This is a genomic window from Lebetimonas sp. JH292 (assembly GCF_000523275.1).
In the GTDB taxonomy this organism is placed as follows: Bacteria; Campylobacterota; Campylobacteria; order Campylobacterales; family Nautiliaceae; genus Lebetimonas.
The window spans coordinates 195,001-251,915 of sequence record NZ_ATHQ01000001.1 but is presented as its reverse complement, the minus strand read 5'-3'; the positions used below and the strand labels follow the sequence as shown (position 1 = coordinate 251,915).

The 56,915-nt window shown below is 31.0% G+C and carries 59 protein-coding genes, 2 other RNA genes, 1 pseudogene and 1 CRISPR repeat array (2 of these 63 only partly in view); of the genes and pseudogenes, 46 read left to right on the top strand and 16 right to left on the bottom strand.

Translation table 11 applies throughout. The features are described from left to right. A CRISPR array of direct repeats spans positions 1 to 1,886; the repeat unit is 30 nt; unit sequence ATTAAACCGATACAGCTGGAGTATTGAAAT (it extends 52 nt beyond the left edge of the window). A gap of 55 nt (positions 1,887 to 1,941) precedes the next feature. After that, positions 1,942 to 2,253: a hypothetical protein gene (locus DZ64_RS0101505; RefSeq protein WP_024789148.1), complete on the top strand. Its 312-nt coding sequence runs from the start codon at positions 1,942 to 1,944 to the stop codon at positions 2,251 to 2,253. A gap of 399 nt (positions 2,254 to 2,652) precedes the next feature. On the opposite strand, the gene DZ64_RS0101495 is transcribed toward DZ64_RS0101505, so the two are convergent. Next, positions 2,653 to 2,955 carry a hypothetical protein gene (locus DZ64_RS0101495; protein WP_024789147.1) on the bottom strand — a complete coding sequence of 101 codons (303 nt, stop codon included), beginning with the start codon at positions 2,953 to 2,955 and terminating at the stop codon, positions 2,653 to 2,655. A 304-nt stretch (positions 2,956 to 3,259) separates the two neighbouring features. Here DZ64_RS0101495 and DZ64_RS11320 point away from each other — a divergent pair, with 304 nt between their 5' ends. The 7 genes from DZ64_RS11320 to DZ64_RS0101455 all read left to right on the top strand — a co-directional run bounded on the left by DZ64_RS11320 (position 3,260) and on the right by DZ64_RS0101455 (position 8,343). Then, positions 3,260 to 3,883 (top strand): AraC family transcriptional regulator ligand-binding domain-containing protein, encoded by a 624-nt coding sequence (locus DZ64_RS11320; RefSeq protein WP_084029295.1) that lies wholly within the window; start codon positions 3,260 to 3,262, stop codon positions 3,881 to 3,883. 4 nt (positions 3,884 to 3,887) lie between these two features. Next, entirely contained in the window at positions 3,888 to 4,127 is a 240-nt protein-coding gene (locus tag DZ64_RS13960) for an AraC family transcriptional regulator (protein WP_084029294.1), read from the top strand. A gap of 108 nt (positions 4,128 to 4,235) precedes the next feature. Then, complete coding sequence (locus DZ64_RS0101475) at positions 4,236 to 5,351, top strand: sigma-54 dependent transcriptional regulator (RefSeq protein ID WP_024789143.1); 1,116 nt, start codon at positions 4,236 to 4,238, stop codon at positions 5,349 to 5,351. Between the two features lie 9 nt (positions 5,352 to 5,360). After that, positions 5,361 to 6,386: an aspartate-semialdehyde dehydrogenase gene (locus tag DZ64_RS0101470; protein WP_024789142.1), complete on the top strand. Its 1,026-nt coding sequence runs from the start codon at positions 5,361 to 5,363 to the stop codon at positions 6,384 to 6,386. Continuing rightward, complete coding sequence (locus DZ64_RS0101465; protein WP_024789141.1) at positions 6,386 to 6,910, top strand: YqhA family protein; 525 nt, start codon at positions 6,386 to 6,388, stop codon at positions 6,908 to 6,910. Before DZ64_RS0101470 ends, DZ64_RS0101465 begins: the two co-directional genes overlap by 1 nt. 45 nt (positions 6,911 to 6,955) lie before the next feature. Beyond that, a complete protein-coding gene (locus DZ64_RS0101460; RefSeq protein WP_024789140.1) occupies positions 6,956 to 7,858 on the top strand; it encodes a radical SAM protein in 903 nt (300 codons plus the stop codon). Beyond that, positions 7,855 to 8,343 carry a hypothetical protein gene (locus DZ64_RS0101455; protein ID WP_024789139.1) on the top strand — a complete coding sequence of 163 codons (489 nt, stop codon included), beginning with the start codon at positions 7,855 to 7,857 and terminating at the stop codon, positions 8,341 to 8,343. Before DZ64_RS0101460 ends, DZ64_RS0101455 begins: the two co-directional genes overlap by 4 nt. A 175-nt stretch (positions 8,344 to 8,518) precedes the next feature. On the opposite strand, the gene DZ64_RS0101450 is transcribed toward DZ64_RS0101455, so the two are convergent. Then, positions 8,519 to 9,313, bottom strand: a complete 795-nt coding sequence (locus DZ64_RS0101450; RefSeq protein WP_024789138.1) for a hypothetical protein — start codon at positions 9,311 to 9,313, stop codon at positions 8,519 to 8,521. A gap of 41 nt (positions 9,314 to 9,354) precedes the next feature. Between DZ64_RS0101450 and asnB the strand changes: the two genes are divergently transcribed. Then, on the top strand, positions 9,355 to 11,094 hold the full coding sequence (gene asnB, locus DZ64_RS0101445; protein WP_024789137.1) for an asparagine synthase (glutamine-hydrolyzing): 1,740 nt from the start codon (positions 9,355 to 9,357) through the stop codon (positions 11,092 to 11,094). Here the strand turns inward: asnB and DZ64_RS0101440 are convergent. Further along, positions 11,089 to 11,865 (bottom strand): pyridoxine 5'-phosphate synthase, encoded by a 777-nt coding sequence (locus tag DZ64_RS0101440; RefSeq protein ID WP_024789136.1) that lies wholly within the window; start codon positions 11,863 to 11,865, stop codon positions 11,089 to 11,091. The two genes, asnB and DZ64_RS0101440, sit on opposite strands and share 6 nt — an antisense overlap. A 41-nt stretch (positions 11,866 to 11,906) precedes the next feature. On the opposite strand from DZ64_RS0101440, the gene rpiB reads away from it, so the two are divergent. Then, a complete protein-coding gene (gene rpiB, locus DZ64_RS0101435) occupies positions 11,907 to 12,335 on the top strand; it encodes a ribose 5-phosphate isomerase B (protein ID WP_024789135.1) in 429 nt (142 codons plus the stop codon). 52 nt (positions 12,336 to 12,387) lie between these two features. Continuing rightward, entirely contained in the window at positions 12,388 to 12,657 is a 270-nt protein-coding gene (locus tag DZ64_RS0101430; protein WP_236618625.1) for a hypothetical protein, read from the top strand. Here the strand turns inward: DZ64_RS0101430 and mog are convergent. Then, positions 12,652 to 13,167 (bottom strand): molybdopterin adenylyltransferase, encoded by a 516-nt coding sequence (gene mog / locus DZ64_RS0101425; RefSeq protein WP_024789133.1) that lies wholly within the window; start codon positions 13,165 to 13,167, stop codon positions 12,652 to 12,654. The two genes, DZ64_RS0101430 and mog, sit on opposite strands and share 6 nt — an antisense overlap. Positions 13,168 to 13,424: 257 nt before the next feature. Beyond that, complete coding sequence (locus tag DZ64_RS0101420) at positions 13,425 to 14,741, bottom strand: malic enzyme-like NAD(P)-binding protein (RefSeq protein WP_024789132.1); 1,317 nt, start codon at positions 14,739 to 14,741, stop codon at positions 13,425 to 13,427. A 95-nt stretch (positions 14,742 to 14,836) separates the two neighbouring features. Here DZ64_RS0101420 and DZ64_RS0101415 point away from each other — a divergent pair, with 95 nt between their 5' ends. The 10 genes from DZ64_RS0101415 to mrdA all read left to right on the top strand — a co-directional run bounded on the left by DZ64_RS0101415 (position 14,837) and on the right by mrdA (position 22,873). Continuing rightward, positions 14,837 to 15,586 (top strand): TatD family hydrolase, encoded by a 750-nt coding sequence (locus DZ64_RS0101415; protein WP_024789131.1) that lies wholly within the window; start codon positions 14,837 to 14,839, stop codon positions 15,584 to 15,586. Next, positions 15,583 to 16,917 carry a lytic transglycosylase domain-containing protein gene (locus DZ64_RS11310; protein WP_024789130.1) on the top strand — a complete coding sequence of 445 codons (1,335 nt, stop codon included), beginning with the start codon at positions 15,583 to 15,585 and terminating at the stop codon, positions 16,915 to 16,917. The genes DZ64_RS0101415 and DZ64_RS11310 overlap by 4 nt, the downstream gene beginning before the upstream one ends. Further along, positions 16,914 to 17,600, top strand: a complete 687-nt coding sequence (locus tag DZ64_RS13880; RefSeq protein WP_024789129.1) for a septal ring lytic transglycosylase RlpA family protein — start codon at positions 16,914 to 16,916, stop codon at positions 17,598 to 17,600. The genes DZ64_RS11310 and DZ64_RS13880 overlap by 4 nt, the downstream gene beginning before the upstream one ends. After that, positions 17,601 to 18,170 (top strand): imidazoleglycerol-phosphate dehydratase HisB, encoded by a 570-nt coding sequence (gene hisB / locus DZ64_RS0101400; protein WP_024789128.1) that lies wholly within the window; start codon positions 17,601 to 17,603, stop codon positions 18,168 to 18,170. It begins immediately after the preceding gene. Between the two features lie 78 nt (positions 18,171 to 18,248). Continuing rightward, positions 18,249 to 18,746, top strand: a complete 498-nt coding sequence (locus DZ64_RS0101395; RefSeq protein WP_024789127.1) for an HAD family hydrolase — start codon at positions 18,249 to 18,251, stop codon at positions 18,744 to 18,746. Next, on the top strand, positions 18,734 to 19,231 hold the full coding sequence (locus DZ64_RS0101390) for a hypothetical protein (protein WP_024789126.1): 498 nt from the start codon (positions 18,734 to 18,736) through the stop codon (positions 19,229 to 19,231). The genes DZ64_RS0101395 and DZ64_RS0101390 overlap by 13 nt, the downstream gene beginning before the upstream one ends. Next, positions 19,228 to 19,677, top strand: coding sequence for an LptA/OstA family protein (locus DZ64_RS0101385; RefSeq protein WP_024789125.1), 450 nt, complete (start codon positions 19,228 to 19,230; stop codon positions 19,675 to 19,677). The genes DZ64_RS0101390 and DZ64_RS0101385 overlap by 4 nt, the downstream gene beginning before the upstream one ends. After that, positions 19,674 to 20,243 carry a ribosome biogenesis GTP-binding protein YihA/YsxC gene (gene yihA / locus DZ64_RS0101380; RefSeq protein ID WP_024789124.1) on the top strand — a complete coding sequence of 190 codons (570 nt, stop codon included), beginning with the start codon at positions 19,674 to 19,676 and terminating at the stop codon, positions 20,241 to 20,243. The genes DZ64_RS0101385 and yihA overlap by 4 nt, the downstream gene beginning before the upstream one ends. A 17-nt stretch (positions 20,244 to 20,260) precedes the next feature. Beyond that, entirely contained in the window at positions 20,261 to 20,728 is a 468-nt protein-coding gene (locus DZ64_RS0101375) for an N-acetyltransferase (protein WP_024789123.1), read from the top strand. 369 nt (positions 20,729 to 21,097) lie between these two features. Then, complete coding sequence (gene mrdA / locus DZ64_RS0101365) at positions 21,098 to 22,873, top strand: penicillin-binding protein 2 (protein WP_024789121.1); 1,776 nt, start codon at positions 21,098 to 21,100, stop codon at positions 22,871 to 22,873. A gap of 113 nt (positions 22,874 to 22,986) precedes the next feature. On the opposite strand, the gene DZ64_RS10405 is transcribed toward mrdA, so the two are convergent. Then, a complete protein-coding gene (locus DZ64_RS10405) occupies positions 22,987 to 23,895 on the bottom strand; it encodes an argininosuccinate synthase domain-containing protein (protein WP_236618624.1) in 909 nt (302 codons plus the stop codon). Beyond that, on the bottom strand, positions 23,873 to 25,492 hold the full coding sequence (gene dnaG / locus DZ64_RS0101355; RefSeq protein ID WP_024789120.1) for a DNA primase: 1,620 nt from the start codon (positions 25,490 to 25,492) through the stop codon (positions 23,873 to 23,875). The genes DZ64_RS10405 and dnaG overlap by 23 nt, the downstream gene beginning before the upstream one ends. Before the next feature lie 84 nt (positions 25,493 to 25,576). Here dnaG and DZ64_RS0101350 point away from each other — a divergent pair, with 84 nt between their 5' ends. Next, positions 25,577 to 26,518 (top strand): lipopolysaccharide assembly protein LapB, encoded by a 942-nt coding sequence (locus DZ64_RS0101350; protein WP_024789119.1) that lies wholly within the window; start codon positions 25,577 to 25,579, stop codon positions 26,516 to 26,518. Here DZ64_RS0101350 and rnpB read toward each other — a convergent pair. From rnpB to trpA, 3 genes are all read right to left on the bottom strand, one after another. Beyond that, positions 26,512 to 26,835, bottom strand: an RNA gene (rnpB, locus tag DZ64_RS11645) — RNase P RNA component class A. The two genes, DZ64_RS0101350 and rnpB, sit on opposite strands and share 7 nt — an antisense overlap. Positions 26,836 to 26,865: 30 nt before the next feature. After that, positions 26,866 to 27,240, bottom strand: a transfer-messenger RNA (tmRNA) gene (gene ssrA, locus DZ64_RS11720). Between the two features lie 210 nt (positions 27,241 to 27,450). Continuing rightward, positions 27,451 to 28,176 carry a tryptophan synthase subunit alpha gene (gene trpA / locus DZ64_RS0101340; protein ID WP_024789118.1) on the bottom strand — a complete coding sequence of 242 codons (726 nt, stop codon included), beginning with the start codon at positions 28,174 to 28,176 and terminating at the stop codon, positions 27,451 to 27,453. Between the two features lie 49 nt (positions 28,177 to 28,225). Here trpA and panB point away from each other — a divergent pair, with 49 nt between their 5' ends. The 6 genes from panB to dnaK all read left to right on the top strand — a co-directional run bounded on the left by panB (position 28,226) and on the right by dnaK (position 34,282). Next, a complete protein-coding gene (panB, locus tag DZ64_RS0101335; RefSeq protein WP_024789117.1) occupies positions 28,226 to 29,002 on the top strand; it encodes a 3-methyl-2-oxobutanoate hydroxymethyltransferase in 777 nt (258 codons plus the stop codon). Further along, complete coding sequence (gene ruvB / locus DZ64_RS0101330) at positions 29,002 to 29,994, top strand: Holliday junction branch migration DNA helicase RuvB (protein WP_024789116.1); 993 nt, start codon at positions 29,002 to 29,004, stop codon at positions 29,992 to 29,994. The genes panB and ruvB overlap by 1 nt, the downstream gene beginning before the upstream one ends. Positions 29,995 to 30,002: 8 nt before the next feature. After that, a complete protein-coding gene (locus DZ64_RS0101325; protein WP_024789115.1) occupies positions 30,003 to 31,004 on the top strand; it encodes an AI-2E family transporter in 1,002 nt (333 codons plus the stop codon). 99 nt (positions 31,005 to 31,103) lie between these two features. After that, positions 31,104 to 31,856, top strand: a complete 753-nt coding sequence (locus DZ64_RS0101320; protein WP_024789114.1) for a hypothetical protein — start codon at positions 31,104 to 31,106, stop codon at positions 31,854 to 31,856. Then, positions 31,843 to 32,388, top strand: a complete 546-nt coding sequence (locus DZ64_RS0101315) for a nucleotide exchange factor GrpE (protein WP_035003027.1) — start codon at positions 31,843 to 31,845, stop codon at positions 32,386 to 32,388. The genes DZ64_RS0101320 and DZ64_RS0101315 overlap by 14 nt, the downstream gene beginning before the upstream one ends. Before the next feature lie 10 nt (positions 32,389 to 32,398). Next, positions 32,399 to 34,282 carry a molecular chaperone DnaK gene (gene dnaK / locus DZ64_RS0101310; protein WP_024789112.1) on the top strand — a complete coding sequence of 628 codons (1,884 nt, stop codon included), beginning with the start codon at positions 32,399 to 32,401 and terminating at the stop codon, positions 34,280 to 34,282. 250 nt (positions 34,283 to 34,532) lie between these two features. Here the strand turns inward: dnaK and DZ64_RS0101305 are convergent, their stop codons facing one another. Genes DZ64_RS0101305 through DZ64_RS0101285 form a run of 5 tightly spaced genes read right to left on the bottom strand, consistent with a single transcriptional unit; the run spans position 34,533 to position 38,267 of the window. Beyond that, positions 34,533 to 34,943, bottom strand: a complete 411-nt coding sequence (locus DZ64_RS0101305; RefSeq protein WP_024789111.1) for a DUF2914 domain-containing protein — start codon at positions 34,941 to 34,943, stop codon at positions 34,533 to 34,535. Between the two features lies 1 nt (position 34,944). Then, positions 34,945 to 35,367, bottom strand: a complete 423-nt coding sequence (gene dtd, locus DZ64_RS0101300) for a D-aminoacyl-tRNA deacylase (RefSeq protein ID WP_024789110.1) — start codon at positions 35,365 to 35,367, stop codon at positions 34,945 to 34,947. Beyond that, on the bottom strand, positions 35,342 to 36,235 hold the full coding sequence (hemH, locus tag DZ64_RS0101295; protein WP_024789109.1) for a ferrochelatase: 894 nt from the start codon (positions 36,233 to 36,235) through the stop codon (positions 35,342 to 35,344). Before hemH ends, dtd begins: the two co-directional genes overlap by 26 nt. Then, on the bottom strand, positions 36,232 to 37,248 hold the full coding sequence (locus DZ64_RS0101290; RefSeq protein WP_024789108.1) for a bifunctional 3,4-dihydroxy-2-butanone 4-phosphate synthase/GTP cyclohydrolase II: 1,017 nt from the start codon (positions 37,246 to 37,248) through the stop codon (positions 36,232 to 36,234). The genes hemH and DZ64_RS0101290 overlap by 4 nt, the downstream gene beginning before the upstream one ends. An 11-nt stretch (positions 37,249 to 37,259) precedes the next feature. Continuing rightward, positions 37,260 to 38,267, bottom strand: a complete 1,008-nt coding sequence (locus DZ64_RS0101285) for a CinA family protein (protein WP_024789107.1) — start codon at positions 38,265 to 38,267, stop codon at positions 37,260 to 37,262. Between the two features lie 50 nt (positions 38,268 to 38,317). Here DZ64_RS0101285 and ppk2 point away from each other — a divergent pair, with 50 nt between their 5' ends. The 13 genes and pseudogenes from ppk2 (at position 38,318) to DZ64_RS0101215 (ending at position 50,924) form a co-directional block, all read left to right on the top strand. Continuing rightward, positions 38,318 to 39,115, top strand: a complete 798-nt coding sequence (gene ppk2, locus DZ64_RS0101280) for a polyphosphate kinase 2 (RefSeq protein WP_024789106.1) — start codon at positions 38,318 to 38,320, stop codon at positions 39,113 to 39,115. A 116-nt stretch (positions 39,116 to 39,231) separates the two neighbouring features. Then, positions 39,232 to 41,976 (top strand): isoleucine--tRNA ligase, encoded by a 2,745-nt coding sequence (ileS, locus tag DZ64_RS0101275; protein WP_024789105.1) that lies wholly within the window; start codon positions 39,232 to 39,234, stop codon positions 41,974 to 41,976. Continuing rightward, entirely contained in the window at positions 41,969 to 42,076 is a 108-nt protein-coding gene (locus DZ64_RS0101270) for a hypothetical protein (protein ID WP_024786874.1), read from the top strand. The genes ileS and DZ64_RS0101270 overlap by 8 nt, the downstream gene beginning before the upstream one ends. Further along, on the top strand, positions 42,073 to 43,428 hold the full coding sequence (gatA, locus tag DZ64_RS0101265; protein WP_024789104.1) for an Asp-tRNA(Asn)/Glu-tRNA(Gln) amidotransferase subunit GatA: 1,356 nt from the start codon (positions 42,073 to 42,075) through the stop codon (positions 43,426 to 43,428). Before DZ64_RS0101270 ends, gatA begins: the two co-directional genes overlap by 4 nt. Further along, entirely contained in the window at positions 43,425 to 44,873 is a 1,449-nt protein-coding gene (gene guaB, locus DZ64_RS0101260; protein ID WP_024789103.1) for an IMP dehydrogenase, read from the top strand. Before gatA ends, guaB begins: the two co-directional genes overlap by 4 nt. Before the next feature lie 70 nt (positions 44,874 to 44,943). Then, positions 44,944 to 45,192 carry a PqqD family protein gene (locus DZ64_RS0101255; protein ID WP_024786871.1) on the top strand — a complete coding sequence of 83 codons (249 nt, stop codon included), beginning with the start codon at positions 44,944 to 44,946 and terminating at the stop codon, positions 45,190 to 45,192. Then, on the top strand, positions 45,176 to 46,177 hold the full coding sequence (locus tag DZ64_RS0101250) for a carboxylate--amine ligase (RefSeq protein WP_024789102.1): 1,002 nt from the start codon (positions 45,176 to 45,178) through the stop codon (positions 46,175 to 46,177). Before DZ64_RS0101255 ends, DZ64_RS0101250 begins: the two co-directional genes overlap by 17 nt. 9 nt (positions 46,178 to 46,186) lie before the next feature. Beyond that, a pseudogene (locus tag DZ64_RS13955) lies at positions 46,187 to 47,524 on the top strand (alanine racemase). Positions 47,525 to 47,531: 7 nt separating this feature from the next. Further along, positions 47,532 to 47,954, top strand: coding sequence for an urea transporter (locus DZ64_RS13660; protein WP_156922591.1), 423 nt, complete (start codon positions 47,532 to 47,534; stop codon positions 47,952 to 47,954). Between the two features lie 43 nt (positions 47,955 to 47,997). Further along, positions 47,998 to 48,201, top strand: a complete 204-nt coding sequence (locus DZ64_RS13655; RefSeq protein WP_255327502.1) for an urea transporter — start codon at positions 47,998 to 48,000, stop codon at positions 48,199 to 48,201. 64 nt (positions 48,202 to 48,265) lie between these two features. Beyond that, positions 48,266 to 49,210, top strand: coding sequence for a M23 family metallopeptidase (locus DZ64_RS13875; RefSeq protein ID WP_304412268.1), 945 nt, complete (start codon positions 48,266 to 48,268; stop codon positions 49,208 to 49,210). A 1,017-nt stretch (positions 49,211 to 50,227) separates the two neighbouring features. After that, the gene (locus DZ64_RS0101220; RefSeq protein ID WP_024789101.1) at positions 50,228 to 50,470 is read left to right on the top strand and encodes a hypothetical protein; all 243 of its coding nucleotides are present in this window, start codon (positions 50,228 to 50,230) and stop codon (positions 50,468 to 50,470) included. Between the two features lie 118 nt (positions 50,471 to 50,588). Beyond that, positions 50,589 to 50,924 carry a hypothetical protein gene (locus DZ64_RS0101215; protein WP_024789100.1) on the top strand — a complete coding sequence of 112 codons (336 nt, stop codon included), beginning with the start codon at positions 50,589 to 50,591 and terminating at the stop codon, positions 50,922 to 50,924. On the opposite strand, the gene DZ64_RS0101210 is transcribed toward DZ64_RS0101215, so the two are convergent. Next, positions 50,921 to 51,799: a methylenetetrahydrofolate reductase gene (locus DZ64_RS0101210; protein ID WP_024789099.1), complete on the bottom strand. Its 879-nt coding sequence runs from the start codon at positions 51,797 to 51,799 to the stop codon at positions 50,921 to 50,923. The genes DZ64_RS0101215 and DZ64_RS0101210 overlap by 4 nt on opposite strands. A 59-nt stretch (positions 51,800 to 51,858) precedes the next feature. Here DZ64_RS0101210 and DZ64_RS0101205 point away from each other — a divergent pair, with 59 nt between their 5' ends. The 5 genes from DZ64_RS0101205 to DZ64_RS0101185 form a co-directional block, all read left to right on the top strand. Continuing rightward, the gene (locus DZ64_RS0101205; protein WP_024789098.1) at positions 51,859 to 52,194 is read left to right on the top strand and encodes a winged helix-turn-helix domain-containing protein; all 336 of its coding nucleotides are present in this window, start codon (positions 51,859 to 51,861) and stop codon (positions 52,192 to 52,194) included. A gap of 25 nt (positions 52,195 to 52,219) precedes the next feature. Continuing rightward, the gene (locus DZ64_RS0101200) at positions 52,220 to 52,783 is read left to right on the top strand and encodes an aminodeoxychorismate/anthranilate synthase component II (protein ID WP_024789097.1); all 564 of its coding nucleotides are present in this window, start codon (positions 52,220 to 52,222) and stop codon (positions 52,781 to 52,783) included. Further along, positions 52,780 to 53,925, top strand: a complete 1,146-nt coding sequence (locus tag DZ64_RS0101195; protein ID WP_024789096.1) for a glycosyltransferase family 39 protein — start codon at positions 52,780 to 52,782, stop codon at positions 53,923 to 53,925. The genes DZ64_RS0101200 and DZ64_RS0101195 overlap by 4 nt, the downstream gene beginning before the upstream one ends. An 84-nt stretch (positions 53,926 to 54,009) precedes the next feature. After that, entirely contained in the window at positions 54,010 to 55,344 is a 1,335-nt protein-coding gene (locus tag DZ64_RS0101190) for an ATP citrate lyase citrate-binding domain-containing protein (RefSeq protein ID WP_024789095.1), read from the top strand. Then, on the top strand, positions 55,344 to 56,915 hold the 5' portion of the coding sequence (locus DZ64_RS0101185) for a citrate/2-methylcitrate synthase (protein WP_024789094.1). Its footprint extends 279 nt past the window's final position; 1,572 of the gene's 1,851 nt are visible here — the first part of the coding sequence; it begins with the start codon at positions 55,344 to 55,346; its stop codon lies off the right edge, out of view. The genes DZ64_RS0101190 and DZ64_RS0101185 overlap by 1 nt, the downstream gene beginning before the upstream one ends.

Genomic DNA, 56,915 nt, shown 5'->3' with positions numbered 1-56,915 from the left:
CAGCTGGAGTATTGAAATAAGAAAATACGATTAAACCGATACAGCTGGAGTATTGAAATACGGATTAAGCGATGAGATTGAGTTTGAGCCAAGATATATTAAACCGATACAATTGGAGTATTGAAATCCAAAAAGAGATCAGGAACATTAGAATTTATTAAATCTATTAAACCGATACAATTGGAGTATTGAAATATGTAATCTAACAATATCACCCTCATAAATTTCTTATTAAACCGATACAGCTGGAGTATTGAAATTTTTTTTAGTTTTCATTTTTTGCCCCTTTTTTAAATATTAAACCGATACAGCTGGAGTATTGAAATACAAAAAGAGATTTTCTGTATTTCTTAGCAATATGCCTCATTAAACCGATACAGCTGGAGTATTGAAATATTTTCGGGTGAGGTTGGTTGGACTTTATAAAGTATTAAACCGATACAGCTGGAGTATTGAAATTTTTCTTAGTTTTCATTTTTTGCCCCTTTTTTATGTTATTAAACCGATACAATTGGAGTATTGAAATAAAACTGCTGGGTGATACAACACATGCTCCTTACAAATCCAATTAAACCGATACAATTGGAGTATTGAAATAGATTATTTTTTTGATTTTTTGCCCTTTATTAACTTTTTATTAAACCGATACAGCTGGAGTATTGAAATATATTTTGCGTTTTTAGTTTGTTATAATCTTTCTTAATTAAACCGATACAATTGGAGTATTGAAATTAAGAAGAAATTGCATCTTTACTTGATGCAAAAATCGAAGATTAAACCGATACAATTGGAGTATTGAAATAAGAATTCTCCATCTAAAATCAGAATTAAACCGATACAGCTGGAGTATTGAAATATTATTTTGCGTTTTTAGTTTGTTATAATCTTTCTTTATTAAACCGATACAGCTGGAGTATTGAAATTTGAAAAAACAAATAAAGATTTTATTGTAACAATATTAAACCGATACAGCTGGAGTATTGAAATAGATGTATAATATCGTAAAAAGTTTTATAAATTATAATTAAACCGATACAATTGGAGTATTGAAATTTTTTAATTTTTAAAACAATCAATGGAGCAGTTATAATTAAACCGATACAATTGGAGTATTGAAATCCGTCAATAACATCTATTTTGCTTTTCAATACCTATTAAACCGATACAATTGGAGTATTGAAATTTGCTTATAATTTGCATTGCTTTAAGCTTAACAAAATTAAACCGATACAGCTGGAGTATTGAAATATTTCTGCCATTTATCGCAAATCTTCCAAGCTCATATTTATTAAACCGATACAGCTGGAGTATTGAAATAATTTAACAAAAGCGAAGTTTATTGTGTATCGAAACGATTAAACCGATACAATTGGAGTATTGAAATTAAGAACTATCAGGAACATTTGAGTTTGAGCCAAATTATTAAACCGATACAGCTGGAGTATTGAAATATAGTTCAATAAATGAGAAATTAAACCGATACAGCTGGAGTATTGAAATATAATTCAAAACTAAGATATTCAATTACCGCAAAACATTAAACCGATACAGCTGGAGTATTGAAATATAATTCAAAACTAAGATATTCAATTACCGCAAAACATTAAACCGATACAGCTGGAGTATTGAAATGTTTTTTTAGTTTTTATTTTTTATAATTTTTCTTATTAAACCGATACAATTGGAGTATTGAAATCGCCATACCAGAATTAAAGTTAAAAAGTCTAATAGCATTAAACCGATACAGCTGGAGTATTGAAATATACACAAGAAGTTATAAAGAGGCATTATTAAACCGATACAGCTGGAGTATTGAAATTCTATTATAATTTGCATTGCTTTAAGCTTAAAATCAGATTAAACCGATACAGCTGGAGTATTGAAATAGTGAACATTTAGTATCCAAAAACGGATATATGTGATTTTTATGCAAATTTAAATATGGGATTTGGTCGTGGGATAGTTCCAAAAGCGGAAATGAGGACTACACCGTTGCATCCTCACTGCAGATGTATTTATGCCCCGTATTACGGCAAAGTTACAGGCAAAAGGAAAAGCTGGAAACAAACCGTGCAGGATACAATGAATGAGTTTGACGAAAGAGAGCAGAGAGAAATACTCGGCACTTACGAGATGCTGAACAGGTTTAAGCAGGGAGAGGACATTGAAAAGATTTTTAATTCAATTAGACCTAAATATCCGATAAGAAAGTATGCGGATTTATTTAGCAATAGGAAATATAATGAAATGTAAATTGAGAATGAAATTTTAAAATATGGATGAGTAAAGAGAAATTTAAAAATCATATAGTAAAAAGAAAAAATTTAGGACATATTACAAATGAAGAAGATTATATTTTGAAAACGTTAGATGACAGGTTATAAAATTAAGCCTGATGAGAAAAGTTTTGAAGAATTACATAAAGAAGAGGTTGAGAAATTAGAAAAAGAAAAATTTTGGAGAAAGACCTCTATTTTTAGCTGATAGAGAGGCATTAATTCCTTTTGAAAACAAAAAAGAAGTTATAGAACTTTATAAAAAAGCATTAAAGATTATAGAAAAAGATAAAAGTCAAGGGAGTGATAAACTATTTTTAAAGAAATTGAAAGAAATTATTTTAAATAATCTTAACAAAAGAATAGCAGAAACCGCTTAAGTTTCCTTAAAACTGTCTTCCACTTCACTTGCAATAATCGCAAAATCTGCCGGGTCAATAGTGTTTAAATCGTTGCTTATAATTTGCATTGCTTTAAGCTTAAAATAAATGCTGAAAGTTTTAGGGTATGTTATTGTTATATCGTTATTTATTTCTAAATACTTGCAAACTATATCAAAAGCTCTGTTTTCAAGGTCGTTAAGTCTTAAAGCAAAATTAGATAAACTTGCGTTAAGCCCTTGAAATTTCAAATCAAGAAAAAGTAAAATCCTGATCCCCTGGTGTTGTATTAACAACATTCTAATTCGCAAACACTTAATGCAGCAAGTGCAGCTTCATCTTCGGCATCTTCAAACGGTTTAAAATATGCTTCCGGAATTTGCGGAATATATTTTTCCCAGTATGCACATCATATTCGGCTGTTTTGTGATTCTTAACATGTGTCCGATAACATTGCCTTTTTTACACTTATTATCCAATAAATTCAGTATAATTATATATACAAAAAAAGAAATATTTTTGATAAATTGCGAAAAAAAAGGATAAAATTGGAACATGTTTCAGTAATTACTCTGCAATATGTTTTATTAATGTTAGAAAAACATTATAAAAATTGATCGGAAGATTTTTACAAAGGAACATTCATATATAAAAAGCTCTAAATTGCGTTTTCTTTTTCAAAAGGCTTCACAACTTTGTGATGACCCTTTTTTAGCGCTTCATCTTGGAGAAGCTTCTTCCCCACAATCTTTAGGACTGCTTGGATATATGCTCAGCAATACCGCAACCGTAAGTGAAATGCTTGAAAAACTTTGTTATTATTCACATTTAGTAGGTAAAAACCTTGAGTTTATTCTTACAGAAACTAAAAATCTTTATAATAGTCCTTTAGTTGCTTTAAACCGGTATCAAAGTGAAATTCATCTTGCTGCCGTAATTAGCCTTATAAGACAACTTTCGGCAGTGAATATTGAACCGGAATATGCCTATTTTCAACATAATGAGATAGAAGAACCGGAAGAGTATCATCGGCTTTTTGGAAAAAAGTTAATATTTAATGCCTATGAAAATGCCCTTGTGTTTTCAAAAGAGAAGCTTTGTGTTGAGCTGCAAACTCCCCTTTACGATAACTCTTGGCATACACGGACTGAAAAACAGATTCTGATACATATTGGAAATAATGGGATAAGTATAGAGTTTATAGCTAAAAAGTTATCAGTCTGTTAGAACTCTGCAAAATAATCTTAAAAAAGAAGGGTACTCTTATACAAAACTTCTTGAATCGGTGCGCAAAAAACTTGCTTTGCATTACCATTTTAGTCTTGATATTGCCACAATCGCTCTGTACCTGGGTTATACGGAGATTAGTGTTTTTTCAAGGGCATTCAAAAAATGGTTTAATATGTCACCAAATCACTATCGGGCACAAATTCCGTATAATCTTGGACATGCTGCCGTGGAGACAGATTAAGAAGAGGTTTGGTTAACAGTTAAACTTTTCTTATCCTGTTTATTTAATTTCATTTGACTACTTTTTAAATTTTCTTTATAATTTATAAAAATAAAAAAAGGCTGATAATTGAAAATAGCTGTTGTTGAAGATGATATAAATATGAGAAAATCTCTCTCACTTGCACTTAAATCCGAAGGATATGAAGTCGTTGAATTTAGAAATGCTATTGACGCACTTAAAAAATTAGACGATTCAATAGATTTGATTATTTCTGATATTACAATGCCTAAAATGGACGGAATTGATTTTGTAAAAGAATTAAATGGAAAATATGAAGTAATTTTAATTACGGGAAACGCCACGTTAAACAGGGCGATTGAGGCATTGAGGCTCGGGGTTAAGGATTTTTTGACAAAGCCTTTTGAAATCGAGGATTTAATTGCGGCAATTGAGAGAAATCAAAAAGTGGTAACCAAAACAAAAGGTAAAAAAGCTGCGGTTAAACCTTCTTTTATTGCCGAAGATGAAAAAACAAAAGAAGTTTTAAATATATCTAAAAAAGTGGCGCCTACAATGGCCAGTGTAATGCTTCTTGGCGAAAGCGGGGTCGGAAAAGAGGAATTTGCTAAATTTATTCACGAAAACAGCGGCAGGAGTGGTAAATTTATAGCTATAAATATGAGTGCAATTCCTGAAAATTTAATAGAAAGTGAGCTTTTCGGATACGAAAAAGGGGCTTTTACGGATGCAACTGTTTCAAAACCGGGACTTTTTGAACTGGCCCAGGGCGGGACACTTTTTTTAGATGAAATAGCTGAAATGCCTTTTAATCTTCAGGCAAAACTCCTTAGGGTGCTTCAGGAAAAAGAAATAAACAGGCTTGGAAGCACAAAACCGACTAAAATTGATGTAAGAATAATAAGTGCTACAAATCAAAATATTGATGAAATGATAAAAAACAATAAATTCAGGGAAGATTTATATTACAGACTTGCTACAATTCCTATTAAAATTCCGCCTCTTAGAGAGAGAAAAAAAGATATAATTCCAATTGCAGAAGATATTTTAGAAAAAACGATTAAAGAATATAATTTAGAAAAAAAAAATTTGAGCGATGAGGCAAAAGAGGCTCTTTTAAATTATGAATTCAGAGGAAACATAAGAGAACTGATAAATATAATAGAAAGAGCAGCAATTTTAAGCGAAAAAGTTATAAAAAAAGAAAATTTATTTTTACTATAAGGAGAATCAATGTTTAATGTGGCAGTAGTAGGAGCGACAGGAGCGGTAGGAGAAGAGCTTTTAAGGGTTATAGAAGAATATGAAATACCTGTAAAAAAGCTTGTTCCCCTTGCAAGTGCAAGAAGTGTTGGGAAAGAAGTTGAATTTAAAGGTGATGTATTAAAAGTAAAAGAATTAACCTGTGATGTATTCAAAGAAGAAGAAATTGACATTGCTTTTTTTTCTGCAGGAGGCAGTGTAAGTGCTAAATTTGCACCGTGTGCAGCCGAAGCGGGAGCTGTTGTAATAGACAATACCAGTTATTTCAGGATGAATCCGGATGTTCCTTTGGTTGTACCTGAGGTGAATCCCGGTGATATTGCATTATGGAAAAAAACAGGAATTATCGCCAATCCCAACTGTTCGACTATTCAAATGGTGATTTCTCTTGCACCGTTGCATAAAGAATTTAATATAAACAGGGTGGATGTGGCCACTTATCAGGCTGTAAGCGGTGCCGGTAAAAAAGGTATGGAAGAGCTGTTGGAGCAGATGAGGGCGGTTTTTAATTTCAAATTGGATAAAAAAGTGAAAGAAAGGGAAGTTTTTCAATATCAGATTGCACTTAATGTAATTCCCCATATAGATAAATTTATGGATAACGGTTTTACGAGAGAAGAGATGAAAATGGTAAATGAAACCAATAAAATATTACATTCTGATATTAAAGTGGCTGCAACCTGCGTGAGGGTTCCGGTTCTTAGAAGCCATAGTGAATCCATTAGTATTTATTGTGAAAAAGAAGTGTCTGTTGAAAAGGCAAGGGAAGTTTTGGAAAATTTTGAAGATGTAAAGGTAATAGACAATCCCGAAAAAAATGAGTATCCTATGCCTGTAATTGCCACCGATACCGATTATGTGTATGTGGGAAGAATTAGAAAAGATTTATATGATGATAATATTCTTCACTTTTTCAATGTTGCAGATCAGTTAAGGGTTGGTGCTGCTACAAATGCTGTGAGAATTGCAAAAAAATGGATAGAAATGGAGAAATAATGGAAAAAAGAAATTTAATTGAAGCAGTTTTTGAAAGTACCCTCTGGAACAGTCGGATAATAGTAATACTGGCGGTAATTTTCGGAATGTTCGGTGCAATAGCTTTATTTGCGGTTGCAAGTTACGATGTCTGGAATATGGTGGTTGTAACATATAAATTCTTTTTTGCACATTACCATCCCCAAAATTTCCATTCAATGCTTATAGGAGGGCTTATAGGCGCGGTTGATTTGTATTTGATTGCGGTGGTGATGCTTTTATTCTCATTTGGGCTATATGAACTTTTTATTTCCAAAATTGATGATGCGGAAGGAAGTGAGACGGGAAGTAAAATTCTTGCAATTCACAGTTTAGATGAGCTTAAAGACAAACTTGGAAAAGTTGTCGTAATGGTTTTAATTGTAAGTTTTTTTAAAAAAGTAATTCATATGAATTTTTCAACCCCCCTTGAAATGCTTTATCTTGCCGGCAGTATTTTGGCGCTAGCCCTTGCACTTTATTATATGCATAAAGGAGCGCATTAAAAAAATGTATAATGAAAAATGTAAAATGAAAAATGGAAGTGAAATATGAAATATATATTCGGCCCTGTGGCTTCACGCCGCTTTGGTATGAGTCTTGGAATTGATTTAAGCCCTGATAAAAAAAGATGTAATTTTGACTGCATATACTGTGAATTATCTCCGGCTAAACCGGTTAATAATTATGACAATCCTCCAAAAGTAGATGATATTTTTAATGAAGTAAAAGATGCAGTACAAAAATACCAGTTTGATGTATTGACTGTTACAAGTAACGGTGAACCCACTCTTTATCCTTATTTAGATGAACTTATCGGTAAATTAAAAACATTAAATAAAAAACTTTTAATTTTAAGTAATTCTTCCACCATTATGAAAAAAGAAATTCAAAATTCCTTAAAAAAACTTGATATTGTAAAACTTTCCCTTGATGCCGTAAGCCCAAATATTTTTAAAAAAATAGACAGACCCGCCAAAGGAATTGATATAGAAAAAATTATAAAAGGAATGATTGAATTTAGGAAAATTTACAAAGGTGAATTGATTATAGAAATTTTGGTGGTAAAAGGTATAAATGACAAAGATGAGGAATTTAAAAAATTAAACAAAGTTTTGGCGGATATTAAGCCGGATAGGGTAGATATATCCACAATAGACAGACCTCCTGCTTATAATGTTGAGGGTGTAAGTATAGAAAAACTTTTTGAACTTGCAGAAAATATTAAAAATCAAAATATTTTTATTCCAACAAGAGATAAAATTAATTATAAAATAGAAAATTTAACAAAAGAAGAACTTATTGAAACACTTAAAAAAAGACCTTTTAGTGAAAGTGATGTAAAAAATATTTTGGATGAGCATACTTTAAAAATTTTTAATGATTTGATTAAAGAAAATATGCTTGAAGAAATTTGGGTTGGCGGAGTAAAATTTTATAAGGCGTATGTATGAAAGAATTTTTTAATGTTTTTAAAATTTTAATTGCCGTTGATATAGGAATAATTGTTTTTTGTTTTTTGGAAAATAATCTATTGTGGCTGTATAATACACAAATAGCTTTTTTTTCGACTTCGCTTATAATTTTAGGAAGTTTTCTCGGTTATGCCGGAATGGTTAAGCATAATCTTCAAAACGGCAATGTAGGAGAGGATATTTTAAAAAAATATGAAGACCCGCATAATATGGACGATGAAGAAGAGATTGAAGTTAAAAAATATAAAAAAAACAGATTAAAATGGTATGAAGCGGTTTTATTGAATTTCAAAGGCGGAATGAATATTATCAGAATTTTAGGATATGTTTTTTTGGTGGCCGGTTTTTTATACTTAAGCAAATCAAACAGATTTGATGCGTTAAGTTTTCTTTTTGGCTTAAGTATCGTGCCTGCGGTAACATTTGTTTACCTGATTTTTTATAAAAAAAAATTTAATAATTAATCTAAAGATAAAAATATGACAGCTCAGTGCTTCATTTTGCTAAAGCACCACTTAAATTTTGCTAAAAATTGCAAACGCAAGCGCCCTTACGGGTTGAATGCAATTTTTTTAACGCAAAATTTTTGCTAAATTCCGCAACGCTGTCATTTTTTTCTTTTTCGTTATATTTTTTTAGTTAATGCCAATTAATCTTTGTAGTAACAAAACTGAAATGGGCACAGAAAAACGTAAAATAGCTAATAAATGTGGTGATTCCTACAAAAACAGGAATTACTAATAAACTTATATTTGGATTTAATGCAATTGTAGGAAAAATATAAAATAAATAAGCAAATGAAAGAATTGAATAAATTATTAAAATACTTACAGACCAGATAAGATAAATTATAAAATATCTGAAATTGAATGTTCTTATCCAAAATCTAAAATCTACTAAAGAACTTATTATGGAAATAAAAGAGCCTTTAAAATCACTTTTATTTAATGCTTCCCCTATTTTACCGAGAAAAATATAACTGAAAAAAAGTAAATAAATTAAATAAATTCCAAGCATAATCTGAGCAATGAAAGAAGCGTTTTCAAGATTTATTAAAAATGAATGCGGATCTGCCATTAGATACATGCTCCCGCTGAATTGTAAAATTATTACAAATAAAAAAGCCCAAAAAGAAATAATGATAAAATTACCTGTTAAAATTCCGATTGCGGTAGGGATAAAATGGAATAAAAAACTGCTTATCGGCTGAATTTTTAAATTATGAAAATATTCGTCTGTATTTTTTGTGTTGTTTACAAGATAAATTAAAAAACCGCCTATGCTTAAATATATCATTTTTTCTAAAATAAATCCGATAATACTGATTACGGGATATGCTTCAATGAGCGTAAAAATTGATATAATCAAAATAACCAATAATAATTTTTGCCACTGCGCAAATGTTATAAAGGTATATTTGAAAACTTCTTTCATTTCTTTCCTTTTTGTTAGAATTCTATCAAAAAAGGAATGTTTTGTGTGCAATATTTGGGATAATAAGCAGTTATGATTTAAAAAAAGTAAAAAAAGCCCTTGATTTGATGATTCACAGAGGCAGGGATTTTCAAAATATTGTTGAATTCAGAAGAGGTGTTTTCGGATTTAACCGTCTGGCAATTGAAAATGTAAATATCAATATGCAGCCTTTAAAAGTAGAAAACAGGATTTTTGTATTTAACGGCGAAATTTATAATTATAAAAATTTAATAAAAAAATATAATTTAAATGTAAAAACTGAAATAGAAGTAATTGCAAAGCTTTGGGAAAAATTTGGAGTGGATTTTGTGAAAAAAATTGAGGGTATGTTTGCAATTGCAGTTTATGACAAAAAGCTTTTTTTATTTAGAGACGAATTTGGTAAAAAGCCTCTTTATTTTACAAAAACAGGTATTTTTGCAAGTGAAATTAAAGCAATATTGCCTTTTACAGGGAAGAAATTAAATTTTAATGCATTGGCTGAGTATCTTGCATACAATTCTTCCATCGCTCCCAATACAATATATCAGGAAATTTATAAACTTCCGGCGGGTTGTAATTATGAAGGAAAAATAAAAATATGGCACGACTTTGAAAGAGTGGAAAATGAGCCTTGCTCATCTGGCTGCTTGAAAAGCGGCCACGATGGAAAATGGAAAAAGGAAAATGTTTGTACAGAAGTTGAAAAATTGCTTATTAAAAGCATAAAAAAAAGGCTTCAGGGGGATGTTGAAATTGGTTCGCTTCTCAGCGGAGGGGTGGACAGCAGTCTTATCGGGGCAATTACTTCTAAATTCCAAAAGCTTAAAACTTTTTCCGTCGGTTATGATGGATATGATAATTATGATGAAAGAAAATATGCAAAAATTGCGGCAAAGCATATTAATTCAGAGCATTTTGAAGTGAATTTTACTAAAAATAATTTTTTTGAAAATTTTGAAAAAACTCTTTTTTATATGGACGAGCCGATTGCTGACAGTAGTTTTTTTGCCGCAAGGTTTCTTGCAAAACATATCCCGCTAAAAGTTGTTTTAAGCGGTGAGGGGAGTGACGAGCTGTTTTTGGGATACAGAAGATATAAAGAATATGAAGGTTTTTTAAACGCATATCTGCCCAATAAAAAATGGCTTAAAAAATATCTTGAGAGGCATTATGAAGATATAAAAGAGTGGGAAGTATTTAGAAGGTTTTTTGCTGGTGTTGATGTTTTTAGAGGAATAAATGAAACATTTTTTCAAAGACAGATAAACAAGGTTTTAAAAATAAAAGCAAAAGAGGTGGATTATAAAAGATTTTTGAAAGGTTGGGGCAGTTTTGATTTTACCTATTTTGATTTGAAAGTATGGATTGGAGAAGTATTACTCAATAAACTTGATAAAATGTTTATGAGTAATACTATAGAGGCAAGAAGCCCTTTTTTAGACAGGGACTTGGTGAATTTTGTGTTTTCTTTAGAAGAAAATGTAAGAGGAAGTGAAAAATGGATTGTAAAAGAAATAGCCCAAAAATATCTGCCGGGAAAAATTGTTAACAGAAGAAAAAAGGGGTTTGCTTTTCCTTTTTTGGAGTGGTTAAAAGAAGAAAACGAATTAAAAAGAATAGTTGATATAAATAGAAAAAGTAAAATTTTTAACGAAGAATATTTAAAAGAAATTATAAAAACAGGTCATAAGAGATATAAACAGCATTTATGGAGTTTATATCTTTTCAGCAGATGGTATGAAAAAGAGTTTTTATGAAATAATTTCTTTCATTTTAATAATGGCTTCTTTTAGTCCCATAAAAATGGAATTGGCAATAATACTGTGACCTATGTTTAATTCTGTTATTTCGGGAATGTTTGCAATTTCTTTTACATTCTGATAATTAAGTCCGTGCCCTGCGGCAACTTCCAAATCCAGATCTTTTGCTAATTTTGAAGCGTCTTTTATTAAATCAAGCTCAAGGTCTAATTCTTTTTTTAGTGTAATTCTATCCATTTGTTCAAAAACTTTATTAGGTGTATGATTGAAGTTGCTAAAAAGCGCCAAATGTAAATTTGCATATCTTCCCGTGTGAAATTCTATCATTTGGGCATTTAAATTTTTTGCTTTTTTAATCTGTTCAAAATCCGGGTCTATAAAAAATGAAACTTCTATTTCATTTTCGTGTAATTTATCGACAGCATTTAATATTCTTTTTTCATTTTTAAACAGATCAAGTCCTCCTTCCGTTGTAACCTCTTCCCTTTTTTCAGGCACTATTGTGGCTCTGTGGGGTTTTAAAGAGCATATTATATCTATAATTTCTTCATTAATGCTGCATTCCATATTTACCGGTAAAAAACTGCTTTCAATTATTCTTTTAGCGTCAAAATCGTTGATATGGCGTCTGTCTTCCCTTAAATGGGTTGTAACCTGGTCGGCCCCCGCCTCTTTTAAAATTTCAAGAGCCATTAGTGGGTCCGGTTCGTTTATTTTTCTTGCTTCCCTCAATGTTGCAATATGATCTATATTTACTCCGAGTTTCATTTTATTCCTTTTTTGTTATAATTTTATCAAAAAGGAAGTATATGAAGTATTTTATCGGAACAGATCATGCGGGATTTGAGATAAAACCTTTTGTAATAGAGTATCTGCAAAAAAAAGGAATAGATGTAGAGGATTTGGGGTGTTTTAGCAGCGAAAGCGTGGATTATCCTGATTATGCGCATAAAGTAGCCGAAGCGGTTTTGGCTAATCCCGGAACAAAAGGGATACTTATCTGTGGCAGCGGAATTGGAATGAGTCTGGCTGCAAATAAACATAAAGGTATTAGAGCCGCTCTTTGTCATGATTATTATACGGCTGAAATGGCAAGACGCCATAATGATGCCAATATTCTATGTTTCGGTGCCAGGATTGTAGGTTTGGGTGTAGTGGAATCTATTCTCGAAGCTTGGCTGACCCATGAATTTGAAGGCGGAAGACACGAAAGAAGGGTAAAAAAAATTGATATTTAACTGGATTTTTTTATCAATTACAATTTTAGTTATTTTATTTTTAATATTTAAAATGTTTTATTATAAACATTTGTGGGAAAAAACTAATGAAAACGAAAAATTATTGGAAGAAAATCTTTCAGAAGCGGAATTACTGATAAAAAAATATCAGATTCAGCTTCAAAGGGCCCTTGGAAATCTGTCTTTGCTTGAAGATGAAATTAATAAGTTAAAAAGTGATTTAAAAGCTGTAAAAAACAGAAATTCTCAATACAGAATAGAAAACGAGCAGCTTAAGAAAAAGATTAAAGACCTTGAAAATAAAATTGAAGCACTTTTATGATTTTTTTTTGGGTCTGAAAGCACTTTTACTTTCAATATAATCACCTCCGATTAAATCAACGGCATACGGAATTGCCGCCCATACCGCTTCTAAATTTTCTTTTATCGCTTTTGGACTTCCCGGAAGATTTAAAATAAATGTGTTTTTGACAACCCCCGCAGTTCCCCTGGCCAAAATTGAAGTCGGTACATATTTTAATGAATGCATTCTCATAAGTTCTCCAAATCCCGGTAGTTCTTTTTCTATTACTTCTTTTGTTGCTTCTGGTGTTACGTCTCTTGGTGCGGGCCCCGTGCCTCCTGTTGTTAAAATTAAAGAGCATTTAAGTGAAATTAATTCTTTTAAAGTGTTAACAATTTCATTAAACTCGTCGGGAATCAGTCTGTAAATAATTTCAAATTTATTTTGTATATTTTCATTTAAAAATTTTTCTATTTCTTTTCCGCTTTTGTCTTCATATATTCCAGCACTTGCCCTGTCGCTCATTGTAACAATTCCAACTTTTAGCATAAAAAAACCTTTTTGCTAAATTATATCAAAAGAAGATTAAATTATTTAACGAAAAAGAAAAAAATGACAGCGTTGTGTAATTTAACGAAAATTTTGCGTTAAAAAAATTGCATTCAACCCGTCAGGGCTGCGTAGCTGTTTGCAATTTTTAGCAAAATTTGAGTGGTGCTGTAGCAAAATGAAGCATTGAGCTGTTATTTTTTTCTTTGAAGTTATTTTTAATTTATCTTTATAGGTTTTAAAAGAAGGAGGGAAAATTATTCAGCGTAGTAATCGATTCCTTCTTTTTCTTTTAGCATATTAATTAGGTGGTTTTTATATCCTTCTACCCATTTGTCTATATTCTCAACTTTTATTCTTGCAACGCCGGTTTCGAGTGCCGCTCTTGCAACTGCTACAGATTCGTCAACAAATACCCTTCTGTCAAACGGTTTAGGCAGGATATAACTTTTGCCAAATTTCAAATCAGCTCCGTTATATGCATCTTTTACATATTGAGGAACCGGTTTTTGAGCTAGATTGGCCAATGCATGACAAGCTGCAATTTTCATTTCCATATTTACCGCTTTTGCGTGTGTGTCAAGCGCACCCCTGAATATGTAAGGGAATCCCAAAACATTGTTTATCTGGTTTGGATAATCGCTTCTTCCTGTTCCTATGATTAAATCGTCTCTTACTTCCAGTGCAAGTTCAGGTTTGATTTCAGGGTCTGGATTCGCCATTACAAAAAGCATAGCGTTTGGATTTAGGGTTTTTACCATGTCCTGAGAAATACAGTTTGCAGCAGAGTTTCCAACCACTACATCCGCACCTTTAAGAGCGTCTGCAAGTGTAACTATATCTTCGTCAACCGCCCAAGGCTCTTTATATTTATTTAAATCGTTTCTTCTTGTGGTAATTGCCCCTCTTGAATCAACAAGAACTATATTTTTAATTCCGAGAGCTGTATACATTTCAGCAGCGGCAAGTCCGGCGGCACCTGCACCTATAATTACTACTCTGAGCTCTTCTAATTTTTTGCCTGTAAGTTTTGCTCCGTTAATTATAGCCGCACCTGAAATGATTGCTGTTCCGTGTTGGTCATCGTGAAAGATTGGAATATCGCATTTTTCCTGAAGTTTTTTTTCTATATCAAAACATTTCGGCGCTTTAATGTCTTCAAGATTTATTCCTCCGAATGTCGGCGCCATTGCCCAGCTAACATTTACAATTTCGTCAATGTCGTGAACCTGAAGTTCTATATCGAATGCGTCAACAAAAGCAAATTTTTTAAATAATACTGATTTCCCTTCCATTACAGGTTTGCCCGCAACCGGTTTTAATGTTCCAAGTCCTAAAACCGCAGTGGAATCAGAAATTACCGCTACAAGGTTTGCTTTATTGGTATATTCGTATGCCAGGTTTTCATCTTTATCTATTTCAAGACAAGGAATTGCAACTCCCGGGGTATATGCGATTGAAAGGTCTTTTGAATCTTTAACAGGTTTTGTAACTTCTATTGCAATTTTACCAGGGACCGGTTTTGCGTGGTATTCTAAGGCTTCCTCTCTTGTAAAAGTTGGTCTATTTGCCATTTAATCTCCTTTTTTTGTACAATTATAGTTAAAAGTTACTATTCTTTACAACTATATATACTTTTTTATAAGATAATGTTACAAAAGGAAGCAGTATGATAATAGATACACATACACATTTGGATAATGAAAAATTTATAAATGATATTGATGAAGTAATAAAAAGAGCAGAAAAAAACGGGGTTAAAAAATTTATAATTCCGGCGGCAGATCCTAAAGATTTACCAAAGGCAATAAAACTTTCTGAAAAATATGATGAAATATATTTTGCCGTCGGGGTACATCCTGTTGATATAGATAAATATGAAGAAAAACTGCTGTTTAAACATATAAATCATCCAAAATGTGTTGCGGTGGGGGAAATAGGACTTGATTATTATTGGGTAAAAGATGAACAGCAGCGTCTAAAACAAAGAGAAATGTTTCAGGCACAAATTGATATTGCAAAGGAATATGACAAACCTATAATTGTTCATGTAAGAGATGCAACAGGTGATACCCAAGAGATTATTGAAAACAACCCTGATATAAAAGGGGTTTTTCACTGTTTTAACGCGGCTGAGCAGCTTTTAAGATTTTCTGATAGATTTTATTACGGAATAGGCGGAGTTATCACATTTAAAAATGCTAAAAAACTTGTAAATGTGTTTCCAAAAATTCCAAAAGAAAAAGTGGTTATAGAAACAGATGCCCCATATCTCACACCTCATCCGTTTAGAGGTAAAAGAAACGAACCTATGTATACTGTTTATGTAAGGGATAAAATCAGTGAACTTTGGAATCTCAGTCCTGAAGAGGTTGAAAAAATTACAACCAATAACGCTAAAAGGCTTTTTAAGTTATGAAAAAATTTTTAATTATTATAATAGCCGTTTTTTTATATGGAGATTTATATACTAATAAAAATATTCAAATATTAAACAGTCTGGATATTGAAAACAGTTTTATAAACAATAAAAAATTAAATTATTTATATAAAATTTATTCAAAAAGGAAAAAAAACTACTTTTTAAATCTTTTGGAAAACGGATATGATTATCTGCCTCTTATAAGGAATCAGATAACATCCTCCAAAATTCCAAAAGAGCTTATTTCTGTAGCATTTGCAGAAAGTTACTTGAATATAGACGCAAAATCAAATAAAAGGGCCATAGGACTTTGGCAGTTTATGCCCGTTACAGCGAGAAGATTCGGACTCAAAATAAACGAATATGTGGATGAAAGAAAAGATGCCGTAAAATCCACAAAAGCGGCAATTGAATATTTGAAAAATTTGCACAAATTTTTTGGCAAATGGTATCTTGCCATTATGGCTTATAATGCTGGAGAAGCCAGAATTGTAGAGGCCGTGGTAAGGGCAAAAGTGGATAAATTGTGTAAAAAACTGGGGAAAAAATGTAAAAGAGATAAAACAATTAAAAAATACAGAAAAATAATTAAAAATTATCAAAGACACGGCAGGTATGCTTATACCCCTCTTCATAAACTTTATTTGAAATTAAAAAAAGAGCCTTTAAGTCTTGGCGAAGTGTTAAAGTATCAAAGAGGTTTAAAAAGGCAGTATCTCCCTAAAGAAACAAGAAAATATATTTTAAAAATCCTGGCAATGTCTTTTTTATTTAACAGTGATGAATTTATTAAATATTCGAATTCTTATCTTTTAAACAGCGGGGTAACGGCTTCGTGGGAAAAGGTTGAAGTGCCTCCCGGAACAAGCCTTATATATGTAAGCAGACTTTTACACGTTTCTTTAAAAAATTTAAGGGAACATAATTATCATCTGAATTATATTTTTACACCTCCTTATAAATATTATATTTATATTCCTTATGAAAAGCTCGCATATTTTAAGCTGCATTTTAATCCCAAAAAACATTTTTTTGTATATAAAATAAAAAAAGGGGATACATTAAATAAAATAGCAAAAAGATTTGATACTAAAATAAGACTTATCAGGGATTTTAATAAAATAGGAAAATTTTTGCATATAGGTCAGAGACTTGTAATTCCATTAAATTCCGTGTTTGTCAGTTATAAGGTTAAAAAAGGCGATTCTTTAAGAAAAATTGCTAGAAAATACGGAGTAAGTTTTAATAAAATTAAAAAAATTAACAATTTAAAATCTTCTTTAATAAGAATAGGAGAAGTATTAAAAATTCCTCAGGAGTTTAAATGAAAAAAACAGTGTTTTTTATAGGAATAATTTTGCTTATTTTTACGGGTTGCAGCGAAAGAGAGTATGAAACAGTGGTTTATCCGACACCCGGGGCTAAAAAAACGACTCAAAACGCTTATGCCGTAAACGGTAATGTTTATATTCCAAAAAGGCATGTTCCAATCGGATGGACACAAACAGGAATCGCCAGCTGGTACGGACCTGATTTTCACGGAAAATATACAAGCGACGGTGAAATTTACAATATGTATGAATATAGCGCAGCCCATAAAACACTTCCTATGAATACAATGGTAAAAGTTACAAATTTAAACAACGGCAAAAGTGTAATTGTAAGGATAAACGACAGAGGTCCTTTCGTAAAAGGAAGAATTATAGATTTAAGTTATGCGGCAGCTAAAAAAATCGGAATAGATGCTACAGGCACAGCACCAGTGAGAGTGAAAGTTATCGGTTTTAAAGGAAAAGATTATGTAAACGGATATATGATTCAAGTAGGTGCTTTTCAAAGGTATGAGGGGGCTGAAATTACAGCTAAAAAATATAAAAATTTAGGTTATAATACGTTTATTAAAAGTATAAACGGTTTAAACAAAGTTTTTATTACCGGATTTGAAAGTTACAACGAAGCTAAAAAATTTAAGCTTCAAAATAATATCAACGGATTTATTGTAGGAGAATAAATGACAGAGATAAAAAGAAAAACAAAAGAAACAAATATACAAATCAGTGTCAATATAAACGGGAGCGGTAAATCTGAAATTTCCACCGGTATAGGTTTTTTTGACCATATGCTTGAGGCTCTTTCCAAACACAGCGGAATAGATATGAATATTTTCTGCGAAGGGGATATTTTTGTGGATTATCACCACAGTGTCGAAGATGTCGGAATTGTTTTGGGACAGGCTTTAAATAAAGAAGTTTTTCCAATCAGTAATATTGAAAGATTTTCAAATGCAGTTGCTATTCTTGACGAAGCCGCCGTCGAAGTTGATATGGATGTTTCAGGCAGACCTTATTTGGTTTATGAAATGCCAATAGACGGGGCAATAAAAGATTTTGATTTAGAACTTGTGGAAGAATTTTTTAAATCTTTGGTATTTAATTTTAAAATAAGCGCACATATAATTTATAAAAGAGGAACAAACAAACACCATATTGTAGAATCGGCTTTTAAAGCGTTTGCAATTGCTCTTAGAAGGGCACTTGAGTTTAGAGAAAGCGGAGTGCCTTCTACAAAAGGGGTTATATAAGTGAGTTGTGAGTGGGTGAGTGGCGAATTGTGAGTTGCCAAGAGGCTAAGTTCCAAGTGAAAAATTAAAGGTAAATATATGACTGAATTGATAGTGTTTGATGTTGACGGGACTTTGACGGACGGGAAAATATATTACAGTGAAAGCGGGGATGAAATAAAGTCATTTAATACCAAAGACGGGTTGATGATAAAATCGTGGAACGCTTTGGGTAAAAAAAGTGCGATTATCACCGGCAGGGTTTCTAAAATTGTTGAAAGAAGGGCAAAAGAGCTTGATATTACAACCGTAAGGCAGGGAATAAGGGATAAAGCGAGTGAGCTTAAAAGAATAACAAATCATTTTGGAATAACATTGGATGAGGTTGCTGTTATAGGAGATGATATGAATGATTTTTCTATGTTAAAGCTTGTAAAAAGAACATTTGCTCCTTATGACGCTTCATCTTTTATTTATGAATATGTAAATTATCCTTTAAATAAAAAAGGCGGAGAAGGAGCCGTTGCTGAAATGATTGAAATTTTGTTAAAAGAAGAAAATTTATATAATAAATTTTTAAAATTATGGCAAAAATAATATTTTTTTTTCTTATATTATTTATAATGTTGTTTCCTGTTTTTATGTCTACGAAAACATATAAAAGTGTTAAACATAAAAACAATAATATATTGCCTTTAATCGAGGTTGTTAACGGAACATTTAAAAAATATAATTTTGTTGTGGAAATCAACGGAACTTTTAAAAAATTGAATATTTTTAAAAATTATTATGAATTCAATAATCTTTATGCCAATGATATAGTAAAACAAGAAAAATATTTTGCAAAATGGGCTTTAAAAAACAATAATGTTATTAAAGCTAAAAATGCGACTTATAAAAACAGTGATTATATCCTGCATTCCAAAAATGTAATTTATTATGAAACAAAAAAAATATTAAAGGGAAATGATTTTAATTTCACGTCCGATAAAGCAAAAGGAAAAGGAAAATATTTTAAAATAGACAGAAATAAAAATATTTATGCTAAAAATATAATATATTATATAAAGGTTGAAAAATGAAAAAATTAATAATTTTTTTAATGCTGGTTTTTTTACATGCGGATGATTTGAAAATTGTAAGCAAAACATTTAATTATTATCCTGATAAATTTTATTCGGATTTTAAAGGGGATGTAAACGCCACAACAGGTATTGACAATATTTTGGCCGATGAAATAAAGGTTTATTTAAATAAAGACAAATCTTTAAAAGAATTAGTTGCTTTGGGGAAAGTTAAATTTATTTTGAATCTGGATAAAAATACCACTTATAAAGGTTATAGCGATTATTTGGATTATAAAGTAAATTCCGGGGATATTATTTTAAAAGGTAATGCTTTTGTAAAGAAACTTCAGACAAATGAAAGCGTAAAAGGCGGATATATAAAATTAAATAAATTTTCAAAAAAAGCGGTTGTAAAAGGTGTAAACAAACCTGCGGTGATTATTATAAAGGTTAAAAAATGAAAGTGAAATTTTTAAAATCGGCTCCGAGTATAAAAGAGGCAATTGAGCCGAGTATGCTTGAAATAGCGCTTCTTGGGAGGAGCAATGTGGGCAAAAGCAGTTTTTTAAATGCTTTTTTAAACCAAAAAATAGCAAAAATATCTTCAACACCCGGAAAAACTCAGCTTATTAATTTTTTTGAAATTGAAGATGAAGATAAAAAATTTATTTTAATTGATTTACCCGGATTCGGTTATGCAAAAGTTTCCAAATCGCTAAAAAAAGAGTGGGGTAAAAATTTGGATCAATTTTTAAAAAATAGATTTAATATAAAACTTTTTATCCATTTAAGGGACGCAAGACATCCGAATCTTGAAATAGATGAAAATGTAGATAATTATTTAAACTCATTTATAAGACCAGACCAGCAGATAATTACTGTTTTTACAAAAATAGACAAACTAAAACAAAGTGAAATTTCAAAACTTAAAAAAGATTATCCAAATGCTCTTTTGGTGTCCAATATAAAAAAAAGAGGGTTTGACAAAGTAAAAGAAAAAATTAATCAGATTTTATGGAAAAGTTAAAAAATTAAAAATGAAAAATGAAAAATGAAAAATTAAAAGATGTTAAATTAATAAAACCGAAGTTAAAAAATATAAAAGATATTCAGGAAGTCGTAAAAGAATATGTAAACGAGGGTATAATCTTAAAAAGAGATGATGACGAAGTTGCTACAAATATCCGCTCTTATGTTGTCGCTTACGATGGGAAAAAACCCGTAGGTGTAGGCGCACTTCATATTTTTTCCCCTTTTTTGGGGGAAATTCGCTCACTTGGGGTAAAAAAGAATTATCAGGGAAAAGGAATCGGTAAAGAAATAGTAAACACTTTATTAAAAGAAGCTAAAAGCTTAGGATTAAAAGAAGTTTTGGTCCTCACTTACAAAAAAGAATTTTTTGAAAAACTCGGTTTTGTTGAAATACCGAAAGAATCTATACCGGATAAAAAAATATGGGCGGATTGTATAAAATGCAAATTTTTTCCGAATTGCAACGAAAAGCACTTTTAAAACAATTAGAGAAACAATTTTAATATTTTTTATAAATTCTTTTAGTGCTCTTTTGCCTTTTTTTCCTATATTGATAGGATTTTTTTTATTTTGTGACGAATGGATTTTAGGAGTAGTTTATATAGGTTTTTTTTCAATTATTCATAATGTAAATATTTTTTATTTACTGTTTATTTATCTTTTTTTGAAGTTTTTTTTGGTAAATAAAATTATGGATTATATTAATCCTGAATATCAGGATGTTGTGTTCGTCTTAATTGTTTATATTTTTTTATTTATCTATTTTGTTCAGTCTGTAAATATATATGTTTTGTTAATGTATATGCTGTTCAATTATTCATTTGATATTTTATTAATCAAGGTTTTTAAGTGCGAAGCAAAATCGTTATAACATTTATTTTTCTGTTTTTTTTAATTCTTATATACAGGATTTATGATTTAAGCATTCTTTCTTATTGCAAATATAATAAACTTGCAAGAGAAAACAAAGAAAAAACTGTATTGCTGCCGCCTATAAGGGGAATTATTTTTGACAGATTCAATAAGCCGGTTGCCTTTAATAAATTAAGATTCGATATTGCTTTAAAACCGCATTTAAAAAAAAATATACTAAAAGAAAAAATTGATTTTTTAAAACAGCTTGTTCCGGATATTAATGAAACAAAGCTTATTAAAACATATAAAATGTATGATTCTTTATATAATCATAAACCTGTAACTATTCTTCAATATATGGATGAAAACACTATTTATAAAATAGAGCCTTTTTTGTCAATAGACGAGGATTTTTATATTTTGCCAAGTTACTTAAGGGAATATCCGTATAAGGAAGTTTTGGCTAATGTTTTGGGATATGTTTCCCGTGCAAATATTAACGATTTAAAAAATAACAGTGTGATATCACTTACCCAAATCAGCGGTAAAAGAGGAGTGGAAAAATATTATGACAATATTTTGCAAGGAGAGGCGGGAGAAAAAAAAGTTATAGTTAATGCAAGAAACATAATATTAAAAACACTTAATGTCAAAAAACCTATTACTCATAATATTACTTTAAGTATAGATACAAATCTGCAAACATTTATTTATAATTTATTAAAAAAAGAAAATAAACGCGGTGCGGTTGTGGTAATGAAAACAAACGGAGAAATTTTGGCACTTGTTTCATATCCTTCGTATGATGATAATCTTTTTGTAAAAGGAATAAGCGTAGATAAGTGGAATAAACTTTTATTTGACATATATAATCCCCTTTTAAATAAACCTGTCAGCGGTCTTTATCCTCCGGGATCCACTGTCAAACCCGCTGAAGGGTTAATTGCTGCCGCAAGCGGGAAATGGAATCCGTGGAAAAAAATAGAATGTCCCGGGTATATTGAAATAGGGGGGAGAAAATTCAGAGACTGGAAGCCCTCAGGTCATGGAAAAACCGATTTGATAAAAGCGATAAAAAGAAGTGTTGATACATATTATTATCAGCTCGGTTTAAAAATAGGAATTAATTATTTGTCCAAAAATCTTAAAAAAATGGGATTTGGCAAAAAAACGGGAATAGATTTGCCTAATGAAAAAACAGGCATTGTTCCAGATAAAAAATGGAAGGTAAATAAATATCACCAACCGTGGTTTATAGGGGAAACATTAAATGCTGTTATAGGGCAGGGATATTTTTTGGCCACTCCTTTGCAAGTTGCTGTAAATACCGCTTTGATTGCAAGTGGAAAATTGCCAAAACCTTTTTTGGTTGAAAAAATAGACAATAATATTAAAAAGCCGGTTTTAAAAGATGTTTTAAGTAAAAAAGAAAAAAGAAGTTTATGGATAATAAGAAAAGGAATGTGGGAAGTTTGTAATTCCCCGGGGGGAACAGCCACAAGACATATTCATACCCCGTTTCCAATAGCTGGGAAAACAGGTACGGCACAGGTTTATTCAATCCCCCAGGCAGTTAAAAAAAGAAAAAGAGAGGACGAGCTTGCCTATTTTAAACGTTCCCATGCTTGGCTTAGCACTTACGGACCTTACAGAAAGCCTCAGCTTGTGGTAACCGTTTTAATAGAACACGGGGGGCACGGAGGTTCAGCTGCGGGAGATATTGTAAGTAAAATTTATACCTGGCTTTATAAAAAAGGATATATAAAATAGTGAGTGGTGAGTGGTGAGTAGTGAGTAGTGAAAATGAAAAATGATAAATTAATAAAAATTAAAGAAGATATTTTGCAAACTCTTTTTTATCCTTTTTTTCACCTGAAAATATTTCATTTCCCTATTATAATTTCTCCTTTTTCTTTTTTTGTGTAACTTACCATCATATTACCTGCAAGCTGTTTTATATCTTTGGGTGTATCTTTTTGAATAAGACCGACAGGGCCAGGGAAATCATTGCATGTCATAATTTCGAATAAGTCTCCTTTGTAGTTTTTAAGTACAGGATTTTCGTCTTTGTTTCTTGATATAATTATTTTATATCCGTTTATGTTAAAATGTCTTCCCACTTTTAAAATATCGATTTCTTTTGAGCTAAATCCAAGACTGTTTTTTAAGTCAATAACTCTTTTTGAAAAATTTGCATCGGTAAGCAGGCATCCGCCGGCAGGAGATTCTATAAAATCCTCGATATTGTATTTTTTAGCAAGTTCAAGCTGCATTCTCCTTTCCCTGCCACTTATACCCAAAAGTTTTTCTCTCTCAACCCATCCTTTTATTTCAGCAATGGTAGGAGGCAGTAATTTTGCACTGAGCGGTCTTAAAATAAGCCCTTTTGCACCTGAAAGGTTTGTAACTGCGTTCATTGCAGGAAGTCTCTGGCTCATAGGCCTTTGCCCAACCACTTCACCATTTATTATAAATTTTGCATCTATTTTTTCCATAATATTTTTAGCAACTTTAATCATATTCGCATGACAGTCGATACATGGGTTAAGATTTTTGCCATATCCGTATTTAGGGGAAAAAAGTATATTTTTGATATATTCATCTTTTATATCCGCAATATGTAATTTTACATTTAATTTTTCAGAAGCTCTTTTTAAAAATTCAATTTTTTCTTTGTTTGTTTCAAATCCTATATCAATATAAAGTGCTTCTACCGTAATGTTTTGTTCTTGAATAAGTTTTATAGCAAGGGCTGAATCAAGCCCTCCGCTAAAGAGTGCTATCGCTTTCAACAAGCTCTCCTTTCTTAAGTTGCTGAAGTTTTAAATTAAAAATTTTTAATTTATGCATTTTTTCATTTGGGGTTAAATTTTTATCTGATTTTATTTTTAGAACTTTTTCCTGATAATAAGGAATTAAAAGTTTTCTGATTTGGTTTTTTAACGCTTCGAAAGAAAGAATTTTAACTTCATCTCTTAAAACTATATCGAGCAAATCTGGATTTTTGAAATCTTCGGCATATACAAGCTGCAATTCATTTTTGTGGGTTTTAAAAACATCTATGCTTAAATATTCAACAATTTCGTCCATTATACCGGGGTTTTCATAGAGTGTTTTTATAATGCTGGCTTCTGCTATATCCAGTTTTTTATTTTGATTTTCAAATGTTTTGTTTGTTTTTGTATAAAAAAGTCTCTGGTTTATTTGTAACAGCTGGGATGTAGTTAAGATAAAATCTTCTTTTAAAATTTCCGGTAATTTTATTATATATTCTTTTAATTCATTAAGACATTTTTGTTTTTGAACGGCATTTTTTATATCATATTTTTGTATAGTTTTTTCGATTATAAAATCTTTAAAATTTATACTTTTATTTATATAATTTTCCAAATTTTCGCCGTTTTTAACAATATCGGCAGGATCTTTGCCCCCTTCAAGCAAAATAACCTTTCCCTCGAAAAATTCTCTATAAAGCATTTTGGCCGCTTTCAAAGCAGCATTAATTCCTGCACTGTCGCTGTCATATAAAATATTTGTTTTTACATTTAATTTTTTTAAAATCGGAAGATGTTCCAAGGTAAGTGCCGTTCCAAGCGTTGCAACTGCATTTTCATATCCCGCCTGATGCAGCATTATCACATCCATATACCCTTCCACTATTATTATTTCTTTTTTTCTTAAAATATGTTCCCTTGCAAAATTAAGCCCGTAAAGTGTTTTTGATTTGTTAAAAATTTTTGTGTTTGTAAAGTTTATATATTTTGCGGGATGATTTGTTATGGTTCTTCCCCCGAAAGCTATTATTTTATTGCTTGAGGAAAAAATGGGAAATGTTATTCTCTCAATCAGACGCGGATACTCGTTGTTTACAAGAACGCCAAGTTCATTTAAAGCCTTAAAATCTAATTTGGCGTTTTTAAAATATTTTATCTGTGTTGTTGAATCGGGTGCGAATCCGAGGGAAAATTTTTCTATGGTTGAATCTTTTAAGCCTCTTTCTTTTAGATATTCAAGAGCTGTTTTGTTTTTATATAAATTTGAAATGTAATAATTATTAACTGATTCTAAAATGTCAATTTTTATAAACGATTTTGATGATGTGTAATCAAGTTTAAAATTGTACATACTTGCAAGTTTTTCTATAGCCTCTGGATAAGAAAGTTTTTCCATATCCATTACGAATTTTATGGCATCGCCGCTTGCACCGCATCCGAAACAGTGGTATATCTGTTTTGCAGGACTTACTACGAATGAAGGGGTTTTTTCCGAATGAAAAGGACAAAGGGCTTTATAGTTGCTTCCTTCTTTTTTTAATTGGATATAATTTCCTATAACATCTACAATATCTATGATACTTTTTAAATTTTCTATCGATTCGTTTTTTATCATAATGGAATTATAATAAAATAATGTATAATTGAAAATAATTTTTAACTTTACATTTTTAATTTTTCATTCATTTAAGGATTAAATATGCGTGACCCTCTGTTTCAGATTATTTTATTTATAATAATTATACTTTTAAGCTCTCTAATAACTATAGCTATTGGAAGGTTTAGGGAATATTTAAAAGAACAAAAACTTCATAATTTTTTAAAAGATTTTGAATATTTGGAAATTGAAAATGTTAAGCTTGATTCTTCTTCTGTTGAAGCGCTTGTTTTGCTTGCCCGTGCTTATAAAAAAGAGGGGGATTATGAAAAAGCGTTAAAAATTTATCTATGGATAAATAAAAATGTAAAAAGTGTTGAAATATTAAAAGAAATAACAGCTCTTTATGTAAAAGCCGGTTTTTTGGAAAAAGCAAAAACCGTTGCATATCAGATTCTTCAAATCAGGCCAAGAGATAAAGAAACGCTTAAAACTCTTTTAATAATAGACGAAAAACTTGGCAATTATAAAGAAATGATAGATATTATAGAAATATTTGAAGAACTTGGTGTCAATCTGGAAAAAGAAAAAGCAAACGCCATTTTGAATTATCTTAAACTTGAAAGTTGTAAAGAATTTTGCAAAGAATTTAAAAGTATAGATGATGTTTATAAAAAATATCCTTTTATTAAAAGGGAATATATCTCATATTTATTACAAAAAAATCCTGAAAAAGCCTATGAATTAATTGATGATAAAGATATTTATAATTTTCTTGATTTAATTTTTTACAGGAGTGATATACCAAAAAGATTTAAAGAAAACGGTAAATGGAAAATTACTGAATTTACACCTTTTGAAATTAAAGTTTTAAATTATCTTCCAAAAGATTTTGCCACTTTGGAATTTGAGTATGTTTGTAAAAACTGTAAAAAAACTTTCCCTCTTTATTCCAAAAGATGCCCCAATTGTAATGAACTTTTCAGTGAAGAGGTTATATTTAATTTAACCGAACAAAGAAATCTTAAAAATATAGAGCTTTAGGCATACCTGTAAGCCGGGTTCTGTTTTGGAGGCTATTTATCTTTGCGCACACTTTGCAGTGCCGCTTGAGCGAAGGGTAAATATGCAAGGCTTTACCATCCCTTCTTGCTGCGGAGTGGGTTTACCGGCGGAATGTATTGCTACATTCCCGGTGAGCTCTTACCTCACCTTTTCACCCTTGCCTGTGGGTTTAACCCCATCGGCGGTTTGATTTCTGTGGCACTTTCCCTCGCCTTTCGGCGGCAGCCTGTTAGGCTGACTCCTGCCTTGCCGCAGCCCGGACTTTCCTCCTTTTGGGCAGCCTCCCGGTATGCCAGCTCCATCAAAAATCCAAGAACTTGAACTTTTGGTGGAGCTGTGGGGAATCGAACCCCAGTCCGCCAGTAGAGTACCCCAAGCGTCTACACGCTTAGTTTATTGGTTTTACTTCTTTCCAAGGCCCAACAAACAAAGCCTTTTTGGAAAGAGGGATGCTAAAGTTTCGAAATAAAGGCCGCATCCGAAGCTTTTATTTCTATCCACACTTTACTCTTCGTCCGAGGCTGTGGCAAACCTCACTGGACGAAGGCGCCCGAATTAATGATTAGGCAGCAGCTCTTGCTACTGCTGGGCTATAATTTGTGTTATTTACTGCGTTTATTTTTAATGAGCCGTTTTAGTGCTTACTCAGGCACGCGTGCAGCTTAGGGCTTTCTACCCACGTCGAAATCCGTGTCAGCCCCAGTAAAAATAAGTTATAAGTTAAAAGTGTAAAGTTAAAAATATATTATAAAACATTTCATTTTGCACTTTAATTTTTCATTTTCAACTTACATTTACTGCGGCTGACAGTAAAATTATATCAATTTTTCCTTAAAAAATCAAGTCCTTTTTAAGAAAAGTTTAAGTTTTAATTTAATAAAAGTATTATAACTAAAAAGTAAGACAAACGCTCAGGAATTAATTATTTCTTTTATATTTTTTGCCGTTTTTGAAATGTTTTTTATTTTTTCACTGTTTTTAAGCGAATCGTCTAAAAGAATTTTTATAAAAGCGCTTCCTACAATTACCCCGTCAACGCCTTTTGCTTTTTCTTTGGCTGTTTTTTCATTAACACCGAACCCTATAAATAAAGGGGTTGAAGTGATGTTTTTTATGTATTCAATAATTTCTTTTAAATCTTCCTGTTTTGCGGCACCTGTAATTCCGGCATATGCCACGAGATATATAAATTCTTTTGGGTTTTTAAGAATTTTTTTGATTCTTTCTTTAGAATCGGTTGGTGCCACAAAGGAAATTAAAGGGAATTTACTCTCATAATATTGTGCTTCTTCGAACGGCAGGTCCGGAATGATAAAACCTTTGATATTTGCCTCTTTTGCTTTTTTTACCATAAAATCATAACCTTTATGATAAAAATTATTAAAATATCCCATCCAATAGGTATCTATTTTATTTCCTGTTTTTTCACCTACTTCAAACAAATCGTCCATTTTAAAACCGTTTTCCAATGCCCTTTTATCAGCTTCCTGAATTATTGGACCGTCAGCTACGGGGTCTGAAAAGGGAATGCCGAGTTCAATTCCATTCACCCCGTTTTCTTTTAAAGAGTTTATTAAATCAATGGTGAAATTTTTATCCGGATAAGCGCAGGTTATATATGCTATGAGTTTTTTCATTCTTTTCCTTTGTGATATAATTATATGAAATTATATCAAAAGGCAGGTAATGAAAAATACTATTTCAAAATTACAAAAAAAAGAAAAACTTACTATGATTACCGCTTATGATGCTCTTTTTGCAAAAATTTTTGATGATATTGCAGATATTATTTTGGTGGGAGACAGTTTAAATATGTCTTTTATGGGAGAAAACGATACATTGACAGCTACAATGGAGCAGATGATATATCATACCAAAGCCGTGTGCAACGGGGCAAAAAAAGCTTTTATTGTATGCGATATGCCATTTGGAAGTTATTCTACACCCAATAAAGCGCTTGAAAACGCAATAAGGGTTTATAAAGAGACAAAAGCGGATGCCGTTAAACTTGAAGGTGGAGCTGAAAAAGCGGATACCGTTAAATTATTGACAAATAACGCCATAGCTGTGGTGGGGCATATAGGTTTAATGCCTCAGTTTAGCAGAAGTGAAGGTGGGTATAAAGTAAAGGGAAAAGACGAAATTTCCCGCCAAAAGCTGCTTGAAGATGCCAAAGCAATAGAAGAGGCTGGTGCGGTTATGCTTGTAATCGAAGGAGTAAAAGAAGAAGTCGCAAAAGAAATAACTGAGATAATAAAAATTCCTACAATTGGAATAGGCGCAGGGAGATATACGACCGGCCAGGTTTTAGTCTGGTCTGATATGCTTGGATTTTTTGAAAGCTTTAAACCTAAATTTGTAAGACGTTATTTAAACGGGGCTGAGATGGTTAGAGTTGCTGTCAAAAAATATGTAGATGATGTTAAAAATTCCAGATTTCCGGGCGTTGAAGAGATTTATTAATGAGAATAGTCGAAATAGAAAAAGTAAGTTTTGAAGAAACATACGAAAAATCATTAAGACCTAAAAATTTTGATGAATATATAGGTCAGGAACAGATTAAAAAAAATTTAAAAGTTTTTATTGAAGCGGCTAAAAAAAGAAGCGAAACGGTTGATCATATTCTTTTTTTCGGCCCTCCCGGACTTGGTAAAACAACTTTGGCCAATATTATTGCAAACGAAATGAATTCGAGTATTAAAACAATAGCCGCTCCAATGCTTGAAAAAAGTGGAGATTTGGCGGCAATTTTAACTAATCTTGAAGACGGTGACATTCTGTTTATAGATGAAATTCACAGATTAAAATCTACAATCGAAGAAGTTTTATATTCAGCCATGGAAGATTTCAGGCTTGATATTGTAATAGGAAGCGGACCTGCGGCTCAAAGCATTAAAATTGATGTCGCAAAATTTACTCTTATCGGGGCCACTACAAGAGCCGGAATGCTGAGTAATCCTTTAAGGGACAGGTTTGGAATGAGCTTCAGACTTAATTTTTACAATGTTGAAGAATTAAGCCTTATTGTTAAACTTGCAAGTAAAAAACTGAATATCGGTATAAATAACGATGCCGCAGTTGAAATAGCCAAACGTTCGCGGGGAACCCCGAGAATTGCCTTAAGGCTGCTTAAAAGGGTAAGAGATTTTGCCGAAGTGGAAAATAAAAAAACAATAGATAAAAATATTGCCGATTTTGCACTTGACGCTTTGGGAATTAACGAATACGGATTTGACGAACTTGATATCAGATTTTTAAGTTTGCTGGCCGAGGCTAAAAAACCTCTGGGACTTTCAACTATCTCTGCGGCTTTAAGTGAAGATGCGGATACAATAGAAGAGGTAATTGAACCTTTTTTAATTGCAAACGGATTTATAGAAAAAACGCCAAAAGGCAGAATTGCAACAAGAAAAACATATGAAATTTTAAATTTTACGCCTTGCAGTCTATTTTAGGGGGAAAAATGAAAATTTTGGGAATTCTTACATTAATTATAGGTTATTTTGTATATCTCACATATAAACCGTATTTACTTGATATTGCAATAGCTTCTCTTATGGCTGTGGCTTTTGGAAAAGTTATATATTTTATTTCATTAAAAATTAAAAATAAATATTTAGTAAGTACAATAGTTACATTTATTTTTGCTTTTTTGATTTTCGGGCCTATTTTATATTTTATTTTCAAAGCGGGAAGTGTTATAACCCAAATAGATATAAATGAAATAAAAGATATTTTGACTAAAGCTCAGAATCTTATTCATTATCTTCCATCATTTATGCAAGATGAAGTAAAAACTTATATTAATCCGGAGCATATTACTCAAATTTATAATACCATTATGCCTTTTGTAGGAACAATTACAGCAAAAAGCGCCGTGTTTTTAAAAGATGCGTTTTTGATAGTTATATTTTTCTTTTTTGCCGTTTTATACGGAAAAGAAACACTTTTGTTTTTACAAAAGATAATACCTCTTGAAAATGAAAAGCTTGAAAAAATATTTTTCGGAACAAGCGAAGTTATGAGTATAGTTTTTTATTCCACTGTTTTAACGGCATTATTAGAGGGTGTATTGTTCGGATTTATTGTAAGTATATACGGGCTTAACTTTATATTTTTTACAGTTATGTATGCTTTTGCATCACTTATTCCTGTTGTAGGCGGTATTTTGATGTGGGGGCCTGTAAGTTTATATTTATATGCTCAGGGAAACAGTGAGGGAGCGTTAATAGTTGCAATATATTCTGTGGCTATGATTTCCGTTATAGCGGATACATTTATAAAACCGATAATTATAGATAATGTAAAAAAATTGTTTAAAGGGGAATTTGAAGTAAATTCACTCCTTATATTCTTTTCTATTCTTGCCGGGCTTTCATCTTTCGGGCTTTGGGGCATCATAATAGGACCTGCCGTAACCGCGATGTTTTTGTCAATAATTAGATTTTATGAGAAAATTGAGTAAAATAGACTAAATTTTCCTAAATATTTTATATAAAAAACTTGACAATATAAAATTTATTTTGTATAATAATACTGTCAATTAAACATAAAGAGTGACAAAATGAAAAATAAGGTTGAGTTAGTTTTAGAGGAGTTAATAAAAAATTATTTAAAAGAGGAATCTCCAATAAGCTCAACTAAACTGAAAGAAAAAGCAAATTTGCCTTTTTCAGCTTCTAGTATAAGAAGCTATTTGCAGAAATTAAAAGAATCAGGATTGATAGAAAAAGAGCATTTGGCAAGCGGTTCCAAACCTTCCCAAAAAGCCTTAAAAGCTTTTTGGAGAGAATATTTTGAGGAATTTGATCCGGATTTTAACAAGCTGGAAGAAAAAATAGAGTTTAATAATCTTTATTTTACGGCTAAGATCTTTGAAAATGAGTTGCTAAAAAAGGTTTATAAATATCATAAATTTATAATTCTTGAATTTGAAAAAAACGAACTGATATTTAAATATGATGAAAATATCTTTAATTTTTTAAAATCACTTGAGGGTGTATATATCACTCAGATTGAATCATATTTGTATCATTTAAATTTAACTGAATTAATTAAAAAAATTGATTCTGTATATGAATATTTATGTTATAATCAAAAAAGATTATTTGAATTTTCTCAAATAATTGATATTAAACCTTTTATAAATTTCGAATTTGAAAAAATTCGAAAAGGTTTAAATTTTATGAACAGCATACTTATATATAAAGATTTGAAAAAAGTTGAAGACAAATGGTATGAATATATATTGATAGGCGATATATATTCAAATTTTTTGAACCTGTTCAGTGAAGGAGGGGCTGATGAACAAAAATGAAAAGTTAAAAATGGAAAATGAAAAAAATAATCAAAAAAACCAAGAACAAAATGAAAAGCAGCAAATTGATGTGGAAGCTTTGAGAAAAGAAAATGAAGAATTAAAGCAAAAGCTCGATGAAGCACTCAGGGCTTATGCAAAATGTGAAAACGATAAAAAAATCATTAAAAAAGAAACAGATGCACTGATAGAATATGCATATGAAAAATTTGCAAAAGATTTACTGCCGGTAGTTGATTCGCTCGAGCTTGCAATTGTTCATGCCGGTGATATAGAAAATAAAGAAGAAGCTTTCGATAAACTTGTCGAAGGCGTGGAGCTAACACTTAAAAAAATGCTTGATACATTTAAAAACCACGGAATAGAGCCTGTTGAGCATGATGAATTTAATCCTGAAATTCATCAGGCGATTCAGCATGTTCAAAGTGAAGAGCATGAAGACGGTGCAATAGTGGATATTTATCAAAAAGGTTATAAATTAAAAGACAGACTTATAAGACCATCAATGGTTACAATAAATAAAAAATCTTAAGGAGGGAAAAATGGCAAAAGTAATAGGAATAGATTTAGGTACAACAAACTCAGCAATGGCATACTATGACGGAAAAGATGCAAAAATTATACCAAATAAAGAAGGTAGAAACACAACCCCATCAGTAGTGGCTTTTACAGACAAAGGCGAAGTGTTGGTGGGTGAACCTGCCAAAAGACAGGCAATTACAAATCCGGAAAGAACCATTTATTCAGTAAAAAGAATTATGGGTATGATGTGTAATGAGCCAAAAGCCCAGGAAGCTAAAAAACACGTTCAATATAAAATTGTGGATAAAAACGGAGCTTGTGCGGTGGAAGTGGACGGAAAAGTATATACTCCGCAAGAAATTAGTGCAAAAATTTTAATGAAACTTAAAAAAGACGCAGAAGAATTCTTTGGAGAAGAAGTAACAGAAGCTGTAATTACAGTACCTGCATACTTTAATGACTCACAAAGAAAAGCGACTCAAGAAGCTGGAAAAATTGCAGGACTTAATGTGTTGAGAATTATCAACGAACCTACAGCTGCGGCGCTTGCCTATGGACTTGACAAAAAAGGTGAAGAAAAAATTCTTGTATATGACCTTGGAGGGGGTACATTTGACGTAACAGTGCTTGAAATCGGCGATGGCACATTCCAGGTACTTTCAACAGACGGTAACGCATTTTTGGGTGGTGATGATTTTGACCAAAGAATTATGGAATGGTTGATTAGCGAATTTAAAGCAGAGAGCGGAATTGATTTAAGCAATGATAAAATGGCTCTTCAAAGGTTAAAAGATGCAGCGGAAAATGCTAAAAAAGAATTATCAAGTAAAGAAGAAACTGAAATAAATTTACCGTTTATTACAGCAGATCAGACAGGGCCAAAACATTTGGTTAAAAAACTGACAAGAGCAAAATTTGAAGCGATGATTGACGATTTGTTGGCTGAAACATTAAAACATATTGATACTGCGTTAAACGATGCAGGACTCAGCAAAAACGAAATCAATGAAATTGTAATGGTTGGAGGAAGTACAAGAATTCCAAAAGTCCAACAACTGGTAAGCGAATATTTTAACGGTAAAAAACTTAATAAATCTGTAAACCCTGATGAAGTGGTTGCACTTGGTGCGGCAATTCAGGGAGGAGTTCTTAAAGGCGAAGTAAAAGATGTATTGTTACTTGACGTTACACCGTTAAGTCTTGGTATTGAAACACTCGGTGGGGTAATGACAAAAATTATTGAAAAAGGTACAACAATACCTGTTAGAAAATCACAAATTTTCAGCACAGCTGAAGATAACCAGACAGCGGTTACTATTCATGTATTGCAAGGTGAGGCAGAACTTGCAAAAGACAATAAATCACTTGGACAATTCAATCTTGAAGGAATTCCGCCAGCACCAAGAGGTGTGCCGCAAATAGAAGTTACATTTGATATAGACGCAAACGGTGTATTGAATGTTAGCGCAAAAGACAAAACAAGCGGAAAAGAACAAAAAATTACAATTACAGGAAGTTCAACTTTAAATGAAGAAGAAATTCAAAGAATGATTAGAGAAGCTGAAGAAGCAAATAAAAAAGAAAAAGCAAGAATTGAAGCTATAAAAGCAAGAAATGAACTTGACGCTGTTGCATATCAGGCTGAAAAATTCATAAAAGACAATAAAGATAAACTTGGTGACATAAGTGCACTTGAAGCTAAAATCAAAGAAGCAAAAGAACTTATTCAGGCACAAAGCGAAGACAAAGCAAAAATTGACAGCTTAAAAGCTGAGCTTGAAGCCCAGTTGCAAAAAGCGGCTCAGAATATGGCGGCAAGCGGACAGGCTCAAGGTGGAGCACAACAGAATCAACAACAAAATAAAGGCGGGGACGACGACGTAATAGATGCAGAGGTTGAATAATCCTCTGCTTTTTTTATTTTAAAATTAAGTGTCTGTCACTGTAATTAGTATATATTTTTTATTATTTAATATAAAAAGCATAATTTACTCAGTGCCTAATTTTAAATTTAAAACTGATTAAATAATATGAAATAAAAAGTACCCTTAATCAGGAGGCTGTGTAGCTATTTGCCTTTTGGCTTTTTTGTAGTAAAAAATTTGTTCTCTTCCCCCGTATATTTAATTAATGCATTAATTTTTACATTATGGATTAATGTTGTTGAGCGGAATTTGTTTCATTAACTTCATTAACAATTTTAAATTCTTTAATGGCAATTATATTGTTACCGTCATAAATACTTACTCTCCAATTACCTGTAAAAAAAGGTCTGATTTTTATGTTTGAATATGTTCTCCATCTTAGGCCTTTGTATATAGGAAGTTGTATATCGGCATACAGCTTCCATATGTCATTAACATTTTTTTCCCATACAAAATCTATCAGTCTATTCTCCTCTATATTTGTAAATTTTGCAAATGCAAAAACTTTTTTATCTTTTGTGGTAAATACATCGGTTATTTCAACAGGTGTGAGATTTTTTACATTCTTGCATGTTGTAAACTGTTTTAAATTATATGAAAACGCAAAAACAGCAAAAAACATAAAAGCAATTTTTTTCATTTTATATCTCCAATATTAAACTTACAGGTCCTTCATTATTTATTATTACATTCATTTCGGCTCCGAATTTACCGCTTTTACAGGTGCAGTAATTATTCAATTCATTTAACATTTTATCATAAAATTGCTGTGCCAATTCTTTTTTCATAGCATATTGAAAATTGGGTTTTGTCCCTTTTTTGGTAACTCCGGCTATGGTAAAGTTTGGAATTAAAAGTATTTCTCCGTCAATATCTAAAATGCTTTTTGAAAAATTTTCAAATATTCTTAAGGTTGCAATTTTTTTTGCCATTTTATAAATATTTTCTTCTGTATCGGTTGATTCAAATCCGATTAAAACATTTAGTCCTTTATTTATTTCACTAATTAATTTATTTTCAACAAAAACGGCAGAATAATTAACTCTTTGAATTATTGCTTTCATTAATTAATTCCTTTAAAAAATTTATTGTGTTTTCATTATCATTTGGGCATTCAACCACTTTATAATTTTTTATACCAATTTCTTCTGCAAGGTATTTATACTCAATTTTAAGTTCTAAATCTGTTTCTGAATTGTCTATCATAAATGAAATGGGATAAATTAAAACATTTTCATTTTTATATTTTTTAAGCTTTTCGTGTAAATAAGGTTTTAGCCATTCACTCGGTCCGAATCTTGACTGATATGCTAAGTTTATAGATTTAAATTCAGGTAATAATTTTTTTAAAATATTTACATGCTCATTTACTTCTTTTTCGTATGAATCACCTTTTTTTATGATACTTTTTGGAAGTCCGTGGGCTGAAAATATTAAATTCCAATTTTTAGGATTATCAATTGAATTTAAAATATTTGCTTTAATTATTTCATTAAATTTTTCATTTTTATAAAAAGGTTTTATTATTTTATATGGAATTTTTAAATTAAGCTCTTTTATTTCATCAACACTACTTTGGTATGTTGTAAAAGAGTAGTGTGGATAAAGTGGTAAAAAGATAATTTCTTCATATTTTTGTAAATCTAAATCTTTTAAATTTGGTTTTGTGTATCGCATGGAATACAAAACATCAAAACTGCTGTTTTTAAGTTTTTTAGATATTTGTTCAGTAATTTTATAAATTCTGCTGCCGCCGATTTTTTCATAATTTTTCCATACTTTTTTATATCTTATATTTGAAATAAGGGGCGCAAGAAAATATCTCAAAGGCGAGTTTATTATTCTTTTATCCATAAACATATTAAATAAAAATTCTTTAAGTTCTTTTTCACTTCTTGCCCCTCCCATATTCATCAAAACTACCGCTTTCATTTTATTTCCAGATATTTGTTTATTTCTAAGCCGAATCCTTTCAAAGAATTAAATTCGCTTTTTTTGTGTGAAAACAGATTTAAATTTTTTATTCCAAGGTTTTTGAGTATTTGAGCCCCAATACCGAATTCTTTGTTTTTGTCTTTTGAATTTGAATTTATAAAAACAATAACCCCGGAATTATATTTTATATATTCCAAAACTTTATTATATTCATTTATTAATTGTTCATTTAAAAGAAAATCTACATTGCTCATAACAGGATAAAATTTTACATTTGTAGTTTCTTTAGGATTGTTTGCTAAGACATAGTGTTTATTGCCTAAATGGTCAATAAAAGTTATTTTTTCAAAATCAATTCCTTTTAAATTGATTTTTTCTTTTTTTTCAATGCTCAATAGGCTTTCATACTGAAGTCTGTATTCTACAATATCGGATATATAAACAATAGAGAGATTATTTTGTTTTGCAAATTCTTTCAAATCTCCTCTTCTGGCCATTGTCCCGTCTTCTTTCATTATCTCACAAATTACCGCTACAGGATAGACTCCAGCAAGTTTGCAAATATCCACACTTCCTTCTGTATGGCCGGTTCTGACTAGTGCCCCTCCGTCTTTTGCAATTAACGGGAATATATGCCCCGGTCGCACAAAATCGTCCGGTTTTGAAACAGGTGAGCTTAATTTTTTTATAGTCATATCTCTTTCATATGCACTGATTCCAGTTTTGGTTTCTTTTGCATCCACGCTTATTGTAAAGGCTGTTGAAAAATTCTCTTTATTTTGCGGAACCATAGGAGTTAAATCAAGATTATCAGCTATTTCTTTTGTTAAAGATACACAGATTAAACCTTTGGCCTTGCTTGCCAGAAAATTTACTTTTTGGGGAGTTGAAAATACTCCAGCATATACCAAATCCCCTTCATTTTCCCTGTCTTCATCATCAATCATTATAATGATATTGCCTTTTTGAATTTCTTCTATTGCTTTTTTTACTCTTTCAATTGAATCCATTAATTGCCTTTTTATGAAATTTTACTATAAAGGCCGCTAAATGTAATAAAAAGTCTTATTGCATTCATCATTGCCAGATACTGATTATAATTTCTGTCACCTTTGAGGTGTAAAAGTTCTACTTTAAGTTCTTTTTTGTTTGCCACGCCTATATATACAGTTCCCACTGGTTTTTGAGGCGTCCCTCCTGTAGGTCCGGCTATTCCGCTAACGGCCAGGGCATAATCCGCCTTAGAAATTTCAAGTGCCCCGAGGAGCATTTCTTTTACTGTTTGTTCGCTTACAGCGCCGTATTTTTCAAGTGTCAGCTCTTCAACCCCAAGCCATTCGTGTTTTATTCTGTTTGCATAAGTCACAACGCTTCCGTCAAAACAGTTGCTGCTTCCTGAAATTTTTGTTAGAGTGCTTGCAATAAGCCCTCCTGTACAGCTTTCTGCGAATGTTATTTTTTTAGGAGGCAGATTGTTTACAATATGCTCGAATATATTTCCGAAAACAGTATACGGAACAGTGCTTAAAATTTCCTTTTTTATATTAAAATCAATAGGTTCGGTGTAAATTTTTATTATTCCCGCTTCTTCGAAAATAACGGGGTTTATTTTATAGGCGTTAAAAACAGGCTCCAACAGCAGTTTCGCACTCTCTATATCCAGATTAAATATGTTTATTTCTTCATATTCCGGGGATATTATTAAAATTTCAGGTATTTGGTCTTTTAATAATATTATATTTATTTGATAATAAAAATCAATTAAGAAGGAATTTTTAGAATATTTTGCCATTTCAGGAACCAAAAAATTATCTTTTACCACTAAATTTTGATTTGTAAGGTTTGCAAATATTTTGGCTACAAGAGGATAAGAATTTTCATCTGTGACAATTATTGTTTCTTTTTGGGGCTTAAAATTAATATCGAATTTATCTAAAAACGTAAGTTTGTCATAATCAATTTTTTTTAAAAGTTCATCTCTTAGATTTTTTTTAAATTTCCATGCTTTTCCCACGAAAAAAACTTCCATTGTTTATCCTTTTGTTATAATTAAGATATTGTATCAAAAAGGAGAAAAAAATGAAAAAAAACAATTTGCCTGAATATACCTTGCCTAAAGAGAAAGTGTTTAAAAAAAACGGAAAATTGAAGGATAAATTTTATGAAAAAGAACTTTTAAATCTTCAAATAGAGCTTGTAAAACTTCAGACATGGATTCAAAAACATCAAAAAAGAATGCTAATAGTTTTTGAAGGAATGGATACCGCGGGAAAAGACGGAACAATAAAAAGAATACTTGAACATTTAAATCCAAGGTTTGCCAGAAGCGTGGCTCTTGATAAACCAAGCAATAAAGAAAAGAGTGAATGGTATTTTCAGAGATATGTACCTCATTTTCCGGCCGGTGGAGAAATGGTATTTTTTAATAGAAGCTGGTACAACAGGGCAGGGGTTGAAGTTATTTTCGGATTTTGTACTCATGAGGAATATTTAAGATTTATCCGTCAGTGTCCGAGATTTGAAGAACTTATAGTAGATGATGGAATAAAATTTTTTAAATATTATTTAAACATCAGCAAGGAGGAAATGTATAAAAGATTAAAATCACGTGAAACGGATCCGCTAAAAAAATGGAAACTCTCAACACTTGACTGGAAAAGTTATGAGCATTATGATGAATATCAAAAATTAAAAGATGATATGTTTGCCGCAAGCTCAACTCCTTATGCACCATGGGTTATAGTTGATGCAAATGATAAAAAAAGAGCAAGAATTAATATAATAAGGGATATTATCTCCCAGTTTGATTATGATGATAAAGATTATTTTTTTCTGCCTGATCCTACTATTGTGAAATTTGTTTCGCATATTGAATAAAATGGAAAGTTAAAGATTAAAAGTGAAAAATTGTAGATAATTTATTTTTCATTTTGCACTTTTCATTTTTCACTTAACATTTATGGTATAATACTTCGCAAAAAAAGGAAACTTTAATGGATTATAAAGAAACTCTTCTTTTGCCCAAGACTACATTTCCCATGCGCGGAAATTTACCTCAAAACGAACCAAAAAGATATAAAAAATGGTTTAGTGAAAATGTTTATGAAAAAATGAAACAAAACAGACAAGGCAATGAAAGATTTAATCTTCATGACGGTCCCCCTTATGCAAACGGTCATATTCATATAGGGCATGCTTTAAATAAAATTCTAAAAGATATAATCAATAAATTTTATTATTTTCAGGGTTTTGATATAAGATATGTACCCGGTTGGGACTGTCACGGCCTTCCTATTGAGCAGCAGGTTGAAAAGAAAATCGGAAGGGCAAAAAAAGAAAATCTTCCTAAAACAAAAATAAGGGAACTTTGCCGGACTCATGCCGCCAAATTTATAGAAATACAAAAAGAAGAATTTAAGGCTCTCGGTGTTATAGGAGATTGGGAAAATCCTTATAAGACGATGGATTTTGCTTTTGAAGCAGATATTTATAAAGCATTAAGCGAAATAGCAAAAAAAGGGCTTTTAGTAGAAAGAAGCAAGCCTGTTTTTTGGTGTATGCATGATGAAACAGCACTTGCTGAAGCTGAGGTCGAATATGAAGAAAAGCAAGATTATTCCATTTATGTTACATTTCCTCTAAGCAAAGAGGCAAACAAAACTCTTGGAACTAAACATGCCAAAATAATAATCTGGACAACAACACCTTGGACACTTCCGGCAAATATGGGAATAGCTCTTTCTCCTGAAGTTAAATATGTTTTGACAAGCGATGATTTTATAGTCGCCAAACCTCTTTATGAGACATTAAGAAGTGAAGATGTTGTAAGAGGGGATATTGTAAAAGAATTTGATTCGAAAGAACTTGAAGGTTTAAAAGCAATAAATCCCTTAAACAACAGAACTTCTGTGATTTTACTCGGAGAACATGTGACAATGGACGGCGGAACAGGCTGCGTTCATACGGCTCCGGGGCACGGGGAAGAAGATTATAAAGTATGGTTAAAATACGGATATTCGGATATATTACAGCCGGTTGACAGTGAAGGTAAATATTCAAAAACTTTAGAAACTGAAAAACTTTTGGGAGATAAATCAAGCGAATTTGTAGGAATGCATATATTCGAGGCAAATGAAAAAATTTTGGAACTGCTTGGTGAGAATTTAATAAAATCCTCTAAATTTACCCACTCTTATCCTCATTGCTGGAGATGTCACAATCCTGTTATTTTCAGGGCGACAAAACAGTTTTTTATAGCAATGGATAAGACTTACGAAGGTAATACACTAAGAAACAAAGCCCTAAAAGAAATTGAAAATATTGAATTTACCCCAAAAACCGGTAAAAACAGATTAACATCAATGCTCAGCAACAGACCTGACTGGTGTATTTCACGACAAAGAGACTGGGGAGTGCCAATTGCGTTTTTTAGAAATAAAGAAACAGGTGAGCTAATAATAGACGATGAAATTATTGAAAATATTTATAGTATTTTTAAAGTAAAAGGTGCCGATGCCTGGTATGAAATGAGCATAGAGGAACTTTTACCTGAAAATAAAAAAGAAATGGCGCCTAAACTTGAAAAAATAGATGATATTTTGGATGTTTGGTTTGACAGCGGCTCTACATGGTTTGCAGTGCTTAAATCAGGCAGATACGATGCTGGTAATTATCCGGCGAGTATGTATCTTGAAGGAAGCGACCAGCACAGGGGCTGGTTCCAAAGTTCATTGCTTGTTTCAACCGCAGTTGAAAATAAAGCACCGTATAAATCAATTTTAACACACGGATTTACTGTTGATGAAAACGGTGAAAAAATGAGCAAATCAAAAGGGAATGTTGTTGCACCTAGTGAAGTTGCCAAAAAATACGGAACCGAAATCCTGAGGTTATGGGTTGCGAGCAGTGATTACAGCGGAGATATAAAACTTGGGGAAAATATATTAAAACAGGTTTCTGAACAATACAGAAAGCTGAGAAATACAATAAGATTTTTACTTGCCAATGTTAATGATTTGGAAGAAATAAATCTAAGTGCTCCCTCAAATATAGATAAATGGATATTAAACAGGGCTAAAAATGTGTTTGATGAGGTTATATATCTGTTTAACAAATATGATTTTTCGAAAGCTCTTAATATTTTAAATAATTTTATAGTTACCGAGCTTAGCGCAATATATCTTGATGTTTGTAAAGACAGACTCTATTGTGAGGCTAAAGATTCTCCTAAAAGAAGAAATTCCCAGAGTGCTATGGCTTTAATAGCAAGAGGTCTTGTTTCTATTTTGGCACCTGTTCTTACATATACAATGGATGAAGCGGTTGAGCATGCACCTAATGTTATAAAAGAAGACGCAAAGGATGTATTTGATTTTGTATATACCCCTTTGGCAGATGTGGAAAATCCTATAAGTGATGAAATTCTCGAAATAAGAAGAAGATTTTTTGAACTTGTTGATAAACTTAAAAAAGAAAAAGTTATAAAAGATACTCTTGAACTTGCCATTGAAACGAATTATGTGGAATTAATAAATGAAGAAATGGCTGATTTTTTTGTTGTTAGTATGATTGGTGATGAAATAGAAGGAGAGGAATTTGGCGAATTTCATACAAAAGATGAGCAGTTTGTTATAAAAATTAAAAAATCTCCTCTGCATAAATGCCCAAGATGCTGGAGATATTTAGCAAAAGAAGAAGGCGGGCTTTGTGTTAGATGCAATAAGGTTATAAATGGATAAACCTGTTCCTTCATGGCTTGTTGCTTTAACTGCAATTTTTTTGGCGGTAGGGAGTTATTTAATATATTTGTGGCTTAAAAATTTAAAGGAGAATAAATGATAACACTGAAAGAAGCTTTAACATTACCTAAAGAAGAGATAAAGGAAATTAAAAAAGATATAAGGAAAAAAGCGAAAGAAAAAAAAGAGCTCGGTGGGTATATTGAACAGTTTTTAGGTACTGATTTAAATGAATTGGGAGACGGAATTCCTGTTGCAATAAAAGACAATATAAACGTAAAAGGCTGGGAAATTACGTGTGCGTCTAAAATTTTAAAAGGTTATGTGGCCCCTTATAATGCAACAGTAATTGAAAAAATGCTAAATAACGGACTAAGTCCTTTTGGTAAAACAAATATGGATGAATTTGCAATGGGAAGTTCTACAGAAACAAGCACTTACGGAAAAACATTAAATCCCAATAATCCAAACAGGGTTCCTGGCGGAAGCAGCGGGGGAAGTGCCGCAGTAGTCGGTGCCAATCTTGCAATTGCCGCTCTTGGAAGTGATACCGGAGGTTCAATTCGTCAGCCTGCCGCATTTTGTGGGGTTGTGGGCATGAAGCCTACTTACGGAAGAGTTAGCAGATACGGGCTCACGGCTTTTTCAAGCAGTCTTGACCAAATCGGGCCGATTACACAAAATGTTGAAGATGCCGCAATTTTATACAATATTATTGCCGGGTATGACAAACATGATTCTACGAGTGCACCAGTTGAGAATAAAAAAATAGAATTTAATGAAAACAGAAAATTAAAAATAGCGGTAATTGATAATTATATAGATGAAGCAAGCGAAGAGATAAAGAAAGCTATTTTTGATGTAATAAACACTCTTGAAAAAGAAGGTCATACAATTATTCATAAGAGTCTGATGAATTCCAAAATAGATGTGGCAACTTATTATGTAGTGGCAACGGCCGAAGCAAGCTCAAATCTTGCGAGATTTGACGGTATGAGATACGGAAACAGAATTGAAGGAAAAGATTTAAAACAGACTTACAAATTGACAAGAGCACAGTTTGGAGAAGAAGTAAAAAGAAGAATCATGCTCGGAACATTCGTTCTTTCAAGCGGATATTATGACGCTTATTATCTAAAAGCCCAAAAAGTAAGACATATCATTAAAAACGAATATGACAAATTATTCAGCGAGGCTGATTTGGTTTTGATACCTGTCACACCGACAACGGCATTTGAATTTAATTCTAAAAAAGACCCGCTTGAAATGTATTTAAGCGATATTTATACAATAAGCGTGAATCTGGCAGGCGTTCCTGCTATATCACTTCCAATTGCAAAAGATAAAGACAATATGCCGATCGGTATGCAACTAATTGCTAAACATTTTGACGAGCAGACTCTTTTTGACGGTGCAAAAATTGTTGAAAACATTGTAAAGGATAGTAAATGAGAATAAAATATAAAGCTCTGACTTTTGAAGATGTACTTTTAGTCCCACAGTATTCTAATGTTTTGCCTAAAGAAGTGAATTTAAAAACAAGATTTACAAGAAATGTATCTTTAAATATTCCTATTGTTTCTGCTGCGATGGATACTGTTACAGAAGCAAGAGCCGCAATTGCATTGGCTAGACTTGGAGGAATAGGGGTAATTCATAAAAATATGGATATTGAGACTCAGGCGAAAGAAATAATTAAAGTTAAAAAAAGTGAAAGCGGTATTATAATAGACCCTGTCAAAGTTTACCCTGAAGACACTATTGCCAAAGCTCTTGAAATTATGGCAACATATAAAATTTCTGGCGTGCCTGTGGTTGATAAAAATGATAAACTGCTCGGTATTCTTACAAACAGAGACCTTAGATTTGAACAAAATTATAATAGATTGGTAAAAGATCTTATGACTCCTATGCCGTTAATTACCGCAAGAGAGGGAATAACATTAGAGCAAGCAGAACAAATCCTGCATAAAAATAAAATTGAAAAACTTCCTATTGTGGATGAAGACGGTTATTTAAAAGGGCTTATTACCATTAAAGATATCCAAAAGAAAAAAGATTATCCAAATGCAAATAAAGATAAATATGGAAGATTAAGAGTGGCTGCTGCGGTTGGGGTCGGAAATGGAATTGAAAGAGCCGCCGCGCTTGTAGGAGCCGGCGTTGATGTAATCGTTGTAGATTCGGCCCACGGTCATTCTCAGGGTATTTTAGATTTGGTTAGTGATATCAAAAAAAGATTTGATGTTGATGTGGTGGCCGGGAATGTAGCTACGGCAGGGGCAACAAGAGATTTAATTGCAGCGGGGGCCGACGGTGTAAAAGTAGGAATAGGTCCGGGAAGTATATGTACAACAAGGATAGTCGCAGGCGTAGGGGTTCCTCAAATCAGTGCGATTGATGAATGTGCGGCTGCTGCGGCAGAATTTGATGTACCTGTAATAGCGGACGGAGGTATTAAATATTCGGGAGATATCGCAAAAGCCTTGGCAGTCGGTGCAAGCTGTGTAATGATTGGAAGCTTACTCGCAGGTACGGAAGAAAGTCCAGGTGAAACTATTATGTATCAGGGAAGACAGTATAAAGCATACAGAGGTATGGGAAGTATCGGTGCTATGCAAAAAGGAAGCAATGACAGATATTTTCAGGAGGGAACAGCGGCTGATAAGTTGGTTCCTGAAGGAATTGAAGGTATGGTTCCATACAGAGGGAAAATTGCCGATGTAATTCACCAGTTGATTGGTGGTCTTAGGTCTTCTATGGGATACTGCGGTGCAAAAAATATACCGACTTTCTGGGAAAGGGCTGAATTTGTGGAAATTACAAGTGCCGGTCTTAAAGAATCACATGTGCATGATGTAACTATTACAAAAGAAGCTCCTAATTATCACCAATAATTTTCTTTTTTCTTCATTAACTTTCCATTTACCTTTCTTTTTTATCATTTTAAAAAATTAAGGAGTTGTTATGTTGATAAATGAAATGGTTATTGATGAAAATAATATGGGATTTATTCCATCTCTTGGTATTACCTTTCAGTTAAATGATACAGCAAAAAGAATTATTGAGCTAATTAAAGAAGGTAAAAATAAAGATGAAATAATATCTATTATTTCATCTGAAACTAATAAAGATTGGAGAGAAGTTTATATTGATGTTAATGATTTTTTTCAAAAATTAAAAATTTATGGGCTAATCAATGAAAATAGCAATTAGTGGATTAAATAACACTGACAATCCAGCTCCTGGTATAGGAGTTGCCAAAAGTTTAAAAGATAAATATAAATTAATTGGCTTAAGTTATGACCCAAATGAGCCGGGAGTTTATCAGGATTTATTTGAAAAAGTTTATTTAATGCCTTATCCAACTCTTGGTTATGAAGAGTTTGAAAACAGAATCAGATATATTAAGGAAAAATCTGATATTAATGTTTTAATACCAAACTTAGATGCTGAACTACCTTTATATATTAAATATCAGAAAAACATTGAAGAATTGGGATTAAAAACATTTTTACCAACCCTTAAACAGTTTGAAATGAGAGATAAATCAAAACTTAGCGAATTTTGTAAAAAACTTGGTGTTAAACATCCTAAAACTATTAAAATTTTATCTCTTGATGATTTAATCTCTGCCACAAAAGAGCTGGGTTTTCCGATAATGGTTAAAGGAAATTATTACAAAGCTTATAAAGCCTATAATTTAGATGAAGCAATTGAATATTTTTACAAAATTTCAAATGAGTGGGGTTTTCCTCTTTTAGTACAGGAAGTTATTAACGGAATTGAAATTAATTATGTAGGAATCAGTAATTATGAATTAAAAGGCGGTGTTGGTATAAAAAAATTGACAACCACGGATTTAGGAAAAGTTTGGAGCGCGGTAAGTATTAAAAATGAAAAACTTTTAAATTTAGCAGTTGAATTTTCTAAAAATTGGAGAGGGGCGTTTGAGCTTGAAGCAATGGTTTATAACAATGAAATTTATTTAATTGAGATAAATCCCAGATTTCCGGCATGGGTTTATTTTGCTACTGATTTAGGAGTTAATCTTCCTCAGATATTAATAGAATTAATAAATGGTAAAAATGTAAAACAAAATTTAGATTATCCACTTGAAAAAATGTATGTAAGGTATGTGGAAGAATTAAGTGTTGATTTTAAACAGTTTTTAACATTAATGAATAAAAAAGAACTTTAAGGAGAAAAAATGAATTATGAAAAACCTACAATAAATAGAGTTGATTTTGCACTTGCAAGTAAATACGGCTCACCTCTTAAATCTCAAAAAATAAGAAGTGAAATAGATGGAGTAAAAGTTAGGGATTTAGTTGAAAAATTCGGCTCACCTCTATTTGTTTTCAGTCAAAGGAGTATTGAAGATAAATATTTAGAATTTAAAGAAGCTTTTTCAAGCAGATATCCAGAGGTTGAATTTTGGTGGAGTTATAAAACTAATTATTTAGATGCTATTTGTAAAATTTATCATAAACTTGGGAGCAAAGCTGAAGTTGTAAGCGAATTTGAATATCAAAAAGCAAGAAGAAACGGCATTGATGGAAAAGATATAATTTTTAATGGTCCATATAAACCAAAAGAAGCATTAAAAGTTGCGGTAAAAGAGGGTGCTAAAATTCATATCGACCATCTTTATGAAATTAACGATTTAGAAGATATTGCGGATGAGTTTGGAATTAATATTCCTGTGGCAATTAGATGCAATATGGATACAGGTATTTATCCTCAATGGAGCAGATTTGGATTTAATATAGATAATGGAGAAGCTTATGAAGCAATTAAAAGAATTTATAAAGGTAAGAAACTGTATTTAACAGGGCTTCATGCCCATATTGGAACCTTTATGTTTAGTAGCAAATGCTTACGCAAATGAAGTTAGAAAATTAATGGATCTTAGAAAAAAAGTGCAAGAAGATTTTGGATATGAAATTGAATATATTGACATTGGTGGAGGATTTGCTAGTAAAAACAGATTAAAAGGTGTATATCAACCTCCAGAGGTTATAGTGCCAAGCGCGGATGAATATGCAGAAGCAGTTACAAATGCAATTTATGAATTTAATGATAAAAAATTACCAAAACTTTATTTAGAAACTGGTAGGGCATTAATTGATGAAGCTGGCTATTTACTCACATCTGTATTTGCATCAAAAAGATTTCCAGACGGTAAAAAAGGTTATATTGTGGATGCAGGAGTTAATTTGTTATATACAGCATTTTGGTATAATTTTGATATAGCACTTGATAAAAGATATGAAGGATTAAACGAACCGTCAATGATAAATGGTCCACTTTGTATGAATATAGATGTTATTGCAGAAAATATAATGTTGCCTCCGCTTGAGCGGGGGAGTGTATTGAGTCTTTGGCCTGTTGGTGCATATAATTATACTCAATCAATGCAGTTTATTAGATATCGTCCAAAAGTCTGTCTTTTATTGATAAAAGTTCAACTTCTCATTTAATTAGAGAGGCTGATGATTTGGATTATGTTATTGAAAAAGAAATTATTCCGAATTATTTAAAATAGGAAAAAAATGGATTTAAAAATATTATTTAAGCCTTATATTTCTATTCTTTTTTTAAGGGATGTGAAGGCAGGAATTGTTTTATTTTTTCTTTCTTTTTTACTTCCTAGTGTTGGAATTTTAGGAGTTGTTGCTATTATTTCGACTATCGTTTTTGCAGAATTAATTAAAATTAGAGAAGAATATATAAAATATGGTTTTTATCTTTATAATTCACTTCTTGTGGGAATGGGTGTTGGATTTTATTTTGATGTAAGTATTGCCACTATTTTATCTATTTTAACTTTTTTAATGTCTGTTTATTTAAATAAGGTTTTTATAAAATATTTTTTACCTATTTTATCATTTCCTTTTGCAATTGTTAGTATGTTTTTTTATTTAGCAAGTTTTAAATATACAAATTTGTTGAGTAATATTTTTTTTACTTTTTGAAGCGGCTGGTTTAATTTACTCTAGAATTTTATTTTTTCTATCTTTGATAGGTTTTTATGCAGGAGTTTACTTTCACTCTTTTTTTACAAATTATTATAATGCTTTAAATTCCCCATATAATTTTAATTTTATACTTATTGCTATGGCAGTGGGCGGTGTATTTTTACTTCCAACATTTAAATTATATTCTTTGCCGGTTTATACATTGCCTTTTAATTTTATAACAATTTTAGTGATTTTTATATAGTGTAGGGTATGTTTATTTTAATTATTCAATAAAAGGGACACCTGAAAAATCTTTAATTTCTTTTTTGAGTTCTACATTCAGGTTTGGAGGTAATGATATTAAAATTCATTTGCCTTTTTCTGGTAAATGGACGGTATACCAGGCTTTTGATGGAAAATGGACACATATAGGAAAATGGAAATATGCATACGATTTTGTGATTAAAAAAAATGGTAAAACATATAAAAATGAAGGTCTTTTTTTAGAAGATTATTATGCTTTTGGAGAAAACGTTCTTTCACCTGTAAATGGTTATATTGTTGCAAAAAGAGATGACTTAAAAGATAATATAATTGGAGAAGTTGATAGAGTTAATAATTGGGGAAATTATATAATTTTAAAAAGTGATTTAGGTTTTTTTGTAGAAATATCCCATTTAATGCAGTATTCTGCAAAAGTTAATGTCGGAGATTATGTGAAAGTTGGAGATATTATAGGAAAATGTGGAAACAGCGGTTATTCCCCAGAACCTCACATACATATTCAGGTTCAAAAGTACGGAATTTTGGGAAGTGAAACTGTTCCTTTTAAATTTTATGATTATATAAAGGAGAATAAATTATATTTTTACTCTTTGCCTAAAAAGGATGAAGAAATTGAAGCAACAATTTTAGATAAATCAATGAAACTTAGATTTAATTTTATTTTAGATGATATTTACAAATATAAAAATGAAAAAAGTGAAATAGTTGAATTTATAGTTAAAATGAATGACAAAGGGGAATTTTACCTGTTTGATGGTAAAAACAAACTGTTTTTTTATATGCAGGGTAAACTGTTTTATTTTTATGTGTATGATGGAAAAGATTCATATCTTAAGGAAATTTTTAAATTAGTTCCAAAAATTCCTCTTATTAATAAAAATATATATTATGAGGATGTGTTGCCACTGGACATAAGGCTTAATAAATTTAAATTAATTTTAATTGAATTTTTGTTACCATTTAATTTTAAATCTTTTTTAGAATAAGATACATATAAAAAAGAAAATTTAAGTATTAAATCAGATTATGGAGAAATTTATTTTTCATTTTATGAAAAAGGGTTTGAAAAAATAAAAGGAAAAAATTTTGAATTAAGGAGAATTTATGAAAAATTTGCATTAAATATTAAAGATATTTATTATAAATCTTATAATTATGAGAAAATGGGGGATTATAAAGATGCAATTAGTGTTTTTATTCCATTGTATGAAAAATATCCTAGAGGATATACTGTAAATTTAAGACTTGGATATTTGTTTTTTTTAAATAAGAATTATGAAAATGCAATCTATTGAACCGCTTTTAGGTTTAGCAAGAGTTTATTTATATATGGGAAAAATAATAAAAAAAGATTATTACAATTTTTATGCCAATTATTATTTGATATTATAAGAAAGATTTTAAATCATCTTTGTCTGTTGCAAATAAAATGTTAACACATTATTTTAGATCCCAATAATATAATTGCAAAAAAATATTTAAAATGAATATATTGAATTATTCTTTTTTTGAAACAAATGAATTTAATTTTAAACAAGTTTATGATAATTTTAAAAAGTATGATGTAATTTTAGTTGATTTTTTTTTATAATGGATATAAAAAAAGCTTTGTATATTGGTGATTACTGTTATTTGTACTCTGAATATGAAAAAATTATTTTAAGATTGAATTATTTAAGAAAAAAAATTTTAAAAAAAGAGGTAATAAAATATGAAGAAGTTTATTTAAAATCTTAAAACAAAACACTTACATCATAAAAACATTTTAATAGAGTTAACAAAAGCTGAAACAGATTTCAAAATTTGAAATTTTAGAAAATTGTGACTATATTGAAAACATTGATTCTATTAAAGTTATAATTTCAAATCTTAGAAAAAAAGGAATTGATATAATAAATAAAAAAAATTTAGGATATAAAATAAATTTAAAGGAGAAAAAATGAAAAAAATTCTTTTTTTATCATGTTGCAGTTTTAAGTTTTGCATATAATACATTAGTTGTAATGCCTTATGGAAGCTATATTGATTATAGCGGTTCATCTAAAGATAAAGCAAAATTAGGAGGTGTTTATTATAATTATTACCAATGGCCTGTTAAGGTTGAAATGGATGGGGAATATTTAAAAATTGATTATAAAAACAATATCTCTGATTGGAAACAAAAAGATTTTACTTTTAAGCTGGATTATTTTTATAAAATTATAATAAAGTGTTGTTTGGTGGAATTGATTATTACAAATATTTAAAATACAATATGGGAATAGATTATTATTTTTCAGATTATAAAAATTTTAATGTTAATCAAATTTCTCCAAAAATAGGTTTTAATTTGGTAATTACTATTCAAATATTGGTAGTTTTTACGTGGAAGGAAAATATAATAATATTCATATTTCAAAAGATGGTATTGCACCTGATGATACTTATAATAATTTTGATTTGAAATTTCAAAATTTTAAAGGCCCTTGGACTACAACTTTAAAAACAACATTTGGAAAATTTGCTTATAAAGTAGCAAATGACGGTTTTGTTGTGTATAACACTGGTGATGAATATAAATACGGTTATGGACTGAGTGTTAATTATAATTTAGATAAAATAAATAATATTAAAGTTTCATTTGAAAGAGATAAATTTGAAGAAGATAATAACGATGCATATTCAAATATTTACGTATTGTCTTATTTAAGAGCTTTTTAAAAAAGCTCTTTTACTATTTCAAATCTATTGGCTGTCATGATGTGAATTTTAGGGTGTTTTTTTTGCAAATTGTTAAATAAATTTCTTTTGTATTCTTCTTCTTCATTTATTTTATGAGCTTTAATTAATTTTTCTATCCAGCTATCCGGTACATAAATGCCTGGAACATGAGAATGTAAAAACTGGGCTGTTTTTAGTTTTGTTATAGGAAAAAAACCGAAAACGATATCAAATTTTTTTCTTTCATCTTTAAATTTATTTCTTATTTTATCCCTAATATCAAGCATTTTTTCAACAATTTCCATATCATATACGGGTTGGGTAATTATTCCCAAAGCATAATGTTTAACTTTTTTATAAATTTTTTTTTCTATTGAAATAAAATTTTTTGCATATGAATTGGTTACTGCAAAAGGGTTTACAGGTTTTGGTTTTATTTTAAATTCTTTACCCGCATAATCCATTCCGCTGTTAAATGCCCTTATTATTTCAAGAAGTTTTATACTGCTTCCTTCCACAACCGCTTTTGCATTAGGCTGATCCGACATTTTAGCGGGGTCGCCTGTTAGTGCCAAAATATTTGTAACATTTAAATCGTTTGCCCCAAGTAAATCGCTTTGAAGCGCTATAATGTTTCTGTCTCTCATGCTCATTGTTGCAATAACTTTTTTATTAAAAGTTTGCTGAATTTTAAAAGCTGCTATAATTGAATTGTATTTTAGTCTGCTTAAAGGGCAGTCTGTTGTGGTAAATCCGTCTACATATTTATAAGCTTCAGTTTGTTTTAATTTTTCTATCATAGGATCAATTGTCGGTAATTTAGGCGGAGTTGTTTCAAGCGTTAAAAAACTCTCACTAAATAATTTTTCTTTCATTAACAGCCTTTTTTAAGAAATTTTATCAAATTTGTTATAATTTTTAAAAAAGTAAAAAAATGGAAATAAAAATAAATTACTGGATAGATAAAAAAAATAAAAGTTTTTTGGGAAAAGGGAGGATAAGATTATTAAAATTAATTGATAAATACGGTTCTATTTCAAAAGCCGCAAAAGAGATGAAAATGAGTTATAGGGCGGCTTGGGATGCAATAGATATCATTAATTCTTTATCTAAAAAAGAAGTAGTGGAAAAACAAAGCGGAGGAAAAGGCGGAGGAGGAACATATTTGACAGATTACGGCAAAAAACTTATTAAAAATTTTGAAAATTTACAAAAAGACATTAATGAATTTAAAAAAAAGATAAATGAAAAATATAACGATAAATTTTGATAAAATTTCTTAAAAAAGGCTGTTAATGATATTAATGATTGATAATTATGATTCTTTTACTTACAATATAGTTCAGTATTGTCTGGAATTAGGGGCCAATTTGAAGATAATCAGAAACGATGAAATGAATATAGAAGAAATTAAAAAATTAAATCCGGAAAAGATAATCATCTCCCCGGGTCCTTCGACTCCAAAAGAAGCCGGAGTCAGTGTGGAAATTATAAAGAAAATAGATAAACCGATTCTTGGTGTATGTCTCGGGCATCAGTCAATTGCGTATGCGTTTGGAGCAAAAATAATAAGGGCTAAAAATCTAATGCACGGAAAAACAAGCGATATTGAAATAACTGTATATGATGATATATATGAAAATATTCCCGAAAAATTTAGGGTTACAAGATACCATTCACTTGTGGTGGATGAAAAAACTCTACCGGAATTTATAATTCCCACATCTTATTCTCTCGATGATAATGAAATAATGTCTTTGAGGGTAAAAAATAAACCGATTTTCGGAGTTCAGTATCATCCGGAATCGATTATGAGCGAACACGGAAAAGAAATAATCAACAATTTTCTTAAATTATGAAATTTCTGCCTATTATAATTTTTTATCTTTTTTTGTTTTTATACAGCGTTGAATTTTTATCATTTTCTTTTGTTGAAATAGACAGTATTAATCATTTTCCTTTTTTAAAAAACATTTTACATCTTTCTTTTGATTTATTTGGGAAAAACGATTATGCGTTGCGTTTTCCTTCATTATTTACAGGATTTTTGAGTGTTGTTATTTTTTATAATATAGCAAAATTAAAACTGAAAACAAAAAGAGAAATAATTTACACGACTTATATTTTTATGTTAATTCCGGGAATGATAATATCTTCTGTGATAGTCAATAAATCTGTGTATTTGATTTTTTTAAGTCTGTTATTCATTTACAGTTATGAAAAATTCAAAAATTTTTCTTATATCCTGTTAATTTTGTATGTTTTTGTTGACAAAAGTTTAATTTCATTATATCTGGCGCTCATTTTTTATTCTATTTATAAAAAAGATACAAAACTGCTTATTTTTAGTCTAATTTTATTGGCTTTTAATGCAAATTACTTTGAATATAAAATACACGGCAGACCCAAAGGTTATTTTTTAGATTTATTCGGTACATATTTTTTAATTTTTTCTCCGTTTGTATTTGTCTATTTTTTGTATGCGTTATATAAAAATATTTTTTATAAAAAAGATTTAATATATTTTATTTCCGCAACGGCTTTTTTTGTTTCTCTGATTTTATCTTTCAGACAGAAAATAAAAATAGACGATTATGCACCATATACGTTAGGATTTGTTGTCAATATGGTAAATGTTTTTTTAAAATCTTATAAAGTCAGACTTCCACGATTCAGAACATTTTATAAAATATTATTTGTTGTTTTATTTACATCTTTAATAATGCTTGATATATCTTTGTTTTTTAATAAATATACGCCAGCAAAAAAATTAAGCTACAGCTTTTATTTCCCCAAAAATCTGGCTGAAATTTTAAAAAAAGAAAAAATATATAGTATGAGCTGCAATAATGAAAAATTATCTGAAATTTTGGAGTTTTACGGTATTAAAAAAGGTGATAAATATAAATTGATTTACAGTAAAAATAAAAACAGCGTTTCGATTTTTCACAAAAATAAGATAATTTTAAAAATAAATGTTTCAAAATTAAACACTATTTAAGAAAAATATTTCAATATATATTATTTAAACACAAATATTTTTTATAAATGATACAATTTTTAAAATAAAATTCAAGGAGTATTAATGGCTCAAAAACCTATTCGTGAATATGACGGAAAAAAACTTTTTAAACAAAATTGGGAAAAGTATTTCAGCGGATTATATTATCCGTTTGAAAGTGTATTGGTTACCAGTGGAGACGAGTTAAGAGAATTGGCCAAAAAAGAAGAATATTCATGGTTAAATGAAAAACCTTTAGTTGCAAAACCTGATATGCTTTTTGGTAAGAGAGGCAAAAACAATTTAGTTTTATTTAAAGTTAATAAACCGGGAGATGTTACCCTTGAAGATGCGGCTAAATGGATAGATGAAAAAGCTTCTCACGATGTAACTTTGCTTAGTGGGCAAAAAGGAAGACTTACCCATTTTATAGTTGAACCTTTTACACCGCACACTGAAGATGAAGAATATTATATAGCTGCTACCACGTTAGATGCCTACCATGATGTGTTGTATTTAAGTGCCCACGGAGGAATGGAAGTAGAAGAAAACTGGGATAAAGTTACTGAAATTAAAATCCCGATAGATATGGATGAAGCAAATTTAGAGCATTTAATAAGGGCAAATATTCCGGCTGACATTCCGGAAGAAAACAAAGAAAGATTTGTAACTTTTGCTGAGCAGTTTTATAAATTCTTTAGAGATTTAAACTTTGCGTATTTAGAAATAAATCCGTTAGTATTGCAAGGAAATAATATTTATATTTTAGATTTAGTCGCAAGATTGGACGATACAGCTGGATTTTTAATGAAAGATAAATGGGGGAATATTGAATTTCCTACGCCATTTGGTATGCCTGAAAAATCTCCTGAGGAAAAAGCAATAGCCGAAGCAGATGCAAAAAGCGGTGCTTCATTAAAACTTACTATTTTAAATCCGATGGGAAGAATTTGGACACTTGTTGCAGGCGGAGGAGCTTCAGTGGTTTATGCGGATACTATTGCAGATTTGGCCGGTGGAGTTAATGAATTAGCAAATTACGGTGAATATTCAGGTGGTCCTACTACTGATGAAACAAGATTTTATACTGAGACTGTTCTTGATTTAATGACAAGAGAAAAAGATCCTCAGGGTAGAGATAAAATTTTAATAATTGGTGGAGCTATTGCAAACTTTACAGATGTAGCCAAAACATTTACAGGTATTATCCAGGCATTTAACAAATATGCAGATAAAATGAAAGATGTAGGTGTCAGAATTTATGTAAGAAGAGGCGGACCGAATTATGAAAAAGGTCTTAAAGATATAAAAGCGGCGGCTGAAAAACTTGGACTTCCAATTAAAGTTTTCGGACCTGAAACACATATTACAGATATTGTTAGAATGGCACTTGAAGATGACAAAAAAGGAGCTGAATAATGAGTAATGCACTATTTACAAGGGATACACAGGCAATATTTTGGAATAACAATAAATCAGCAATTCAAAGAATGCTTGATTATGATTATGTAATTAAAAGGGAAAAACCGTCTGTTGCGGCTATTGTAGCTCCAACAAGTTCTAATAAATTTGAGAAATTCTTTTTTGGAACAGATGAAGTAATGATTCCTGTTTATAAAAATACTGCTGAAGCTGTGAAAAATCATTCAAATGCAGATGTTTTGCTTAATTTTGGTTCATTTAGAACTGCTTATGATGTAACAAATGAAGCTCTTGATATGAATCAATTCAGGGTAATTATGATAACAGCTGAGGGAATTCCAGAAAGACTTGCAAGGCTTATGAATAAAAAAGCAAGAGCAAAAGGTGTAACTATAATAGGGCCTGCGACTGTAGGTGCTATTGTTCCTGGAGCATTTAAAGTTGCAAACATTGGCGGAACCATTGAAAATATTGTAAAATCTAAACTTCATAGACCCGGAAGTGCCGGACTTGTAACAAGAAGTGGCGGTTTATTTAACGAACTTTCAAATATTATAGCTCTAAATGCAGACGGAATTGCCGAAGGTGTTGCTATTGGTGGTGACAGATTCGTAGGAAGCGTATTTATCGACCATTTACTTAGAATGGAAAAAAATCCTCAAGTTAAATATATGATATTACTTGGTGAAGTAGGTGGAAGAGAAGAATATAAAGTAATCGAAGCAATAAAAGAAGGTAAAATTACTAAACCGGTTATCGGATGGTGTATAGGTACTATTGCAAAATATTTCAGCAGTGGGGTACAATTTGGACATGCCGGAGCCAGTGCAAATGCCCAGGCTGAAACTGCTGAAGCTAAAAACAGAGCAATGAAAGAAGCCGGAATTCACGTTCCAGATAACTTTAACGATTTACCTCTTGTAATTAAAGGCGTATATGAAGAATTAAAAGGAAAAGGTGTTATTGAAGAAATTAAAGAACCTGATGTTCCGCCTGTTCCTGAAGATTATTCAAAAGCTCTTGCTGCAGGAAAAATTAGAAAACCAAGAAATTTTGTTTGTACAATCAGTGACGACAGGGGAGAAGAAGCTGTTTATGCAGGTATTCCTATTAGTTCTGTGGCTACTCCTGATACAGGTTACAGCATAGGTGATGTTATTTCACTTCTTTGGTTCAAAAAAAGATATCCTAAATGGGCCACTAATTTTATAGAAACTGTCATTAAAACAGTAGCAGACCACGGTCCTGCCGTAAGTGGTGCGCATAATGCCAAAGTTACAGCAAGGGCTGGAAAAAGCGTTGTTGAATCACTTGTAACAGGTCTTCTTACAATTGGACCAAGATTTGGTGGTGCAATTGACGGAGCAGCAAAATATTTCAAATATGCATATGACAATTCAATGAATCCTAAAGAATTTGTAAATTATATGAAAAAACAGGGTATTCCAATTCCAGGAATTGGGCATAGAATTAAATCTGTAAGAAACCCTGATAAAAGAGTGGAAGGTCTTAAAAAATATGCAGCCGAATTTTTCCCTGCAACACCGCTTCTTGATTTTGCTTTGGAA

What these genes read in the sequence shown, in the direction of transcription:
- DZ64_RS0101505 (WP_024789148.1), top strand. Translation starts at nt 1,942, where the DNA reads ATGGGATTTGGTCGTGGGATAGTTCCAAAAGCGGAAATGAGGACTACA.
- DZ64_RS0101495 (WP_024789147.1), bottom strand. Translation starts at nt 2,955, where the DNA reads ATGTTGTTAATACAACACCAGGGGATCAGGATTTTACTTTTTCTTGAT.
- DZ64_RS0101470 (WP_024789142.1), top strand. Translation starts at nt 5,361, where the DNA reads ATGTTTAATGTGGCAGTAGTAGGAGCGACAGGAGCGGTAGGAGAAGAG.
- DZ64_RS0101465 (WP_024789141.1), top strand. Translation starts at nt 6,386, where the DNA reads ATGGAAAAAAGAAATTTAATTGAAGCAGTTTTTGAAAGTACCCTCTGG.
- DZ64_RS0101460 (WP_024789140.1), top strand. Translation starts at nt 6,956, where the DNA reads ATGAAATATATATTCGGCCCTGTGGCTTCACGCCGCTTTGGTATGAGT.
- DZ64_RS0101455 (WP_024789139.1), top strand. Translation starts at nt 7,855, where the DNA reads ATGAAAGAATTTTTTAATGTTTTTAAAATTTTAATTGCCGTTGATATA.
- DZ64_RS0101450 (WP_024789138.1), bottom strand. Translation starts at nt 9,313, where the DNA reads ATGAAAGAAGTTTTCAAATATACCTTTATAACATTTGCGCAGTGGCAA.
- DZ64_RS0101440 (WP_024789136.1), bottom strand. Translation starts at nt 11,865, where the DNA reads ATGAAACTCGGAGTAAATATAGATCATATTGCAACATTGAGGGAAGCA.
- rpiB (WP_024789135.1), top strand. Translation starts at nt 11,907, where the DNA reads ATGAAGTATTTTATCGGAACAGATCATGCGGGATTTGAGATAAAACCT.
- DZ64_RS0101430 (WP_236618625.1), top strand. Translation starts at nt 12,388, where the DNA reads ATGTTTTATTATAAACATTTGTGGGAAAAAACTAATGAAAACGAAAAA.
- mog (WP_024789133.1), bottom strand. Translation starts at nt 13,167, where the DNA reads ATGCTAAAAGTTGGAATTGTTACAATGAGCGACAGGGCAAGTGCTGGA.
- DZ64_RS0101420 (WP_024789132.1), bottom strand. Translation starts at nt 14,741, where the DNA reads ATGGCAAATAGACCAACTTTTACAAGAGAGGAAGCCTTAGAATACCAC.
- DZ64_RS0101415 (WP_024789131.1), top strand. Translation starts at nt 14,837, where the DNA reads ATGATAATAGATACACATACACATTTGGATAATGAAAAATTTATAAAT.
- DZ64_RS11310 (WP_024789130.1), top strand. Translation starts at nt 15,583, where the DNA reads ATGAAAAAATTTTTAATTATTATAATAGCCGTTTTTTTATATGGAGAT.
- DZ64_RS13880 (WP_024789129.1), top strand. Translation starts at nt 16,914, where the DNA reads ATGAAAAAAACAGTGTTTTTTATAGGAATAATTTTGCTTATTTTTACG.
- hisB (WP_024789128.1), top strand. Translation starts at nt 17,601, where the DNA reads ATGACAGAGATAAAAAGAAAAACAAAAGAAACAAATATACAAATCAGT.
- DZ64_RS0101395 (WP_024789127.1), top strand. Translation starts at nt 18,249, where the DNA reads ATGACTGAATTGATAGTGTTTGATGTTGACGGGACTTTGACGGACGGG.
- DZ64_RS0101390 (WP_024789126.1), top strand. Translation starts at nt 18,734, where the DNA reads ATGGCAAAAATAATATTTTTTTTTCTTATATTATTTATAATGTTGTTT.
- DZ64_RS0101385 (WP_024789125.1), top strand. Translation starts at nt 19,228, where the DNA reads ATGAAAAAATTAATAATTTTTTTAATGCTGGTTTTTTTACATGCGGAT.
- yihA (WP_024789124.1), top strand. Translation starts at nt 19,674, where the DNA reads ATGAAAGTGAAATTTTTAAAATCGGCTCCGAGTATAAAAGAGGCAATT.
- DZ64_RS0101375 (WP_024789123.1), top strand. Translation starts at nt 20,261, where the DNA reads ATGAAAAATGAAAAATTAAAAGATGTTAAATTAATAAAACCGAAGTTA.
- dnaG (WP_024789120.1), bottom strand. Translation starts at nt 25,492, where the DNA reads ATGATAAAAAACGAATCGATAGAAAATTTAAAAAGTATCATAGATATT.
- DZ64_RS0101350 (WP_024789119.1), top strand. Translation starts at nt 25,577, where the DNA reads ATGCGTGACCCTCTGTTTCAGATTATTTTATTTATAATAATTATACTT.
- trpA (WP_024789118.1), bottom strand. Translation starts at nt 28,176, where the DNA reads ATGAAAAAACTCATAGCATATATAACCTGCGCTTATCCGGATAAAAAT.
- panB (WP_024789117.1), top strand. Translation starts at nt 28,226, where the DNA reads ATGAAAAATACTATTTCAAAATTACAAAAAAAAGAAAAACTTACTATG.
- ruvB (WP_024789116.1), top strand. Translation starts at nt 29,002, where the DNA reads ATGAGAATAGTCGAAATAGAAAAAGTAAGTTTTGAAGAAACATACGAA.
- DZ64_RS0101325 (WP_024789115.1), top strand. Translation starts at nt 30,003, where the DNA reads ATGAAAATTTTGGGAATTCTTACATTAATTATAGGTTATTTTGTATAT.
- DZ64_RS0101320 (WP_024789114.1), top strand. Translation starts at nt 31,104, where the DNA reads ATGAAAAATAAGGTTGAGTTAGTTTTAGAGGAGTTAATAAAAAATTAT.
- DZ64_RS0101315 (WP_035003027.1), top strand. Translation starts at nt 31,843, where the DNA reads ATGAACAAAAATGAAAAGTTAAAAATGGAAAATGAAAAAAATAATCAA.
- dnaK (WP_024789112.1), top strand. Translation starts at nt 32,399, where the DNA reads ATGGCAAAAGTAATAGGAATAGATTTAGGTACAACAAACTCAGCAATG.
- DZ64_RS0101305 (WP_024789111.1), bottom strand. Translation starts at nt 34,943, where the DNA reads ATGAAAAAAATTGCTTTTATGTTTTTTGCTGTTTTTGCGTTTTCATAT.
- dtd (WP_024789110.1), bottom strand. Translation starts at nt 35,367, where the DNA reads ATGAAAGCAATAATTCAAAGAGTTAATTATTCTGCCGTTTTTGTTGAA.
- hemH (WP_024789109.1), bottom strand. Translation starts at nt 36,235, where the DNA reads ATGAAAGCGGTAGTTTTGATGAATATGGGAGGGGCAAGAAGTGAAAAA.
- DZ64_RS0101290 (WP_024789108.1), bottom strand. Translation starts at nt 37,248, where the DNA reads ATGGATTCAATTGAAAGAGTAAAAAAAGCAATAGAAGAAATTCAAAAA.
- DZ64_RS0101285 (WP_024789107.1), bottom strand. Translation starts at nt 38,267, where the DNA reads ATGGAAGTTTTTTTCGTGGGAAAAGCATGGAAATTTAAAAAAAATCTA.
- ppk2 (WP_024789106.1), top strand. Translation starts at nt 38,318, where the DNA reads ATGAAAAAAAACAATTTGCCTGAATATACCTTGCCTAAAGAGAAAGTG.
- ileS (WP_024789105.1), top strand. Translation starts at nt 39,232, where the DNA reads ATGGATTATAAAGAAACTCTTCTTTTGCCCAAGACTACATTTCCCATG.
- DZ64_RS0101270 (WP_024786874.1), top strand. Translation starts at nt 41,969, where the DNA reads ATGGATAAACCTGTTCCTTCATGGCTTGTTGCTTTAACTGCAATTTTT.
- gatA (WP_024789104.1), top strand. Translation starts at nt 42,073, where the DNA reads ATGATAACACTGAAAGAAGCTTTAACATTACCTAAAGAAGAGATAAAG.
- guaB (WP_024789103.1), top strand. Translation starts at nt 43,425, where the DNA reads ATGAGAATAAAATATAAAGCTCTGACTTTTGAAGATGTACTTTTAGTC.
- DZ64_RS0101255 (WP_024786871.1), top strand. Translation starts at nt 44,944, where the DNA reads ATGTTGATAAATGAAATGGTTATTGATGAAAATAATATGGGATTTATT.
- DZ64_RS0101250 (WP_024789102.1), top strand. Translation starts at nt 45,176, where the DNA reads ATGAAAATAGCAATTAGTGGATTAAATAACACTGACAATCCAGCTCCT.
- DZ64_RS13660 (WP_156922591.1), top strand. Translation starts at nt 47,532, where the DNA reads ATGGATTTAAAAATATTATTTAAGCCTTATATTTCTATTCTTTTTTTA.
- DZ64_RS0101220 (WP_024789101.1), top strand. Translation starts at nt 50,228, where the DNA reads ATGCCTTATGGAAGCTATATTGATTATAGCGGTTCATCTAAAGATAAA.
- DZ64_RS0101210 (WP_024789099.1), bottom strand. Translation starts at nt 51,799, where the DNA reads ATGAAAGAAAAATTATTTAGTGAGAGTTTTTTAACGCTTGAAACAACT.
- DZ64_RS0101205 (WP_024789098.1), top strand. Translation starts at nt 51,859, where the DNA reads ATGGAAATAAAAATAAATTACTGGATAGATAAAAAAAATAAAAGTTTT.
- DZ64_RS0101200 (WP_024789097.1), top strand. Translation starts at nt 52,220, where the DNA reads ATGATATTAATGATTGATAATTATGATTCTTTTACTTACAATATAGTT.
- DZ64_RS0101195 (WP_024789096.1), top strand. Translation starts at nt 52,780, where the DNA reads ATGAAATTTCTGCCTATTATAATTTTTTATCTTTTTTTGTTTTTATAC.
- DZ64_RS0101190 (WP_024789095.1), top strand. Translation starts at nt 54,010, where the DNA reads ATGGCTCAAAAACCTATTCGTGAATATGACGGAAAAAAACTTTTTAAA.